Annotated in this window: 51 protein-coding genes (2 of these 51 only partly in view); 35 read left to right on the top strand and 16 right to left on the bottom strand. The window is 71.3% G+C overall.

The window, feature by feature from the left end; all coding sequences use genetic code 11:
- Both DEJ48_RS11645 and DEJ48_RS11640 read left to right on the top strand, forming a co-directional pair.
- Positions 1–1054, top strand: the 3' portion of a protein-coding gene (locus DEJ48_RS11645; RefSeq protein ID WP_150221122.1) for an ABC transporter ATP-binding protein. Its footprint begins 122 nt before the window's first position; only the last 1054 of its 1176 coding nucleotides appear in the window; the start codon falls outside the window, past its left edge; it ends in the stop codon at positions 1052–1054.
- A gap of 131 nt (positions 1055–1185) precedes the next feature.
- Positions 1186–2586, top strand: coding sequence for a M1 family metallopeptidase (locus DEJ48_RS11640; protein WP_150216066.1), 1401 nt, complete (start codon positions 1186–1188; stop codon positions 2584–2586).
- On the opposite strand, the gene DEJ48_RS11635 is transcribed toward DEJ48_RS11640, so the two are convergent.
- Positions 2552–2761, bottom strand: coding sequence for a hypothetical protein (locus DEJ48_RS11635; protein WP_150216065.1), 210 nt, complete (start codon positions 2759–2761; stop codon positions 2552–2554). The genes DEJ48_RS11640 and DEJ48_RS11635 overlap by 35 nt on opposite strands.
- A 161-nt stretch (positions 2762–2922) precedes the next feature.
- Between DEJ48_RS11635 and DEJ48_RS11630 the strand changes: the two genes are divergently transcribed.
- Positions 2923–3597, top strand: coding sequence for a trimeric intracellular cation channel family protein (locus tag DEJ48_RS11630; RefSeq protein ID WP_150216064.1), 675 nt, complete (start codon positions 2923–2925; stop codon positions 3595–3597).
- Between the two features lie 65 nt (positions 3598–3662).
- On the top strand, positions 3663–4532 hold the full coding sequence (locus tag DEJ48_RS11625; RefSeq protein WP_190537344.1) for a thioesterase family protein: 870 nt from the start codon (positions 3663–3665) through the stop codon (positions 4530–4532).
- Here DEJ48_RS11625 and DEJ48_RS11620 read toward each other — a convergent pair whose 3' ends face one another.
- A complete protein-coding gene (locus tag DEJ48_RS11620) occupies positions 4533–5393 on the bottom strand; it encodes an alpha/beta fold hydrolase (RefSeq protein ID WP_190537343.1) in 861 nt (286 codons plus the stop codon). It lies immediately after the preceding gene.
- A gap of 69 nt (positions 5394–5462) precedes the next feature.
- On the bottom strand, positions 5463–6095 hold the full coding sequence (locus DEJ48_RS11615) for a TetR family transcriptional regulator (protein ID WP_150216062.1): 633 nt from the start codon (positions 6093–6095) through the stop codon (positions 5463–5465).
- 112 nt (positions 6096–6207) lie between these two features.
- Between DEJ48_RS11615 and DEJ48_RS39680 the strand changes: the two genes are divergently transcribed.
- The 3 genes from DEJ48_RS39680 (at position 6208) to DEJ48_RS11605 (ending at position 7991) form a co-directional block, all read left to right on the top strand.
- Positions 6208–6360, top strand: a complete 153-nt coding sequence (locus DEJ48_RS39680) for a hypothetical protein (protein WP_190537341.1) — start codon at positions 6208–6210, stop codon at positions 6358–6360.
- Positions 6361–6440: 80 nt separating this feature from the next.
- The gene (locus tag DEJ48_RS40290) at positions 6441–6773 is read left to right on the top strand and encodes a hypothetical protein (RefSeq protein ID WP_411757530.1); all 333 of its coding nucleotides are present in this window, start codon (positions 6441–6443) and stop codon (positions 6771–6773) included.
- Positions 6774–6821: 48 nt separating this feature from the next.
- Positions 6822–7991: a cysteine desulfurase family protein gene (locus DEJ48_RS11605; RefSeq protein ID WP_150216061.1), complete on the top strand. Its 1170-nt coding sequence runs from the start codon at positions 6822–6824 to the stop codon at positions 7989–7991.
- A gap of 11 nt (positions 7992–8002) precedes the next feature.
- Here DEJ48_RS11605 and DEJ48_RS11600 read toward each other — a convergent pair whose 3' ends face one another.
- Entirely contained in the window at positions 8003–8701 is a 699-nt protein-coding gene (locus DEJ48_RS11600) for an N-acetylmuramoyl-L-alanine amidase (RefSeq protein WP_150216060.1), read from the bottom strand.
- A gap of 61 nt (positions 8702–8762) precedes the next feature.
- On the opposite strand from DEJ48_RS11600, the gene mnmA reads away from it, so the two are divergent.
- Positions 8763–9908, top strand: coding sequence for a tRNA 2-thiouridine(34) synthase MnmA (gene mnmA, locus DEJ48_RS11595; RefSeq protein WP_150216059.1), 1146 nt, complete (start codon positions 8763–8765; stop codon positions 9906–9908).
- Positions 9909–9932: 24 nt separating this feature from the next.
- On the opposite strand, the gene DEJ48_RS11590 is transcribed toward mnmA, so the two are convergent.
- Positions 9933–10868 (bottom strand): NADP-dependent oxidoreductase, encoded by a 936-nt coding sequence (locus DEJ48_RS11590; RefSeq protein ID WP_150221119.1) that lies wholly within the window; start codon positions 10866–10868, stop codon positions 9933–9935.
- Positions 10869–10985: 117 nt separating this feature from the next.
- Here DEJ48_RS11590 and DEJ48_RS11585 point away from each other — a divergent pair, with 117 nt between their 5' ends.
- Entirely contained in the window at positions 10986–11981 is a 996-nt protein-coding gene (locus DEJ48_RS11585) for a GlxA family transcriptional regulator (protein ID WP_150216058.1), read from the top strand.
- A 6-nt stretch (positions 11982–11987) separates the two neighbouring features.
- Here the strand turns inward: DEJ48_RS11585 and DEJ48_RS11580 are convergent, their stop codons facing one another.
- Entirely contained in the window at positions 11988–12317 is a 330-nt protein-coding gene (locus DEJ48_RS11580; protein WP_150216057.1) for a DUF427 domain-containing protein, read from the bottom strand.
- 62 nt (positions 12318–12379) lie between these two features.
- Between DEJ48_RS11580 and DEJ48_RS11575 the strand changes: the two genes are divergently transcribed.
- The 9 genes from DEJ48_RS11575 to gatB all read left to right on the top strand — a co-directional run bounded on the left by DEJ48_RS11575 (position 12380) and on the right by gatB (position 23268).
- Positions 12380–12925 (top strand): TIGR00730 family Rossman fold protein, encoded by a 546-nt coding sequence (locus tag DEJ48_RS11575; RefSeq protein ID WP_150216056.1) that lies wholly within the window; start codon positions 12380–12382, stop codon positions 12923–12925.
- Positions 12926–12932: 7 nt separating this feature from the next.
- Positions 12933–13631 (top strand): SDR family oxidoreductase, encoded by a 699-nt coding sequence (locus DEJ48_RS11570; protein WP_150216055.1) that lies wholly within the window; start codon positions 12933–12935, stop codon positions 13629–13631.
- Positions 13628–14653 carry a methionine synthase gene (locus tag DEJ48_RS11565; RefSeq protein WP_150216054.1) on the top strand — a complete coding sequence of 342 codons (1026 nt, stop codon included), beginning with the start codon at positions 13628–13630 and terminating at the stop codon, positions 14651–14653. Before DEJ48_RS11570 ends, DEJ48_RS11565 begins: the two co-directional genes overlap by 4 nt.
- 30 nt (positions 14654–14683) lie before the next feature.
- Positions 14684–16867: an NAD-dependent DNA ligase LigA gene (gene ligA / locus DEJ48_RS11560; protein WP_150216053.1), complete on the top strand. Its 2184-nt coding sequence runs from the start codon at positions 14684–14686 to the stop codon at positions 16865–16867.
- A 278-nt stretch (positions 16868–17145) separates the two neighbouring features.
- Positions 17146–19506 (top strand): putative bifunctional diguanylate cyclase/phosphodiesterase, encoded by a 2361-nt coding sequence (locus DEJ48_RS11555; protein WP_411757445.1) that lies wholly within the window; start codon positions 17146–17148, stop codon positions 19504–19506.
- A gap of 199 nt (positions 19507–19705) precedes the next feature.
- Positions 19706–20002, top strand: coding sequence for an Asp-tRNA(Asn)/Glu-tRNA(Gln) amidotransferase subunit GatC (gene gatC, locus DEJ48_RS11550; RefSeq protein WP_135333574.1), 297 nt, complete (start codon positions 19706–19708; stop codon positions 20000–20002).
- A gap of 5 nt (positions 20003–20007) precedes the next feature.
- On the top strand, positions 20008–21501 hold the full coding sequence (gatA, locus tag DEJ48_RS11545; protein WP_150216051.1) for an Asp-tRNA(Asn)/Glu-tRNA(Gln) amidotransferase subunit GatA: 1494 nt from the start codon (positions 20008–20010) through the stop codon (positions 21499–21501).
- Positions 21498–21737 carry a hypothetical protein gene (locus DEJ48_RS11540; protein ID WP_150216050.1) on the top strand — a complete coding sequence of 80 codons (240 nt, stop codon included), beginning with the start codon at positions 21498–21500 and terminating at the stop codon, positions 21735–21737. Before gatA ends, DEJ48_RS11540 begins: the two co-directional genes overlap by 4 nt.
- Before the next feature lie 16 nt (positions 21738–21753).
- On the top strand, positions 21754–23268 hold the full coding sequence (gene gatB / locus DEJ48_RS11535) for an Asp-tRNA(Asn)/Glu-tRNA(Gln) amidotransferase subunit GatB (RefSeq protein ID WP_150216049.1): 1515 nt from the start codon (positions 21754–21756) through the stop codon (positions 23266–23268).
- Positions 23269–23346: 78 nt separating this feature from the next.
- Here the strand turns inward: gatB and DEJ48_RS11530 are convergent, their stop codons facing one another.
- On the bottom strand, positions 23347–24519 hold the full coding sequence (locus DEJ48_RS11530) for an SMI1/KNR4 family protein (protein WP_223831999.1): 1173 nt from the start codon (positions 24517–24519) through the stop codon (positions 23347–23349).
- Between the two features lie 215 nt (positions 24520–24734).
- Between DEJ48_RS11530 and DEJ48_RS11525 the strand changes: the two genes are divergently transcribed.
- The 7 genes from DEJ48_RS11525 to DEJ48_RS11495 all read left to right on the top strand — a co-directional run bounded on the left by DEJ48_RS11525 (position 24735) and on the right by DEJ48_RS11495 (position 34612).
- Complete coding sequence (locus DEJ48_RS11525) at positions 24735–26867, top strand: phosphocholine-specific phospholipase C (protein ID WP_150216047.1); 2133 nt, start codon at positions 24735–24737, stop codon at positions 26865–26867.
- A 246-nt stretch (positions 26868–27113) separates the two neighbouring features.
- Positions 27114–29375 (top strand): MMPL family transporter, encoded by a 2262-nt coding sequence (locus tag DEJ48_RS11520; RefSeq protein WP_150216046.1) that lies wholly within the window; start codon positions 27114–27116, stop codon positions 29373–29375.
- A complete protein-coding gene (locus tag DEJ48_RS11515) occupies positions 29344–29919 on the top strand; it encodes a GNAT family N-acetyltransferase (RefSeq protein ID WP_150216045.1) in 576 nt (191 codons plus the stop codon). The genes DEJ48_RS11520 and DEJ48_RS11515 overlap by 32 nt, the downstream gene beginning before the upstream one ends.
- 35 nt (positions 29920–29954) lie before the next feature.
- Entirely contained in the window at positions 29955–30635 is a 681-nt protein-coding gene (locus tag DEJ48_RS11510) for a hypothetical protein (RefSeq protein ID WP_150216044.1), read from the top strand.
- A gap of 217 nt (positions 30636–30852) precedes the next feature.
- A complete protein-coding gene (locus DEJ48_RS11505; RefSeq protein ID WP_150216043.1) occupies positions 30853–31032 on the top strand; it encodes a hypothetical protein in 180 nt (59 codons plus the stop codon).
- 1 nt (position 31033) lies between these two features.
- Positions 31034–34285 carry a helix-turn-helix transcriptional regulator gene (locus DEJ48_RS11500; protein WP_223831998.1) on the top strand — a complete coding sequence of 1084 codons (3252 nt, stop codon included), beginning with the start codon at positions 31034–31036 and terminating at the stop codon, positions 34283–34285.
- An 81-nt stretch (positions 34286–34366) separates the two neighbouring features.
- Positions 34367–34612: a DUF6191 domain-containing protein gene (locus tag DEJ48_RS11495; protein WP_150216042.1), complete on the top strand. Its 246-nt coding sequence runs from the start codon at positions 34367–34369 to the stop codon at positions 34610–34612.
- A 1-nt stretch (position 34613) separates the two neighbouring features.
- Here the strand turns inward: DEJ48_RS11495 and DEJ48_RS11490 are convergent, their stop codons facing one another.
- Both DEJ48_RS11490 and DEJ48_RS11485 read right to left on the bottom strand, forming a co-directional pair.
- A complete protein-coding gene (locus DEJ48_RS11490; RefSeq protein ID WP_150221117.1) occupies positions 34614–35747 on the bottom strand; it encodes a PQQ-dependent sugar dehydrogenase in 1134 nt (377 codons plus the stop codon).
- A 220-nt stretch (positions 35748–35967) separates the two neighbouring features.
- On the bottom strand, positions 35968–37002 hold the full coding sequence (locus DEJ48_RS11485; RefSeq protein WP_150221116.1) for an aldo/keto reductase: 1035 nt from the start codon (positions 37000–37002) through the stop codon (positions 35968–35970).
- A 117-nt stretch (positions 37003–37119) separates the two neighbouring features.
- Between DEJ48_RS11485 and DEJ48_RS11480 the strand changes: the two genes are divergently transcribed.
- The 6 genes from DEJ48_RS11480 (at position 37120) to serA (ending at position 47057) form a co-directional block, all read left to right on the top strand.
- On the top strand, positions 37120–38073 hold the full coding sequence (locus DEJ48_RS11480) for a 2-hydroxyacid dehydrogenase (RefSeq protein ID WP_150216041.1): 954 nt from the start codon (positions 37120–37122) through the stop codon (positions 38071–38073).
- Positions 38074–38278: 205 nt separating this feature from the next.
- Positions 38279–41494, top strand: a complete 3216-nt coding sequence (locus DEJ48_RS11470; protein WP_150216040.1) for a putative bifunctional diguanylate cyclase/phosphodiesterase — start codon at positions 38279–38281, stop codon at positions 41492–41494.
- 234 nt (positions 41495–41728) lie between these two features.
- Positions 41729–43576: an acetolactate synthase large subunit gene (locus DEJ48_RS11465; protein ID WP_190537340.1), complete on the top strand. Its 1848-nt coding sequence runs from the start codon at positions 41729–41731 to the stop codon at positions 43574–43576.
- A 29-nt stretch (positions 43577–43605) separates the two neighbouring features.
- On the top strand, positions 43606–44133 hold the full coding sequence (gene ilvN / locus DEJ48_RS11460; RefSeq protein ID WP_055568881.1) for an acetolactate synthase small subunit: 528 nt from the start codon (positions 43606–43608) through the stop codon (positions 44131–44133).
- A 93-nt stretch (positions 44134–44226) separates the two neighbouring features.
- Entirely contained in the window at positions 44227–45228 is a 1002-nt protein-coding gene (gene ilvC, locus DEJ48_RS11455) for a ketol-acid reductoisomerase (RefSeq protein ID WP_055568880.1), read from the top strand.
- A gap of 224 nt (positions 45229–45452) precedes the next feature.
- The gene (gene serA / locus DEJ48_RS11450) at positions 45453–47057 is read left to right on the top strand and encodes a phosphoglycerate dehydrogenase (protein WP_150216038.1); all 1605 of its coding nucleotides are present in this window, start codon (positions 45453–45455) and stop codon (positions 47055–47057) included.
- 108 nt (positions 47058–47165) lie between these two features.
- Here the strand turns inward: serA and DEJ48_RS11445 are convergent, their stop codons facing one another.
- Entirely contained in the window at positions 47166–48692 is a 1527-nt protein-coding gene (locus DEJ48_RS11445) for an MFS transporter (protein WP_150216037.1), read from the bottom strand.
- 84 nt (positions 48693–48776) lie between these two features.
- Between DEJ48_RS11445 and DEJ48_RS11440 the strand changes: the two genes are divergently transcribed.
- Positions 48777–49361 carry a TetR/AcrR family transcriptional regulator gene (locus DEJ48_RS11440; protein WP_150216036.1) on the top strand — a complete coding sequence of 195 codons (585 nt, stop codon included), beginning with the start codon at positions 48777–48779 and terminating at the stop codon, positions 49359–49361.
- 44 nt (positions 49362–49405) lie between these two features.
- On the opposite strand, the gene DEJ48_RS11435 is transcribed toward DEJ48_RS11440, so the two are convergent.
- Together DEJ48_RS11435 and DEJ48_RS11430 are read right to left on the bottom strand one after the other, a co-directional pair.
- Positions 49406–49756, bottom strand: a complete 351-nt coding sequence (locus DEJ48_RS11435) for a hypothetical protein (protein WP_150216035.1) — start codon at positions 49754–49756, stop codon at positions 49406–49408.
- Between the two features lie 97 nt (positions 49757–49853).
- Positions 49854–51014: a PucR family transcriptional regulator gene (locus tag DEJ48_RS11430; RefSeq protein WP_223831997.1), complete on the bottom strand. Its 1161-nt coding sequence runs from the start codon at positions 51012–51014 to the stop codon at positions 49854–49856.
- A 201-nt stretch (positions 51015–51215) separates the two neighbouring features.
- On the opposite strand from DEJ48_RS11430, the gene DEJ48_RS11425 reads away from it, so the two are divergent.
- Both DEJ48_RS11425 and pruA read left to right on the top strand, forming a co-directional pair.
- Positions 51216–52142: a proline dehydrogenase family protein gene (locus DEJ48_RS11425; protein ID WP_150216033.1), complete on the top strand. Its 927-nt coding sequence runs from the start codon at positions 51216–51218 to the stop codon at positions 52140–52142.
- A gap of 57 nt (positions 52143–52199) precedes the next feature.
- Positions 52200–53831, top strand: a complete 1632-nt coding sequence (gene pruA, locus DEJ48_RS11420; protein WP_150216032.1) for an L-glutamate gamma-semialdehyde dehydrogenase — start codon at positions 52200–52202, stop codon at positions 53829–53831.
- Positions 53832–53921: 90 nt separating this feature from the next.
- Here the strand turns inward: pruA and bla are convergent, their stop codons facing one another.
- Together bla and DEJ48_RS11410 are read right to left on the bottom strand one after the other, a co-directional pair.
- Positions 53922–54836 (bottom strand): class A beta-lactamase, encoded by a 915-nt coding sequence (gene bla, locus DEJ48_RS11415; RefSeq protein ID WP_150216031.1) that lies wholly within the window; start codon positions 54834–54836, stop codon positions 53922–53924.
- On the bottom strand, positions 54833–55216 hold the full coding sequence (locus DEJ48_RS11410) for a MerR family transcriptional regulator (RefSeq protein WP_150216030.1): 384 nt from the start codon (positions 55214–55216) through the stop codon (positions 54833–54835). Before DEJ48_RS11410 ends, bla begins: the two co-directional genes overlap by 4 nt.
- A 55-nt stretch (positions 55217–55271) precedes the next feature.
- Between DEJ48_RS11410 and DEJ48_RS11405 the strand changes: the two genes are divergently transcribed.
- Positions 55272–56390, top strand: coding sequence for an alkene reductase (locus DEJ48_RS11405; protein WP_150216029.1), 1119 nt, complete (start codon positions 55272–55274; stop codon positions 56388–56390).
- Here DEJ48_RS11405 and DEJ48_RS11400 read toward each other — a convergent pair.
- Together DEJ48_RS11400 and DEJ48_RS11395 are read right to left on the bottom strand one after the other, a co-directional pair.
- The gene (locus tag DEJ48_RS11400) at positions 56369–57076 is read right to left on the bottom strand and encodes a nitroreductase family protein (RefSeq protein WP_150216028.1); all 708 of its coding nucleotides are present in this window, start codon (positions 57074–57076) and stop codon (positions 56369–56371) included. The two genes, DEJ48_RS11405 and DEJ48_RS11400, sit on opposite strands and share 22 nt — an antisense overlap.
- Before the next feature lie 67 nt (positions 57077–57143).
- Positions 57144–57671, bottom strand: the end of a protein-coding gene (locus DEJ48_RS11395) for a lysophospholipid acyltransferase family protein (RefSeq protein WP_223831996.1). 657 nt of this gene lie beyond the right edge of the window; only the last 528 of its 1185 coding nucleotides appear in the window; its start codon lies off the right edge, out of view; it ends in the stop codon at positions 57144–57146.

Below are 57671 nucleotides of genomic sequence, written 5' to 3'. Positions count from 1 at the left end.
CGACGGGCTGACCTTCGACGTACGCCCCGGGGAAACCCTCGGCGTCGTCGGCGAGTCCGGCTGCGGCAAGTCGACGATGGGGCGGCTGATCACGCGTCTGCTCGAACCGACCGGTGGCCGCGTCGAGTTCGAGGGCACGGACATCACGCACCTGGGCACGGGCGGCATGCGTCCGTTCCGCCGCGACGTGCAGATGATCTTCCAGGACCCGTACTCGTCGCTGAACCCCCGGCACACCATCGGCACGATCGTCGGCGCGCCCTTCAAGCTCCAGGGCGTCAAGCCCGAGGGCGGCGTGAAGAAGACCGTGCAGGAGATGCTGGAGCGCGTCGGGCTCAACCCCGAGCACTACAACCGTTACCCGCACGAGTTCTCCGGCGGCCAGCGGCAGCGCATCGGCATCGCGCGGGCGCTGGCGCTCCGCCCCAAGCTGGTCGTGGCGGACGAGCCGGTCTCGGCCCTCGACGTCTCCATCCAGGCCCAGGTGGTCAACCTCCTGGACGACCTGCAGGACGAGCTCGGCCTCACGTACGTGATCATCGCGCACGACCTGTCGGTCATCCGGCACGTCTCGGACCGCATCGCGGTGATGTACCTCGGCAAGATCGTGGAGCTCGCGGACCGCAAGGACCTCTACTCCACGCCGATGCACCCGTACACCAAGGCGCTGCTCTCCGCGGTGCCGGTGCCCGACCCCAAGCGGCGCGGCGTCAAGAGCGAGCGCATCCTGCTCCGCGGCGACGTTCCCTCGCCGATCGACCCGCCCACCGGCTGCCGCTTCCACACGCGGTGCTGGAAGGCGACGGAGATCTGCAAGACGAAGGAGCCGCCGCTGATCGCGCTCGCCACCGGGCACCAGGTGGCGTGCCACCACCCGGAGAACGCGGAGGACCAGGCGCCCGAGGACACCAAGCTCCTCTCGGTGGCCAAGGAGGCGATCGAGGTGGTCTCGGTGGTGTCCAAGGCGGAGGAGAGCGACGCGAAGCCGGAGGCTCCGAAGGTCTCCAAGGCTTCGAAGGAGAAGGAGACGGGTCAGAAGTCGACTGACGCGTAAGGCAAGTTGACCCGGACCATGTACGCATACCGGGTCATGTACATGCCCTGGCGGGAGAGTGCAGAGTCTGCGTGTCCGTGTCCGTCCGCGACATCGGATGCCCCATCGAATCGCGTTCGAAGGGAAGACTCATGGCACTCTCCCGTTCGGCACGTCTGGGCGCGCTCGCGACCGCGGCGCTCTCCTTCTGTCTGATCGCCGCCGCGCCCGGGCCCCACCCCGGCTCCGAGGGTGTCGGCGACCCGTACTTCCCGCAGCTCGGCAACGGCGGCTTCGACGTCCACCACTACGGCCTCGACATCGCCTACGACCCCGACACCGACCGCCTCGACGGTCGCACCACGATCACCGCCCGCGCCACCCAGAACCTGTCGTCCTTCGACCTCGACCTGCAGAAGCTGACGGTCACCGGGATCGAGGTGAACGGCAGACGCGCCCCGTTCAAGCGCGCCGGCGACGAGATACGTGTCACGCCGCGCGACGCCCTGCGCAAGAACAAGAACTTCACGGTGACCGTCACCTACGGCGGCGTGCCCGAACCGCTCAGCGGCCCGATCGTCTTCGGCTCCGACTACGGCTGGATGAAGACCACCGACGGCGTCTTCGTCGCCTGCGAGCCGAACGCCGCGTCCACCTGGTTCCCCTCCAGCGACCACCCCTCCGACAAGGCCGCCTTCGACATCCGCATCAAGGCGCCCAAGGGCCTGACCGGGGTCTCCAACGGCCGTCTCGTCGGCACGTACGACAAGGGCGGGCAGACCGTCGCCCACTGGCGCGAGTCCAAGCCCATGGCGACCTATCTCGCGACCGCCACCATCGGCAAGTTCGACGTCAAGAAGGGCACGACCCCGGGTGGGACCCCGATCTACGTCGCCATCGACCCCGTCCTGGAGAACAGCAACAACGTCGACGTGTACGGCGTGACGGCCGAGGTCACCGACCACTGGTCGAAGCTCTTCGGCCCCTACCCCTTCGAGGAGACCGGCGCCATCGTCGACGACATGCCGCAGGCGGGCTTCTCCCTGGAGACCCAGACCAAGCCGGTGTACTCCGCGATCCGCAGCGAGTCGACCATCGCCCACGAGCTGGCCCACCAGTGGTTCGGCGACTCCGTGTCGCCCGAGTCCTGGAACAACATCTGGCTCAACGAGGGCTTCGCGACCTACTCCCAGTGGCTGTGGAGCGAGCACAAGGGCACCCAGACCGCCCACGACGCCTTCCTCGCGGGCTACAACGCGCGCCCCGCCGACTCCGCCTTCTGGCAGATCGTCGTCGGAGACCCGCAGCGCGACACGATGTTCGCGTCGGCCGTCTACCAGCGCGGCGCGATGACGCTCCAGGTGCTCAGGGAGCGCATCGGCGACAAGGACTTCTTCAAGCTGCTGCGGGCCTGGGTGCAGCAGCACCGGTACGGCAACGCGACCACCGCCGACTTCGTGCGGCTCGCCGAGAAGGTCTCCGGCGAGCAGCTCGACGACCTCTTCACCACCTGGCTCTTCACGAAGGGGAAGCCGGCGCTTCCTTCCCGGTGATCCGCCAGGCGCCGACCTCGCGGTACCCGGAGTCGTACACCGTCTCGCCCGCGCCGGGCTCCAGGGCGTAGTGACGCAGGTTGCCGCCCCAGTACCGCAGGATCCGTCCCAGTTCGTCGGCGGCCTCGCCGTCGAACGCCGTCTCACCCATGTCGATCTCCAGCAGGAATCTCATGGCTTCAAGCGTGTCATTGAAGTCCTCCGTGAGACTTTTGGAGCCATGAGGTCCCGCTGGGCCGGGGGAGAGGCCGGTATCAAGCTCGGGAGACTCGCGCAACCCTCACATCGCGGTGCGGGCCCGGGCGAGGGCGGTGCGGCCACGGGTAAGAATGACGCGTGCTCCTGGATCTGTTCACCCCCTCCGTCCAGCACTCGCTCGACATCGTGGGGATCTTCGTCTTCGCGATCTCCGGTGCCCTGCTTGCGGTGCGCAAGAACTTCGACGTCTTCGGCATCGCCGTCCTCGCCGAGGTCACCGCGCTGGGTGGCGGGCTCTTCCGCGACCTGGTCATCGGGGCGGTGCCGCCGGCCGCCTTCACCGACCTCGGCTACTTCATCACCCCGCTGTTCGCGGCCGCCCTGGTCTTCTTCCTGCACCCCGAGGTGGAGCGCACCCAGCTCGCGGTGAACGTCTTCGACGCGGCGGGCCTCGGCCTGTTCTGCGTGACGGGCACGACCAAGGCGTACGACTACGGACTCGGCCTGACCGCGTCCGCGACCCTGGGCCTGATGACCGCCGTCGGCGGGGGCGTCCTCCGCGACATCGTCGCCAACGAGGTGCCCTCGCTGGTCCGCTGGGACCGTGACCTGTACGCGGTCCCCGCCATCGTGGGCGCCACGATGGTCGCCCTGTGCATCCACTTCGACGCGCTGACGGCCGTGACCAGCAGCATCGCGGTCGTGACGGCGTTCACGCTGCGGCTGCTCGCGCTGCGCTACCACTGGCGGGCGCCGCGCGCGTGGAACCGGCGGTCGACCGCGGTGGAGGCCGAGGTGGAGGAGACGCCGTGACGGCAGCGCCAGGGAGGGCACCGAAAAAGCTACCGCTCAGTAATTAGATGTTGTACGTTGCTGCCATGGTCACGGCAGCATCAGTTCCCGCATCGGTGCCCGCGCGCATCGGCGACAGCGAGTTCGACCGCGACACCGCGGTCACCCGGCGCGAACCCGGCGTCTACGACACCGAACTCTCCGCCGGCTGGACGATCATCAGCGCCGTCAACGGCGGCTATCTCCTCGCCGTCATCGGCCGCGCCCTCGCCGACGCCCTCCCGCACGCCGACCCCTTCACCGTCTCGGCGCACTACCTCACCGCGTCGAGCCCCGGCCCCGCCGTCATCCGCACGGACGTGGTCCGCGCCGGCCGTTCGCTCTCCACCGGTCAGGCGTCGCTCTTCCAGTACGACGAGGAGGGGCGCGAGGTCGAGCGGATCCGCGTGCTCGCCTCGTACGGAGACCTCGACGCGCTCCCCGACGACGTCCGCACCACGGCCGAGCCGCCCGCCATCCCGCCGCTCGATCAGTGCTTCGGCGCCCAGGACGCACCCGACCACCGCCCGGTGCCCGGCAGTTCGGCCATCGCCGACCGTCTCTTCCTCAAGCTCGACCCGGCCACCCTCGGCTGGGCGCTCGGGCAGCCGTCCGGCAAGGGCGAGATGCGGGCCTGGTTCGGCCTCGCCGACGGCCGCGACGCGGACCCGCTGTCGCTGCTGCTCGCCGTCGACGCGCTGCCGCCGACCGCCTTCGAGATGGGCCTCACCGGCTGGGTCCCCACCGTGGAGCTGACGGTCCACGTCCGCCACCGCCCGGCCCCCGGCCCGCTGCGCGTCTCCATCACCACCCGCAACCTCGCGGGCGGCTTCCTGGAGGAGGACGCCGAGGTCTGGGACAGCGAGGACCGTCTGGTCGCCCAGTCGCGACAGCTGGCACGGGCCCGGCTGAGCTGACTAGGGCCTGTGTCGGAGGTCCCGGAGGAAGCGGGTGAGCTCGCCGGCCAGTTCGGCGGGGGCGTCCTCCTGCACCAGGTGCCCCGCGCCCTCGATCAGCCGCAGCTCGGCGCCGGGGACGAGGTCCGCGAGCTCCTTGGCCTTGGCCACGGGGATCCAGGGGTCCTCGGTGCCCCAGCAGATCAGGACGGGCAGCTCCAGTTCGCCGTACCGGTACTGGATCTCGTCGGTGAACCGCTGGTCGTTCTGGGCGATCTGCCGGTAAAAGGCGGCCTGTCCCTCCTCCGTGCACCAGGGTTCGACGAGGCGGTCGAGGATGGCCGGGTGCAGTCCGCGCGGGCTCGTCGACGCGACGTACTCGCGGATCATGGCCCGGTGCAGCGCGGGCGGCAGCTGCGCGAACACGTCGGCGTTCTCTCCGAGCAGCCGGTACGAAGGCGAGCCCCAGGGGGCGAGGGCCACCGGGTCGACGAGCGCGAGGCGTTCGTAGCGTGCGCCGTGCAGCAGGTGTGCCCGCAGGGCCACGCAGCCGCCGAAGTCGTGAGCCACGACGGCGGGCCGCTCCAGGCCCCAGTGGGCGAGGAGTTCGGCGAGGACCCGGCCCTGCGCGGCGAGCGACACGTCCTGGCCTGACCGCATCTCCGAGGCGCCGTACCCCGGCAGGTCCCAGACGTACACGCGGTGTCCGCCCGCCAGGGAGCGGGCGATGTCCCGCCACACGTACGACGAGAACGGCGTGCCGTGGACGAGGACGACGGGCGGGGCGTCGGCCGGGCCGAGGGCGGCCCAGCGCACCGCTCCGGTGGGTCCGGCGTAGGTCCGGTCGAGGTCCCAGGAGTCGCGCACGCGTGCAGCCGTCATGACCGTAAGGCTAGTAGCTCCTTACGGTTGCGTCGAGTGGCCGGGCGGGGGCGCCAAAGGGCGGGGGTGTCAGCGCCCGTCCGCCCAGTGTTCGCGGCCCAGGCCCACCAGGCGCAGCTGTCTGCGGGCGACGTCCGCGACCCGCGCCTCCTCCGCCGTCCCGGGGCCCGCGTCCAGGAACGCCGACGCGGTCATGACCATGTGGTCCACGTACATGCCCGCCAGCATCAGCAGGTCGTCCTCGGCCCACCGCGACGTCGGCGGCTCCTGGGCGAACTGGCCCGCCACCTCCTTGGCGAACAGGGCGAGTTGGGCGCCGATCGCGTCCCGCACCGCGCGCACGCCCCCGTGCCGCTCGCGGGCGATGAAACGGACGTGGGCGGGGTGGGCCCGGACGTATCCGGCTATCAGCTCGACCGTGCCCGCGATGCGCTGCTCGCTGTCGCCCCGCTCCGAGGCCAGCATCGCGGTGAGCGTCGTGTGCAGGCTGCCGAGGGTCTCCTCGACCAGGGTCACGCCCAGGTCGGCGGTGTCGCGGAAGTGCCGGTAGAAGGCGGTGGGGGCGACGCCGACGGCGCGGGTGACCTCGCGCAGGCCCAGGCTGCTGAGGCTCTGCTCCTCGAGCAGCTGGAGGGCCGCGTCGAGGAGCGCCTGCCGGGTCTTCTGCTTCTGGGCCTGCCGGACGCCGAGAGTGTGACTCATGCCATGCAGTTAACAACTGTTCTCCGAGTTTTGAAAACCGGAGAGGGAGTACTCTCTAAGTCAGTGAACAACTGTAACCACAAGCGTTCACCGAACTGAGAGAGGGATCTCCGTGCTCTTCATCGTCGCCGCCCTGATGCTGCTGGGCGTCGCCATGGGTTCCGTGGCACACGCCCCGCTGCCGGTCAGCCTCGCCGCCGCCGCCGTGATCGGCGTGTGGCTCGCGGTCTTCGCCGTGCGCGAGCGCCGCGCGCGCCACCGCTGAGCGCGCCTCTCCGTACGACACCGCCTCGTACGACACCCCTCCGTACGACACCTCCACCTGCCAGGAGTCGCACCATGACCATGGGAAGCACCGCAACTCGCCCCCGTCCCCAGGCCGACTCGACCCCCGACCCCGCCCCCGCGCCCGCCGAGGCCGAGGAGACCCGCCCCACCGGACGGCGTGACACCGACGGCATGGCTGTCGCCTCCTTCATCCTCGGCCTGGTCGGACTGCTCGTCCTGAACCTCGTCCTCGGGCCCGTCGCGATCGTCCTCGCGAGCGTCTCCCTGTGGCGCGGCACCGCCCGCAGGGGCCGCGCGCTGCTCGGACTCGGCCTCGGCGTGGCCGACCTCGTCGTGCTCGCCGCGCTCGTCTCGGTGGACAACACCGTGTCCTGGGGTCTCGCAGGCTGATACCGCCGGGGCGAAGGGCCCCGCACGGCTCGTAGAATCGTGCGCACCATGGCCTACCTCGACCACGCAGCGACCACTCCGATGCTCCCGGAGGCGATCGCGGCGATGACCGCGCAGATCGCCGTCACCGGCAACGCCTCCTCGCTGCACGCGGCGGGGCGGCGGGCGCGACGCACCGTCGAGGAGGCCCGCGAGACGCTCGCCGAGTCGCTCGGCGCCCGACCCAGCGAAACCGTCTTCACCTCCGGCGGCACCGAGGCGGACAACCTCGCCGTCAAGGGGCTCTACTGGGCGCGGCGCGACGCCGAACCGGCCCGCACCCGACTCCTCGCCAGCCCCGTCGAGCACCACGCCGTCCTCGACGCCGTGCACTGGCTCGGCGAGCACGAGGGCGCCACCGTCGAGTACCTCCCGGTCGACACGCACGGCCGCGTGCACCCCGAAGCCCTGCGCGAAGCCATCGGGCGCAACCCCGACGACGTCGCCCTGGCCACCGTCATGTGGGCCAACAACGAGATCGGCACGATCCAGCCCATCCGCGAACTGGCCGACGTCGCCCAGGAGTTCGGCGTCCCGCTGCACGCCGACGCCGTCCAGGCCTACGGCCAGATCCCCGTCGACTTCGCCGCCTCCGGCCTCGCCGCCATGACCGTTTCCAGCCACAAGATCGGCGGGCCCTACGGCATCGGCGCGCTGCTCCTCGGCCGTGAGTACAGCCCCGTGCCCGTGCTGCACGGCGGCGGCCAGGAGCGGCACGTGCGCTCCGGGACGCTGGACGTGCCCGCCATCGCGGCGTTCGCCGTCGCGGGAGAGCACGCCGCAGCCCACCGCGAGCGGTTCGCCGCCGAGATCGGCGCGCTCCGCGACGATCTCGTGGCCGCCGTCCGCGCCGCGGTCCCCGAGGCGATCCTCGGCGGCGACCCCTACCCGGACGGCAGGCTGCCCGCCAACGCGCACTTCACGTTCCCCGGCTGCGAAGGCGACTCCCTCCTCCTGCTCCTCGACGCACAGGGCATCGAGTGCTCCACCGGCTCCGCGTGCACGGCGGGCATCGCCCAGCCCAGCCACGTCCTGCTCGCCACCGGCACCGACCCCGACCTCGCCCGCGGCACCCTCCGCTTCTCGCTCGGCCATACGTCGACGAAGGCGGACGTCGACGCGGTGGCGGCGGCGATCGGCCCGGCGGTGGACCGGGCGAGGACGGCGGGCCTGAGCTAGGGAGGTCGGCCCTAGGCCTTCTTGGTGGGTGTCGCGGAGCGCTTGGGGGCCGGCTTGTCCCGCTCCTCCCGGACCAGGCGCAGATACCGGTCCCAGTCCCAGTAGGGCCCCGGGTCCGTGTGGTCCGTGCCGGGCACCTCCACGTGGCCCACGATGTGCTCGCGGTCCACCGGGATGTCGTACCGCCGGCAGATCCCGGCGGTGAGCCGCGCCGACGCCGCGTACATCGGGCCGGTAAAGGACGACTTCTTGTCGACGAAGCCTTCGTGCTCGATGCCGATGCTGCGTTCGTTCCAGCTCTTGTTGCCCGCGTGGAACGCCACGTCCAGCTCGCGGATCATCTGGGCTATGTGGCCGTCCTTGCGCACCACGTAGTGCGCGGCGGCGCCGTGGCCCGGGTCCTTGAAGACGCGCAGCGCCGTCTGGTACCCGCCCTGGACGACGTGGATGACGACGCGGTCGATCTCGTAGTCGTCGGGGCGGTCCGCGCGGCGCCAGTTGTAGTCCGACGCGGCGATCCACTGCACGCCCGGGGCGTCGACCTCGCCCTCCTTGCGCTTCTTCACCACGCCGGGCATCCGCCACCACAGCCTGCCGAGCTCGTCCCGCGCGAGCACGACGGTGCCGGCGGCCGCCGCCGCGCCGCCGATCAGCAGGGTGCGCCGATTGATGCCCCGCTGCCCCTGCCCATCCTCCCGAGGTTCCCCCATGTGATCGTCAACGCTTACTCACGGGCATCCGGTTCCCGCCGCCCCGTACTCTGTTAGAGCTATGACTTTGACCGAGACCCACGAGACCCCGCAGGGTGCCCAGCGCCCCCTCCGCGTCCTTGCCGCCATGTCCGGCGGTGTGGACTCCGCCGTCGCAGCCGCCCGCGCCGCCGAAGCCGGGCACGACGTGACGGGAGTGCACCTCGCGCTCTCGGCGAACCCCCAGTCCTTCCGCACGGGCGCGCGGGGCTGTTGCACCATCGAGGACTCCCGCGACGCCCGCCGCGCGGCGGACGTCATCGGCATCCCGTTCTACGTGTGGGACCTCGCCGACCGCTTCCGCGAGGACGTGGTGGAGGACTTCATCGCGGAGTACGAGGCGGGCCGCACCCCCAACCCGTGCCTGCGCTGCAACGAGAAGATCAAGTTCGCCGCGCTCCTCGACAAGGCGCTCGCCCTCGGCTTCGACGCGGTCGTCACGGGTCACTACGCGCAGGTGATCGTCCGCGAGGACGGCACGCGCGAGCTGCACCGCGCCTCAGACATGGCCAAGGACCAGAGCTACGTCCTCGGTGTCCTGGACGACCGCCAGCTCGCCCACGCGATGTTCCCCCTGGGGGACACGGTCACCACCAAGGAGGAGATCCGCGCGGAGGCCGAGGAGCGCGGTCTGGCCGTCGCCAAGAAGCCCGACAGCCACGACATCTGCTTCATCGCCGACGGCGACACCCAGGGCTTCCTCGCCAACCGCCTCGGCAAGGCGGAGGGCGACATCGTGGACGAGTCCGGGGCGGTCCTCGGCACGCACGAGGGCGCCTACGGCTACACGATCGGCCAGCGCAAGGGCCTCCGCATCGGCACCCCCGCCGCCGACGGCAAGCCGCGCTACGTCCTGGACATCTCGCCGGTGAACAACACGGTGACGGTCGGCCCGGCGGCGGCCCTGGACGTCACGGCCCTGACGGCCATCAAGCCCCGCTGGTGCGGCGCCGCCCCGTCCGGCCCCGGCACGTACACGGCGCAGCTGCGGGCCCACGGCGGCGAGACGGAGGTGAACGCCGAGCTTGTCGACGGCACCCTGAACGTCTCCTTCACCGAGCCCGTACGCGGCGTCGCCCCCGGCCAGGCGATCGTGCTGTACGACGGCACGCGCGTGGTCGGCTCGGCGACGATCGCGACGACGGAACGGGCGACGGCGGGGGTGTAGTCCCCTCGGGGTCGGGGGCAGCGGTTACGCGACCTTGAGCACGATCTTGCCCTGGGTGCGGCCCTGTTCCCCGTACGCGTGCGCCTTTGCGGCCTCCTCCAGGGGCAGCACCGTGTCCACCTCGACGCGGAGCTTGCCCTCGTCGACCAGGCGCGCGATCTCAAGCAGGCCCAGACGGTCGGGCTCGACGATCGTCCACCCGGCGTGCACGCCGAGCTCAGCCGCCCGCCCCGGGTCCGGCAGGCCGCCCGGGTCGGGCAGGGTCACCAGGTGGCCGCCGCGCCGCAGGACGGGCAGGGAGCGGTCTCCGTAGACGCCGCCCACGCCGTCCAGGACCACGTCCACGTCCCGCACGGCCTCGGAGAAGTCCGTCGCCGTGTAGTCGATCAGCTCGTCCGCACCCAGCGAGCGCAGGAAGTCGTGCTTGTCCGCGCGGGCGGTGCCGATGACGTACGCGCCGTGCGCCTTGGCGATCTGCACGGCGAGGTGGCCCACGCCGCCCGCGGCCGCGTGGATCAGCACGCGCTGCCCGGCGCGCAGCCCCGCCGTCTCGATCAGGCCCTGCCAGGCGGTGAGCGCGGCGAGGGGGAGCGCGGCGGCTTCTACGTGGGAGAGGCTTGCCGGCTTGGGCGCGAAGCGGCGGGCCGGGGCCGCCACGAACTCCGCGTAGCCGCCCGTCTGTTCGGGGAAGCGGGGCATGCCGAACACCGCGTCACCCGGCTGGTAGAGGGTTACGCCGGGGCCGACCTCCTCGACCACGCCCGACACGTCGTAGCCGAGGATCGGGGTGTCGCCCCAGGTGCCGAACGCGCCCTCCGCGCGGGTCTTCCAGTCGACGGGATTCACGCCCGCCGCGTGGACGCGGACCAGGATCTCGGTCAGGCCGGGCTCGGGGCGGTCCACCTCCACCGGGACGAGGTTCTCGGGGGCACCCCACGCGCGGGGGCTGACGGCACGCATCTTCATGGTTCTGGTCTTTCTCTCGCAGAGCAGCAAAAGGGCTGGTCAGGGCAAGAGTGCGACGGTGCGGGGTCGCGCGGTGCTGGCAGTTTGGCCAGTATGTGACAGGATTCGGCCATGAACCTGAATGGCCTGGGCGACCGCGACGGCGCGCACCGCGTGGTCGTCATCGCGCTGGACGGCGCGTACGCCTTCGAGCTCGGCATCCCCTCCCGCGTCTTCGGCAACGCGCTGAACGACCGCGGAGAGCCGCTCTACGACGTCGTCGTCTGCACGGTGGACGGCCGCCCGGTGCGCACGGACTCCGGGTTCACGGTGACGGCCGAGCACGGGCCCGAGGCCCTCGACACGGCGGACACCGTGGTGATCACGCCGACCCGCAGCTTCGACCGGGGGATGACGGGCGAGGAACTTCCGGAGCCGGTGGCCGCGGCCCTGCGCAGGATCAGGCCCGGCACCCGCATCGTGTCCTTCTGCAACGCCTCGTTCGTCCTCGCGGCCGCCGGCCTCCTCGACGGGCGCCCCGCGACGACGCACTGGCACGTCGCCCGCGACTTCCAGCGCTCCTTCCCCAGGATCAAGGTCGACGCGGACGTGCTCTTCGTGGACGACGGCGACGTGCTGACCGCGGCGGGCGTCGCGGCCGGCATCGACCTCTGCCTCCACGTCGTACGGCGCGACCACGGTGCCGCCGTCGCCAACCACGTAGCGCGCGTGTGCGTCGTACCGCCGTGGCGCGACGGCGGCCAGGCGCAGTACATCGAGCGGCCCGTCCCCGAGCCCACGCTCGCCACGACGGCCGCCACGCGCGCGTGGGCCCTCGAACGGCTCCAGGAACCGCTGCCCCTCGGCGAACTGGCCGCCCACGCGCGCATGAGCCTGCGCACCTTCACCCGCCGCTTCCAGGAAGAGGTCGGCATGTCGCCCGGCCGGTGGCTGACCGCGCAGCGCATCGAACTCGCGCGGCAGCTCCTGGAGTCCAGCGACCTGCCGGTGGACGTGGTCGCCCACCGGTCCGGCTTCGGCACCGGCAACTCACTGCGCCAGCACATGCGGGCCGTGCTCGGCGTCTCGCCTGTCGCCTACCGGCGGACGTTCACCGCTGCGTCGTGACCTGGCCTACGCTTCCGTGACTTCTGCTTCGTAGAAGCAGAAGTGGTCCTTGATCCCGGCCACGGCCGCCTTCGGCACCGGGTACGCCCACACCGTGTCCGCCGCCCCCGGCAGCGACCAGTAGGAAGCCGTTCCCTTGAAGGGGCAGTACGTGGTGGTCTCCGACGGGGTCAGCAGGTCCGTGCGGACGTCCTCCGGGGGGAGGTAGTGCCGGACGGGGTAGCCCGTCTCGCGCAGCAGCACGGGGCGGCTGCTCTCCGCCACGACCTGCCCGTCGTGCACCACGCGCACGTGGTCCGTGCCCTGCTCGACGGTGATCTGATGCCCGTTGGTCATGTCGTGCCCTCCTCGACGGATGCTCTGCGAGTGGTCTCCGGTACGGAACGTACCGTGGGCCCATGAACATCTGCGTCTTCCTCTCCGCCGCCGACCTCGACGACCGCTACACCCGCCCGGCCCGCGAATTCGCCGAACTGCTCGGCAAGGGCGGCCACACGCTGGTCTGGGGCGGCTCCGAGAGCGGTCTGATGAAGGTCGTGGCCGACGGCGTGGACGCGGCGGGAGGGCGGCTCGTGGGCGTCTCCGTGGACTTCCTGGCGGCCAAGGCCCGGCAGGTCGTGGAGCCCCACGAGATGGTGATCGCGCGCGACCTCGCCGAGCGCAAGGCGCTGCTCCTGGAGAAGGCCGACGCGATCGTGATCATGGTGGGCGGCACCGGCACGCTCGACGAGGCCACCGAGATCCTGGAGCTGAAGAAGCACGGCAAGCACACCAAGCCGGTGGTGCTGCTGAACTCCGAGGGCTTCTACGACGGCCTCAAGGAGCAGTTCCGCCGCATGGAGGACGAGGGTTTCCTGCCCCTCCCGCTCACCGACCTCGTCTTTTTCGCGGAGGAGCCCGTCGGCGCGCTGGCCTACCTGGAGGAATCCGCGGGCACCCAGTGATGCGAGCATGGCGGGTATGGCAACACATGTGATCACCGGGGCCGGCTCCGGCATCGGCGCGGCCGTGGCCCGCCGCCTCCACACCCGCGGCGACGACCTCGTCCTGCACGCGCGGGACGCGGGCCGCGCCAAAGAGCTCGCCGCCGAGTTCCCCGGCGCGAGCACCCTCGTCGGAGACCTCTCCGACCCCGACAAGCTGTCCTGGGCCTTCGGGCACCAGTCGCTGCCCTCGCGCGTGGACTCCCTGCTGCACATCGCGGGCGTCGTCGACCTCGGCCGGGTCGGCGACCTCACCCCCAAGGCCTGGCGCCACCAGCTCAACGTCAACCTCATCGCCCCCGCCGAGCTGACCCGCCACTTCCTGCCCCAACTCCGGCTCGCCCAGGGGCATGTCGTTTTCGTCAACTCCGGTGCCGGCCTCAGCGCCGGCCCCGAGTGGTCCGCGTACGCCGCCTCCAAGCACGGCCTGAAGGCCCTCGCCGACTCGCTGCGCCAGGAGGAGCACGGCAACGGCGTCCGCGTCACCTCCGTCTACCCCGGCCGCACGGCGAGCGCCATGCAGGTCAAGGTCCACCAGCAGGAGGGCAAGGAGTACGACGCGTCCCGCTGGATCGACCCCGAGTCGGTCGCCACGACGATCGTCATGGCCCTCGACCTGCCCCGCGACGCGGAGGTCAACGACCTGACGGTGCGGCCGGGACGATGAGCGACGCGTTCACCCGGTGCGCCGCCACCGGCATCGGCTCCATGCCCGGCGGGGACGCCCGCGAGGCCGCGAAGACCGTCACCGGCAGCTTCGAGGGGCCCGAGCAGGGCATGCCGTACCTCGCCGAGCTGCCCGCGCGCGGCCCCGGCGCCGACATGATCGGCCGCACCGCCGGGCTCCTCGTCGACCTGTACGCGCGCGTGGAGCCCAGCGGCTGGCGCGTCGGCGACCGCCCGGGCCGCGACACCCGGCGGGCCAAGGCGTGGCTCGGCGAGGACCTCGACGCCCTGGAGGAGTTCACCCAGGGGTACCAGGGCCCGCTGAAGGTCCAGGCCGTCGGCCCCTGGACGCTTGCCGCGGCCCTGGAGCTCAGGAACGGCGAGGCGGCGCTCTCCGACCCCGGCGCCTGCCGCGACCTCGCGGGATCCCTCGCCGAAGGCCTGCGCGCGCACCTCGCGGACGTCCGCCGCAGGGTGCCCGGCGCCCAGGTGGTCCTGCAGCTCGACGAGCCCTCGCTGATCGCCGTGCTGCGCGGCCGGATCAAGACCGCCAGCGAGTACCGCACCCACCGCGCCGTGGACCGGCAGCTCGTCGAGAGCACACTGCGGGACGTCCTCGCCGTCCACGGCGACGGTGGTGGTGACGGCGCCACGGTCGTCCACTCCTGCGCGCCCGACGTGCCGTTCGCGCTGCTGCGCCGAGCCGGGGCCGACGCGGTCTCCTTCGACTTCGATCTGCTCACCGAGCGTGACGACGAAGTGATCGGTGAGGCGGTCGAGGGCGGTACGCGGCTCTTCGCCGGTGTCGTGCCGGGCGTGGACGGCCGATTGTCAGACCCTGCCGGTAGCGTCATGGGTGTCAGGACGTTGTGGCGCAGGCTGGGGCTGAATCCGGGGACACTCGCGGAGTCGGTCGTGGTCACCCCGTCGTGCGGGCTCGCGGGCGCATCACCCGCGTATGCGCGTGCGGCGCTCGCCCACTGCGCCAGGGCGGCGAGATCGCTCGCAGACAACCCTGAGTAATTGGGTATGACATAACGGGAGGACGAAACGGTGGCTGTCGAACAGCAAGGCTCTGTGCCCGCCGAGGCACAGGATCAGCATGCCCAGCTGGCCGAGCAGATCGAGGAGCACCGCTTCCGGTATTACGTGAAGGACCAACCGGTCGTCAGCGATGCCGAGTTCGACAAGCTCCTGCGCTCCCTCGAAGCGCTGGAGGAGGAGCACCCCGAGCTCCGCACCCCCGACTCGCCGACCCAGAAGGTCTCGGGTTCGTACGAGACGGAGTTCACCGCCGTCGAGCACCGCGAGCGCATGCTGTCCCTGGACAACGCGTTCGACGACGCGGAGCTCGCCGCCTGGGCCGACCGCGTCGCCAAGGAGGCCGGCACCCCGGACTTCCACCTCCTGTGCGAGCTGAAGGTCGACGGCCTCGCGGTCAACCTCACGTACGAGGACGGGAAGCTGACCCGCGCCGCGACCAGGGGCGACGGCCGCACCGGCGAGGACATCACGCCGAACGTCCGCACGATCGCCGACATCCCGCAGCGCCTCGCGGGCGACCGCGTCCCCGCCCTCGTGGAGATCCGCGGCGAGGTCTTCTTCCCCATGGAGAAGTTCGAGGAGCTCAACGCCCGCCTCGTCGAGGCGGGCGACAAGCCCTTCGCCAACCCCCGCAACGCGGCGGCGGGTTCGCTGCGCCAGAAGGACCCGCGCGTCACCGCCACCCGGCCGCTGCACATGGTGGTGCACGGCATCGGCGCTCGCGAGGGCCTCGACATCGACTGCCTCAGCCACGCCTATGAGCTGCTGCACGAGTGGGGCCTGCCCACCGCCAAGCACAACAAGGTGGTCGAGGGACTCGAAGGCGTCCGTGACTTCATCACGTACTTCGGGGAGAACCGCCACTCCGTGGAGCACGAGATCGACGGCGTCGTCGTCAAGCTCGACGAGATCCCGCTGCAGGGCCGCCTCGGCTCCACCTCGCGCGCGCCGCGCTGGGCCATCGCGTGGAAGTACGCGCCCGAGGAGGTCAACACCAAGCTGATCAACATCCGCGTCGGCGTCGGCCGCACCGGCCGCGTCACGCCGTACGCGCAGGTGGAACCCGTCACCGTCGCAGGATCCGAGGTCGAGTTCGCCACCCTGCACAACCAGGACGTGGTGAAGAAGAAGGGCGTCTTCATCGGGGACACGGTCGTCATCCGCAAGGCCGGAGACGTCATCCCGGAGATCCTCGGCCCCGTCGTCGACCTGCGGGATGGCACCGAGCGGGAGTTCGTGATGCCCGCCGAGTGCCCCGAGTGCGGCACGGCGCTGCGCCCCATGAAGGAGGGCGACATCGACCTCCGCTGCCCCAACGCCCAGTCGTGCCCCGCCCAGTTGCGTGAACGTCTCTTCTACCTCGCGGGCCGCAAGTCCCTGGACATCGAGAACTTCGGGTACGTCGCCGCGGCCGCCCTGACCAGGCCGCTGGAGCCCGCCGAACCGCCGATCCTCGACGAGGGCGACATCTTCGACCTGAAGGTCGAAGAGCTCCTCCCCATCAAGTCCTACGTACTCGACCAGGACTCGGGCCTGCCCAAGCGCGACCCCAAGACCGGCGAGGAGAAGGTCGTCACCTTCTTCGCCAACCAGAAGGGCGAGGCGAAGAAGAACACCCTGGCCATGCTGGAGAACATCGCGGCGGCCAAGGAGCGCCCCCTCGCCCGCGTCCTCACGGGCCTCTCGATCCGGCACGTCGGCCCGGTGGCCGCCGAGGCGCTGGCCCGCGAGTTCCGTTCCATCGACCGCATCGATCAGGCCACCGAGGAGGAGTTGGCCGCGGTGGAGGGCGTCGGCTCGACCATCGCGGCCTCCCTCAAACAGTGGTTCGCCGAGGACTGGCACCGGGAGATCCTGCGCAAATGGCGGGAGGCCGGCGTGCGCATGGAGGAGGAGTCGAGCGGCGAGGACGAGGGTCCGCGCCCGCTCGCGGGCCTCACCGTCGTCGTCACGGGAACGCTCGAACACCACACCCGGGATGGCGCAAAAGAGGCCCTGCAGAGCCGGGGAGCCAAGGTGACCGGTTCCGTTTCCAAGAAGACCTCCTTCGTCGTCGTCGGCGACAACCCCGGGTCGAAGTACGACAAGGCCATGCAGGTGAAGGTTCCGGTTCTCAACGAGGAAGGGTTCTCTGTCCTGCTCGAACAAGGACCGGACGCGGCGCGGGAAGTCGCGCTTCCGACCGAGGAGTAGCGGTTGAAGGCCACCCGTTCGGCGCATACCAGAGGCATACGGGTGGCCGGGTCGCATTCGGGCAACCGTAGTCGACCGCTGCCCGTGGAAGCCTTCTGCGGCCTACTGTTGAGGTGTGCGCCTGCCGTGCCCCGCTGCGAACGGGGTATCACCTGCTCATCAAGAGCTTGGAAGGGGGCATCCCCTGCTCGGCGCGAGTGCGGGAGAACCGCATCTCCTTGCTCGTGCGGAGTGCGGGGACGGATTCATGGGCGCGGCCGCTTCAGGGCCGAGTCCGCATGGCGTGGGCACCGCCGGCTGTGAGAGGGACGGGAATGGAACCGACCGAGAGCGCCGCCCCGGACTCACGGCTGCGCGCGCGCCGGTGGCGCGCGCCGGCCTGGCTGCGCGGCCGCCGGACCGCGACGACCACCGACCAGGGCAGCATGCCGCAGCCCGCCGCCGGCTCCGGACCCTGCGCGCTGAGCACCGCCGTCGAACCACGCGAACGGGCCTGGACCGCCGCACCGCAGCACGGCACCGACAGCCCCGCGACCCTCGCGGGGCCGGGCGTACCGGCCGTGCAGGACGCCCGTGACCCCTGGCCGCTGCTGCCCCTCCTGACCGTCGCCGCGGCCGCCGTGCTGCTCGGCACCGGCTTCTTCCAGGCCCTCACCGGCCGCCACGCCCTGTTCCCCACCGGCGCCGCGGGCTGGTCCCTCGCCGTCCTGACCGGCCTCATCGTCGGCCACCTCGTCGCCCTCGGCCGCGACCGCTGGTGGGGCGGCACGGGCTCCGGCGGCGCCCTCACCGTCGCCGTCCTCCTGCTCTACGGCTGGGTGCCCGCCGGCATGGTCAGCCTCACCGTTGTCGTCCTCGTCGGCGTCGCACGCAGGCACCGCTGGCGCCAGGGCCTGCTGCACGGCGCGGTCGACATCCTCGGCATCGGCGCGGGCGCACTCACGCTGGCCGCGTTCGGCACGGCACCCAGCGCCGAATCGCCCTGGCTCCCCGAGACCTGGGACCTCTACACCGCACCTCAGGTGGCGCTGGTCGCCGTCGCCTACCTCGCCGTCACCCGCGTCCTGCTCTGGTACGTCCACGCGCCGCGCACCGAGGCCCTGCCCACCGTCACCCGCACCGCGCTCGTCCGCCAGGGACTGCTCGGCATCGCGCTGCTCGGCATCGCCCCGCTGATCTGCGTCGTCGCGATCTCCCTGCCGATCCTGCTGCCCCTCTTCGCCATCCCGCTGGTCGCCCTCGACTCCACCCTGTGGATAGCCCGAGCCCGCGCCGAGGAGCAGCTCCGCGACCCCCTCACCGGCCTGCCCAACCGCCAGTGGCTCCTCGAACGGACCTGGACCGCCCTCGACGACGCCGAGCGGATCGGCGCACGCTCCGCGTTAATGCTGATCGACATGGACCGCTTCCGGTCGGTCAACGACACCCTCGGCCACCTCGCGGGGGACCGGCTGCTCCTCCAGATCGCGGACCGGCTGCGCCTCGCACTGCCCCGCGGCGCCGAGGCCGCGCGTCTCGGCGGTGACGAGTTCGCCGTCCTGCTGCCGGTTGCCGACTCCACGACATCGGCCACGCGCGTGGCCCGCCAGCTCGTCGCCGCGCTCGGCTCCCCGCTCGACCTCGACGGCCTCACCCTCGTCCTGGAGGCCAGCGCGGGCCTCGCGGTCTTCCCCGACCACGCACTCGACGCGGAGGGCCTCCTGCGGCGTGCGGACGTCGCGATGTACCAGGCCAAGCGGGACCGCACGGGCGTCGAGGTCTACGAATCCAAGCGGGACTCCAACACCCCCGACCGCCTCGGCCTCCTCGGCGACCTGCGCCGTGCGCTCGACGCGGGTGACGTCGAGCTGCACTACCAGCCGAAGGTCCGGTTCGACGGACAGGTCGCGGGCCTGGAGGCGCTGGTCCGCTGGGTGCACCCCGAACGGGGGAAGGTGCCGCCCGACGAGTTCATCGCGATCGCCGAGTCGTCCGGCCTCATGCCGCACCTCACCGAGTACGTCCTGGAGACCGCCCTCGGTCAGGTCGCCAAGTGGCAGGCCCAGGGCCTGAAGGTCCCCGTCGCCGTGAACGTCTCCCCGCGCGACGTGCACACCCCCGGCTTCGCCGGAGCGGTCGCCGCGCGCCTCGCCCGCCACGGGGTCCCCGCGGGAGCCCTGCAGCTCGAGATAACCGAGCACGTCCTCCTCGAAGACCCGCAGCGCGCGGCGGACACCCTCGCCGGCCTCACCGGCCACGGCGTCAAGATGTCCCTCGACGACTTCGGCACGGGGTACTCCTCCCTGGTCCACCTACGTCGCCTCCCCGTCAGCGAACTCAAGATCGACCGTTCCTTCGTCGCCCGCCTCGCCGTCGACAACGAGGACGCGGAGATCGTCCGCTGCACCGTCGACCTCGCCCATTCGCTCGGCCTGCTCGTCGTCGCCGAGGGAGTCGAGGACGACGAGACGTGGGAGCGGCTGCGGGACCTCGGATGCGACGCGGTCCAGGGCTGGCTGGTCGCGGCCGCGATGCCGGCCGAGGAGACGACGGCGTGGCTCCGCGCCCGCGGCTCCCGGGGCTGGCGCCGCCCGGCGGACGTGGCGGCCGAAGCGGCGAACGCCTCCGCAGACCAAACCCCGGGCCACGTGGTCCAGTAGCCCCGCGCCCCGGCACAACGCGGCGAGCCGCGCCCCGTGCCGGGTGTCCCGTGACCCACCCACCCACCCGCGCGGTGCCCTCGCGGAGCGACGGGGTGTCCGTCGCGGAGCGACAGGGGACGAAACCGTTTCACGGGCACGGGTCGGTGACCCATAGGATTGGGGCACAACCCACACACTCACCCCTGAGGATCGCCGCATGCCTGGCATCACGCGCGAGGAGGTCGCCCACCTCGCCCGCCTTGCACGTCTGGAGCTGAAGGCCGAGGAGCTCGACCACTTCGCCGGACAGCTCGACGACATCATCGGCGCGGTAGCCCGCGTCTCCGAGGTCGCCGACCAAGACGTACCGCCGACCTCGCACCCGCTGCCGCTGACGAACGTCATGCGCGCGGACGAGGTCCGCCCGTCGCTCACCCCCGAGCAGGCGCTCTCGGGCGCCCCCGCCCAGGAGCAGCGGCGTTTCAAGGTGCCGCAGATCCTGGGGGAGGACTGAAAGCCATGACGGACATCATCAAGCTCACCGCAGCAGAGATCGCGTCGAGGATCGCCTCCGGCGAGCTCACCGCGGTCGAGGTCACCGAGGCCCACCTGGCCCGCATCGACGCCGTCGACGAGAAGGTCCACGCCTTCCTGCACGTCGACCGCGAGGGCGCCCTCGCGCAGGCCCGCGCCGTCGACGAGAAGCGCGCCCGGGGCGAGAAGCTCGGCCCGCTGGCCGGCGTCCCCGTCGCGCTCAAGGACATCTTCACCACCGAGGGCGTGCCGACCACGGTCGGCTCGAAGATCCTCGAGGGCTGGATCCCGCCGTACGACGCGACCGTCACCAAGCGCCTGAAGGCCGCCGACGTCGTCATCCTCGGCAAGACCAACATGGACGAGTTCGCCATGGGGTCCTCCACCGAGAACAGCGCGTACGGGCCCACCGGCAACCCCTGGGACCTCACCCGCATCCCCGGCGGCTCCGGCGGCGGTTCGTCCGCCGCCCTCGCCTCGTACGAGAGCCCGCTTGCCCTCGGCACGGACACCGGCGGCTCGATCCGCCAGCCCGCGGCCGTCACCGGCACGGTCGGCGTCAAGCCGACCTACGGCGGCGTGTCCCGGTACGGCATGGTCGCGTTCAGCTCCAGCCTCGACCAGGGCGGCCCCTGTGCCCGCACCGTCCTCGACGCCGCGCTGCTGCACGAGGTCATCGCCGGTCACGACGAGCTCGACTCGACGTCCATCGACGCCCCGGTCCCGCCGGTCGTCGAGGCCGCGCGCAACGGCTCGGTCCAGGGCATGCGCGTCGGCGTCGTCAAGCAGTTCCGCGGCGAGGGCTACCAGGCCGGTGTCGTGCAGCGCTTCGACGAGTCGGTGGAGCTGCTCAAGCAGCTCGGTGCCGAGATCGTCGAGCTGGACTGCCCGACGTTCGACCTGGCGCTCTCCGCGTACTACCTGATCGCGCCCTCCGAGTGCTCCTCGAACCTCGCCCGCTTCGACGCCATGCGCTACGGCCTGCGCGTCGGCGACGACGGCACGCGGTCCGCGGAGGACGTCACCGCGCTGACCCGCGAGGCGGGCTTCGGCGACGAGGTCAAGCGCCGCGTCATCCTCGGTACGTACGCGCTCAGCTCCGGCTACTACGACGCGTACTACGGCAGCGCCCAGAAGGTCCGCACGCTCATCACCCGCGAGTTCGAAGCGGCGTTCGAGCAGGTCGACGTGATCGTCTCCCCGACGACGCCGACCACGGCGTTCCCGATCGGCGAGCGCGCCGACGACCCGATGGCGATGTACCTCGCCGACCTGTGCACCATCCCGACCAACCTGGCGGGCAACGCCGCCATGTCGCTGCCCTGCGGCCTCGCGCCGGAGGACGGCCTGCCCGTCGGACTGCAGATCATCGCCCCCGCCATGAAGGACGACCGGCTGTACAAGGTCGGCGCTGCCGTCGAGGCCGCCTTCGTGGAAAAGTGGGGTCACCCGCTGCTTGAGGAGGCACCGTCGCTGTGAGTGCACTGAACAAGGCCAAGGGCTTCAAGAAGTCCAAGACCGGCACGTACCTGTCGATCGGCACCACCGCGTTCGGCGCGGTCAGCGTGCTCAAGCAGGCCAGGATGGCCCGCTCTGACCACGACACGCTCCGTCTCGTGGACGCCGTCGTCTCCGCTGCCGCCATCGTCACCGGCGTCGCGCTGCTCGTACGCGAGCTCAAGCGCCTCGGCGACGACGACGTCCTGCTGGGCTGAGAGGGAAAGTTTCACCGTGACTGTCACTTCTGACCTGGTGTCGTACGAGGAAGCCCTCGCGACGTACGACCCCGTCATGGGCCTTGAGGTCCATGTCGAGCTCGGCACCAAGACCAAGATGTTCTGCGGCTGCTCGACCGCGCTCAAGCAGGACGCGAACAGCCAGACCTGCCCCACCTGTCTCGGTCTGCCCGGCGCCCTGCCGGTCGTCAACGAGATCGGCGTGGAGTCCGCGATCAAGATCGGCCTCGCGCTGAACTGCGAGATCGCCGAGTGGTGCCGCTTCGCCCGGAAGAACTACTTCTATCCGGACATGCCGAAGAACTTCCAGACCTCCCAGTACGACGAGCCGATCGCCTTCGACGGCTATCTGGACGTCCAGCTGGAGGACGGCGAGGTCTTCCGCGTGGAGATCGAGCGCGCCCACATGGAGGAGGACACCGGCAAGTCCACGCACGTCGGTGGCGCGACGGGCCGTATCCACGGCGCCTCGCACTCCCTCCTGGACTACAACCGCGCCGGCATCCCGCTCATCGAGATCGTCACCAAGCCGATCGAGGGCGCGGGCGAGCGTGCCCCCGAGGTCGCCAAGGCGTACGTCGCCGAGCTGCGCGAGCTCATCAAGGCGCTCGACGTCTCCGAGGCCCGGATGGACAAGGGCCAGATGCGCTGCGACGTGAACCTCTCGCTGCGTCCCAAGGGGCAGCAGGAGTTCGGCACGCGCAGCGAGACGAAGAACGTCAACTCGCTGCGCTCCGTGGAGCGCGCGGCGCGCTTCGAGATCCAGCGTCACGCGGCGGTCCTGAACTCCGGCGGCACCATCGTGCAGGAGACCCGTCACTTCCACGAGGAGGACGGCTCCACCACCTCGGGCCGCATCAAGGACAACGCCGAGGACTACCGGTACTTCCCGGAGCCCGACCTGGTGCCCGTCGCCCCGGCCCGCGAGTGGGTCGAGAAGCTGCGTGCCGGTCTGCCCGAGATGCCGCGCGTGCGCCGCAACCGCCTCCGCGAGGAGTGGGGCATCAGCGAGCACGACATGCAGTCGATCCTCAACGCGGGTGCGGTCGAGCCGATCGTCGCCACCATCGAGGCGGGCGCCGACGCGGCGTCGGCCCGCAAGTGGTGGATGGGCGAGCTGGCGCGCAACGCCAACGAGTCGGGCGTGGCCCTTGAGGAGCTCCCGATCACTCCGGCGCACGTCGCCCGGGTGACCGCGCTCGTCTCCGCGGGCGACCTGAACGACAAGCTGGCCCGCCAGGTCATCGAGGGTGTCCTGAAGGGCGAGGGCGCGCCGGACGAGGTCGTCGAGAAGCGCGGCCTGAAGGTCGTCTCGGACGAGGGCGCCCTGACGGCCGCCGTCGACGAGGCCATCGCCGGCAACCCCGGTGTCGCGGACAAGATCCGCGGTGGCAAGGTCGCGGCTGCCGGTGCGCTGGTCGGCGCGGTCATGAAGGCCACCCGTGGCCAGGCCGACGCGGCCCGCGTCAAGGAGCTGATCCTGGAGAAGCTGGGCGTCAGCGAAGGCTGAGGTTCTCTTCGCCGGAAGTGAGGGCGGCGCGTCCCGACGGACGCGCCGCCCTTTCGCGTACGCACCGGGTCCGGCGCGTCATGGGTTCTCCTCCCGCGGCTCCCCGAACGGCTCGAAGAACATGTGCTCCAGCGGGTCCTGGTCCTTGCGCAGCCAGAAGAAGCCTTCACCGGCGGGGCGGCCGCCGCGCAGCCAGTTCAGCAGTGTGTCGGTGAAGTTCGTTTCCAGGGGCGGTCCCTGGTCCGCGTGCCGCGGGTTGACCGCGACGCGCCACCGGTCGGGATCGTCGCCCTCGGCGCACCAGCCGATCTGGTCGCCGTCGATCGTCGAGACGACGGGCAGGAAGCCGCCGGGCTCGGGCCAGGCGGGCATCGGGTAGTACTCGGGGAAGCTCTCGCGCAGGCTGCGGTATCCCTCCAGCATCTCCTCGGTGCCCGCCGCGAGGCCGAGCCGGTGGTCGAGGTCGAGCGGCACCGGCATGTCGAGCCACCAGCTCCAGTTCCCCGCGCCGTACGCCTCCGACAGCGCCACGAAGTCCGCGGGCAGCCGCGTCCCGAGCCGTTCGAAGAGCGCCTCCCAACTGCCCTTGCCCAGGTGGGGGGTGAGCGGCGGCGGTATCAGCGCGGTGATCGCCTCCAGGCCCTCGCCCTCGGTGAGCGCGGCGTGCTGGCGTGCGTCGACGTACGTCCCCCGGGGCGGCGGTGACCACGGCGCGGCGCCCGCCAGCGGCGCCCAGGTGCGTGCGGGGCCGCCGTCGCGGGCGGCCCTCGACAGGACGTCGAGGAGCGAGGTTCCGTAGGAAACCCAGGGTGATGCGCCGCCGACCGCGACGGACGTGGTCAGGAGCACCACCGGCCAGGCGTCGGGGTCCTTCGAGACCGAGGTGTCCCAGAACAGGTGGTCGCCCTCGGCCGTCGTGGCGAAGGCGAGGAGGCCGCCCTCGTCGGGCAGGAAGCGGCGCCGCTCCTGGGTGAACATCCCCGGCCGTATCGCGGAGTGCCGGTGCGTCTCGACCACCCATGCCCCGTAGTCGTACCGCCCGTCGGCGCTGACACACGGGGTGTGCAGCCGGACGGACGCGGCGCCGTGGCCTATTTCAGCCGGGCCGAACGCCGTCACCAGCGACTTGTAGTCCCCGGGGAGCGGGACTTCGAGCCAGGCCTCCACCGTGGCCCAGTCGACGGCGGGCGCGGCGTCGGCGGGCGGTCCGACCAGCTCCGTGAAGGCGGCGATGCGGTGGGCGAGTTCCATGTGTCCGAGAATGACACCCGCCACTGACATCGCTGCCCGCCGCCGTCGGCACAGCCGTCCGCCATGGACTGCCGTGGTGAACTTTTGGACGTTCACCGCGACTTCGTCCCGCAGCCTTCACAAGGAAACCGGGCGTCACTAGCGTCCCCGCCGTACAGGTCAATGGATCAGCCGAGAACCATTGGATGTCGGCCAGGACTACTGGGAGGTCCCACGTGACTCCGGAGATTTCGCGCAGACGCCTGATGGCGATCGGCGGCGGCGCGCTCGGCGCCGCCGCCGTCGGCTCGTTCCTGCCGCCCTCGCTGCAGGAGGCGCTCGCGCACGAGCCGCCGGCCCACGGCGGTCTCGACAAGATCGAGCACGTGGTCATCCTGATGCAGGAGAACCGGTCGTTCGACCACTACTTCGGTTCCCTGCGCGGTGTGCGCGGTTTCGGCGACCGCAACGCGATACGTCTCCCCGGGGGCGCCTCGGTCTTCGAGCAGCCGAGCGCCCTGCGCACCATCCTGCCGTTCCCCGTGCGGCAGGCCGCCGAGACGCAGAAGAAGGACCTCCAGTACATCGGCGCGCTCGACCACTCCTGGAGCGGCGGCGCCAAGGCCTGGCACGACGGCTGGATGGACGGCTGGATCACCGCCAAGACGGCGGCCACCATGGCGTACTACACGCGCGAGGACATCCCGCTGCACTACGAACTCGCCGACACCTTCACCGTCTGCGACGCCTACCACTCCTCCATCCACACCTCCACCAGCCCCAACCGCAACCACCTGTGGAGCGGCAGGACGGGGTACGAGCCGAACGGCAAGCGGGCCGTCGGCAACGACGCGTACGCCGAGGGCACGCACCCGGGGTACGGCTGGGGCACGTACGCCGAGCGCCTGGAGAAGGCGGGCGTCAGCTGGCAGACGTACACCGAGTGGGAGAACTTCACCGACAACCAGATCGAGTTCTTCGCCACCTTCAAGGCCATCGCCCGCAAGGCCCTGGCCAAGACGGGCCTCACCTTCATGGAGGCCTTCTACGCCAAGGTGCGCGACGCGAAGGACGAGACCGAGCGCACCGAGCTGCTCGCCACCCTGGAGGAGGGCGTCGCCACGCTGAACAAGCGGGAGCGGTCCCTCTTCGAGCGCGGTCTGCGGCGCGTGCCCACCGGGAAGCTCGCCGAGGAGTTCGCCGACGACGTCGCGCGGGGCAGGCTGGCGAAGGTCAGCTATCTGGTGCCGTCCGCCCTGGACTCCGAGCACCCCAGCGTCTCCTCGCCGATCCACAGCGCGACCATCGTCTACAAGGTGCTCGACGCCCTCGCCTCGCACCCGGACGTCTGGCGCCGCACCGCCGTCTTCATCAACTACGACGAGAACGACGGCTTCTTCGACCACGTACCGCCGCCCGTGCCCGGCGGCGACTCCGCCGAGGAGCGGGAGGAGCGCTGGGAGGGGAAGCCGACGGGGCTCGGCGCGCGCGTGCCGATGCTCGTCGTCTCGCCGTGGACCGTCGGCGGATACGTCTGCTCCGAAGTCTTCGACCACACCTCCGTCGTGCGCTTCCTGGAGAAGTGGACGGGCGTGCGGGAGCCCAACATCAGCGCCTGGCGCCGCAAGGTCACCGGCGACCTCACCGGCGCCTTCGACTTCCACCGTGGTCACCGGCGGCCCGACGTCGAGCAGCCGGGCGCCATCCCCCCGTTCAGCGGCCGCTGGTCCCCGCAGCCGCCCCTGAAGCAGTCCATGCCGGTCCAGGAACCGGGCGTCCGCCGCGCCCGCCCGCTGCCCTACCAGCCCGACGCCGACGTCAGGCCGGGCGACGAGGACGGCACGCTCACGGTGCGGCTGCGCAACGGCGGCAGCTCCAGCGCCCACTTCGCTCTCTACCCGTACGCGGGCGAGTTCACGATCCCGCAGCATCAGGACGTCGTGCGCAAGGGCTCCTGGACCGTGCCGGTGCCGGGGGACACGTACTCCTTCACCGTCACCGGTCCGAACGGCTTCCGGCGCGAGTTCGCGGGCGGCAAGGACGGCGGGGGCAAGGACGGGCAGGGCAAGGACGGCGGGGCGCGGGTCGCCTCCGCGATCACCCGGCGCGAGATCCACCTCACGTTGGCCAACCGGGGCCGCCGCGACCTCGTCTTCACCGTCAAGCCGCTCGGCTACGTGGACGAATCGGACATCCGGCGGCGGACGCGGACCGTCCGTGTGAAGGCCCGCAGCAGCCGTACGGTCGCGTGGCACACCGCCGGCGAGCACGGCTGGTACGACGTCGAGGTGACCGCCGACGGGGACGCCGCCTTCCGGCGCAGGCTCATGGGGCACATCGAGAACGGCCGCGCGAGCATCTCCGGCTGACGCACGGCACGCACGCGCACGGCGTGCACAGGGGGCGCGAGAGGCTCGCGATGAGTTCCCGCGCTCCCTGTGCTCTTGTGCTCTTGTGAGGAAGGCCACGAACCGGACCAACGATCTCCAAGGGCTGCGAAAGTGGCTGCGGCGCACATGTCGCCACTCATGCGTTCTTGCGTTCTTTGCGGGCCGTTCAGTTCGTCGACTGCCGCTCCCGGTGAAGATCCACGAAAACAACCAGGGAGCCGGTCCGTGGCAGCACTTGCCCGCTGGTGCGTCAGGCACCGCCTCGTCGTCGTCCTGCTGTGGCTCCTCGCTCTCGGCGGCGCCGCATCGGCCGCGGCCGTCGCCGGATCCGCGTACTCGAACGACTACGAAGTGCCGGGCACCGAGTCGGGTCGCGCGACCCAGCTCCTGAACGAGAACTTCCACGGCCTCGGCGGCGACAGCGACACCGTCGTCTGGCACACCGGACCCGGCACCTCCGTCCGCGCCGCCGACATCGAGCAGACGATGTCCGACGCCCTCGGCAAGATCGCCGAACAGCCCGCGGTGGCGTCCGTGTCCGGGCCGTACGACGCCGGGAGCGCGAGCAGGATCAGCCCGGACGGCCGCACCGCGTACGCCATCGTCACCTTCCGCGAACAGGCCGACGACATCGACAAGGCGGACGCGCAGGCCGTCGTCGACACCGCGAAGGCCGCCGCGTCCGACCGCCTCCAGGTCGAGCTCGGCGGCACCGCCATCGGGCTCACCGAGTCCAAGAGCGCCCAGGTCGCCGAGGTCGTCGGCGTGGCCGTCGCCGCCGTCGTCCTCTTCCTCGCCTTCGGCTCCCTCGCCGCGTCCGCCCTGCCCATCGCCACCGCACTGGTCTCCGTCGGCACCGCGTACGCCGGCATCGTGCTGCTCGGCCACCTGATGACCGTCGCCGACTTCGCCCCGATGCTCGGCACCCTCATCGGCCTGGGCGTCGGCATCGACTACGCACTCTTCATCGTCACCAGACACCGCAAGGGCCTCAAACGCGGCCTGCCCGTCGCCGTCGCCGCCGAACGCGCCGTCGCCACCACCGGACGCGCCGTCGTCTTCGCGGGCGCCACCGTCTGCATCGCCCTCCTCGGCATGCTCATCCTGCGGCTCGGCTTCCTCAACGGCGTCGCCATCGCCGCCTCGCTGACCGTCGTCCTCACCGTCGCCGCCTCCGTGACGCTGCTGCCCGCCCTCCTCGGCTGGATCGGCCCGCGCGCCCTCAGCCGCCGCGAACGCCGCAGGATCGCCGCACACGGGCCCGAACCCGAGCTGCCGACCGGGTTCGCCGCCCGCTGGGCCGCGTTCGTGGAGCGCCACCCCAAGGCGCTCGGTGCCATCGCGGTCCTCGTCATGGCCGTGCTCGCGCTGCCCACGCTCGGCCTGCACCTGGGCACGTCCGACCAGGGCAACAACCCGGCGAAGGCCACGACCAGGCAGGCGTACGACCTGCTCGCCGAGGGCTTCGGGCCCGGCGTGAACGGCCCCCTCACCCTGGTCGGCGACGTCTACGGAGCGGGCGGCCGGGTCGCCCTCGACGACCTCGTCACGACGCTGAAGTCGACCGAGGGCATCGCCTCCGTCAGCCCGGTGACGTACGACGACGGCGGCCGCGCCGCCTTCCTCACCGTCGTCCCCGAATCGGCGCCGCAGTCCGAGGCGACCAGCGCGCTCGTCGACCGGCTGCGCGAGGACGTCCTGCCGCGGGCCGAGGCCGACCGCTCGCTGGACCTGCGTGTCGGCGGCGTCACCGCGAGCTACGACGACTTCGCCGAGGTCATCGTCGGCAAACTGCCGCTCTTCGTGGGTGTGGTCATCGGGCTCGGCTGCGTCCTGCTCCTGCTCGCCTTCCGTTCCGTCGGCATCCCCCTCAAGGCCGCCGCGATGAACGTCGCCGCCGTCGCCTCCGCCTTCGGCGTCGTCGTCGCGATCTTCCAGTGGGGCTGGGGGAGCGAACTGCTCGGCCTCGGCAGGGCGGGCCCCATCGAGCCCTTCCTCCCCGTCATCATGGTGTCCGTCCTCTTCGGACTCTCCATGGACTACCAGGTCTTCCTGGTCAGCAGGATGTACGAGGAGTGGCTGGAGACCGGTGACAACCGGCGGGCCGTCCGCGTCGGGCTCGCCGAGACGAGCCGCGTCATCAACTCCGCCGCCGTCATCATGATCTCGGTCTTCCTCGCCTTCGTCCTCAGCGGCGACCGCGTCATCGCGATGTTCGGCATCGCGCTCGCGGCGGCCGTCGCACTCGACGCCTTCGTGCTGCGCACGTTGCTCGTGCCGGCCCTGATGCATCTGCTCGGCGGCGCCAACTGGTGGCTGCCGCGCCGCCTCGACCGCCTCCTGCCGCGCATCAGCATCGAGCCGCCCGAATGTCGTTCGAACGCGGGCGGCGCACATGCGAAGATCCCCGGACAGCGGGACGAAGCCGACGACATGACAGGGCCGAAGGAGCAGGATGTTCGCGATATCGCTGGGCGAGGGCGCTGAGCTGCGGCCGATCGAGCCGTGGCAGGCGCAGGAGTTCCTCGAGCACGTCGAGCGTGCGCGCGAGTACGCGCAGGCGTGGGTGCCCTTCACCGCGACGGTGAAGGACCTCGAAGGCGCGCGGAAGCACCTCCAGACCTTCGCCGACAAGCAGGCCGCGGACACCGGCCGCTTCTACGGCATCTGGCTGGACGGCACGCTCGTCGGCGGCGTCCTCTTCCGGATCTTCGACACCAGCGTGGACGGGTGCGAGATCGGTGTGTGGCTGGAGCCGTCGGCCGCCGGGCGCGGACTCGTCAACAAGGCGTCCAAGGTCCTCATCGACTGGGCCGTCGACGAGCGCGGCATGCACCGCGTGGAGTGGCTCGTCTCCTCGCTCAACGAGCGCAGCAAGGCGGCCGCCAAGCGGCTCGGCTTCACCAAGGACGGCGTGCTGCGGGAGAGCTTCCCCTGGCAGGGGGTCCGGCACGACATGGAGGTCTGGTCCGTCCTGGCGCCGGAGTGGCGGGCGATGCGCGGCGCGGGCGACGCCGGGGACGCGCGTTAAGAGAGCTCTCAGACTCCGTCCGTACGGTGCGGAGCATGGGTACTAAGACAGATGACGCGGCCGCCGCCAAGGGCACGGCCGGGACCGGGGCCGAGGCCGACGAAGTGAACGGGGCCGGAGAGCCGGAGACGGTCGACGTCACGAAGTCCGACGCGGCCGACACGAAGCCGGATGCGGGCACGGACGCGGTCACGGACTCGGACGTGCGGGCAGACAAGGGCGCGGGTGCGGACGCGGACGCGGGTGACGACGCGCTGGACGCGTCCGACTCCGACGCCGACTCCGACCTCGACGTGGAACCCGTGGTGGCCGCCAAGTCCACCGGCGTCGGCCAGGGCGCCGCGGCCGTCGTCTCCGCCGCGCTCGGCGTGATCGGCCTCTCCGGCGGCTGGCTCGGCACGATCGCCGGGGCACGCTCGAACATCATGGGACAGCTGGAGACCAAGCAGTCCGCCAGCGTCTCCGACCAGCTCCAGGCGATGTACGGCGACTCCTGGCAGGCCACCGCGCTGGTCGCCGGGCTCTTCGCGCTCTCCGCGCTCGTCATCGGCTTCCTGGTCCTCGTCCGGCCCGCGTTCGGCGCCCCCGGCAAGGAGCAGGCGCCGTGGATCAAGTCCGTCGCGTGGGCGGGCTTCGTGCTCGGAGTGATCGGGCTCGTCCTCGCCATCGCCAAGTACTCCGACCTGCTGCTCGGACTCCCCTCGGCACCTTCGTAGGCGGCTCGTCGCCTTCGTGAGCGGCCCGTCGCGGGACGCCTAAGGCAAGGGCGGGGCAGGGGCTAAGGCCCCCGCCCCGCCCTTCGTCATGTCTAAGGCCCCCCGCGCTCCGGAGATGCGGCAGCCGCCCGATGTGGGCGACCCCCCTGGGAGAAGAGAGTGGAGACATCGCAGGGAACGACACCGGCGAAACCACCGAGAACCCGAGGGGCACGAGATGTTCGAGTACGAGATGCACCAGATGCGCGCCGCCGAGCTGGCCCGCCAGGCCGACCACCAGCGCCTGGTCGGCGAGGCCCGCAAGCGCCGCTCCGCCGCCCGCCGATCGGCCCGCGACGAAGCCGAGGGGCCGGTGAGTACGCCCCTCCGGAAGATCCGCTTCACGCGGGCCGCCTGACATGACGGACTCCGCACCGCTGTCCGCCCAGCGGATAACGGGTGCCGCGGTGACCTCGCACTGTGCGATGCTCGCGGCTGTGGAGACCAGGTCCGTCAGCCCGGTGTTCGTCGGCCGCACCGATGAACTGGGCGTACTGAACGAAGCGCTCGCCCGCGCCACGGGCACCCCGCTCCAAGGAGCCGGGGGCCTCGGCCCGGGCGAGCCCCAGGCGTTGCTGCTCGGCGGCGAGGCAGGGGTCGGCAAGACCCGCCTCGTCGAGGAGTTCACCGCCGCCGCCGAGGAACAGGGCGCCGTCGTCGCGGTCGGCGGCTGTGTCGAGATCGGCGCCGACGGCCTGCCGTTCGCCCCCTTCTCCACCGCCCTGCGCGCCCTGCGCCGCCTGCTCCCCGACGAACTGGCCGCCGCGGCCGAGGGCCAGGAGGAGGAGCTCGCCAGACTCCTGCCCGAACTGGCGGGACCCGCCCCGTACGGACACACCCCCGGCGGCCGTTCCGACGAGGGCACCGCCCGCCTCTTCGAACTCACCGCCCGCCTCCTGGAACGCCTCTCACGCGACCGCACCGTCGTCGTCGCCCTGGAGGACCTGCACTGGGCCGACGCCTCGACCCGCCACCTCCTCGCCTATCTCTTCCGCACCCTGCGCGGTGGCCGCCTCGTCCTCCTCGCCACCTACCGCGCCGACGACATCCACCGCCGCCACCCCCTGCGCCCCCTCCTCGCCGAACTCGACCGGCTGCGCACCGTCCGCCGCGTCGAACTGGGCCGCCTCACCAAGGACGAGGTCGCCCGCCAGATGGCCGGCATCCTCGCCGCCGAACCCGAACCGTCCCTCGTGGACGACGTGTTCGACCGCTCCGACGGCAACGCGTTCTTCGTCGAGGAGCTCGCCGTCGCCTCCCACGGCGGCGACAGCTGCGCCGGTCTGACGGACTCCCTGCGCGACCTGCTCCTCGTCCGCGTGGAGGAGCTGCCCGAGGACACGCAGCGGGTGGCGCGCATCGTCGCCGAGGGCGGCTCCACCGTCGAGTACGAACTGCTCGCCGAGGTCGCCGGGCTCGGCGAGGACGACCTGATCGAGGCGTTGCGGGCCGCGGTCGGCGCCAACATCCTGCTCGCCTCCCCGGACGGCGACGGCTACCGCTTCCGGCACTCCCTGGTCCGCGAGGCCGTCAGCGACGACCTGCTGCCCGGCGAACGCTCCCGCATCAACCGCCGCTTCGCCGAAGCCCTGGAGGCCGACCCCTCGCTGGTCGCCGCCGACCAGCGCGCCGCCCGCCTCGCCGCCTACTGGTACCACGCGCACGACGCCGCCAAGGCCCTGCCCGCCGTCCTCGGTGCCTCCGTCGAAGCCCGCCACCGGCACGCCTACAGCGAGCAGTTGCGTCTCCTCGAACGCGCGATGGAGTTGTGGGACGACGCCCCGGACGCCATCCGCAGGGAACTCCGCCCCGCCGACTACGTCGAGGGCTACCCCCCTTGCGGCTGCGACCCCGCCACCACCCCCCTCGACTATCTGGACCTGATGGCCGAGGCGACGGTCGCGGGCCGCCTCTGCGGCGAGCGCGAGCGCGCCCTGAAGATCACCAAGCGCGCCCTGCGCACCCTCGACGACGGCCACGACCCCCACCGCGCCGCCTGGTTCTGGATCGCCCGCTCCCGGCTGGTCTCCACCCTGGGCCGCAGCGACGGCTGGGACGAGATAGCCAAGGCGCAGGAGCTGATGCGCGGCCTGCCGCCCTCCGAGGTGCACGCCGAAGTCCTGGTCCACCGCGCCTCCTGGGGCATGCTCCACGACCCGGGCCCCGACACCCTGGCGGCCGCCGAGCGCGCCGTCGAGTACGCCCGCATGGTCAAGGCCGACGTCATCGAGCTCAACGCCCGTCTCACCCGCGGCGCCCTCCTCGTCGAGGCCGGCGACCCCGAGGCCGGTCTCGCCGAGATGTACGAGATCAGGGACCGCGTCGTCCGCGACGCCCTGGTCACCAACCTCAGCCGCGTCCACATCAACCTTCCCTCCTCCCTCGAAGGAGTCGGCCGCTCCGCCGAAGCCGTACGCGTCGGCATGGAGGGCATCGAGTTCTGCCGCAAGTACGGCCTGGTCGACACCGAGGGCTGGGTCTGGGCCAACGTCGCCGAGTCCCTCATCTCCCTCGGCCGATGGGACGAGGCCGCCGACGCCGTCGCCCACACCCAACGCTGCGTCCACAGCTCAAAACCCCGTGTCTCGGCCGCCGAACGCCTCGCACGCATGGCCCTGCACCGCGGTGAGTACGCCGCCGCCACCCGGCACATGCAGACCGCCCACCAGCACCTCGGCACCCACGACCCCCAGCCCCAGTACCTCCTCGTCCTCCTCCGCATCGCCGTGGGCGTCGCCGCCGCCGAGGGCCGCATCCTCGACGGCCGCGCCGAACTCGAACGCGGCGTCGCCCCCGGCCTCCCCTTCGGCACCTACAAGTACGGCTGGCCCCTCCTGCTCGCCGCCGCCCGGATGGAGGCCGACGCCCGAGGACTGCCCGCCGCCGAACCCGGCCGCCCCGCCGCCCTCGCCCGCATCCGCGGCGCCACGAAGACCCTCGCCACCCCCATCCCGCTCTGGCGGGCCTACGACGAGTGGACCCGCGCCGAACTCCTCCGCTCCGAGGGCCGCGACACCGTGGCCGACTGGACCACCGTGGTCACCGCCCTCGAACCCCTCGACCGCCCCTTCGACCTCGCCCGCGCCCGCCTGCGCCTGGCCGAGTCCCTCCTCGGCCCGGACACCACCGACCGCGAGCGCGCCGCATGCCTCCTGCGCCAGGCGGTGGAGGTGGCCGAACGGCTCGGCGCCCGGCCGCTCTCCGACGCGATCACCGGACTCGCCCAGCGCGCCCGCCTCACCCTGAACCCCTCGGAGGCCCCCCGCGCCCCCGAGGCCCCGGCCGACCCCGCCGAGGCGCTGGGTCTCACCAGCAGGGAGCGGGACGTCCTGCGGCTGGTCGCCGTGGGCCGCAGCAACCGTCAGATCGCCGAGGAGCTCTTCATCTCCCCGAAGACGGCGAGCGTCCACGTCTCCAACATCCTGGCGAAGCTGTCCGTCACCGGCCGGGGCGAGGCCGCCGCGCTCGCCCACCGCCTGCGCCTGTTCCCGACGCCGGACCGCGAACAGGCGGCGGACCCCGGGCATGAACCGGGCCGCGGGCCGGCACCGGGCCGAGGCCAGGCAGCGGGCCGTGGCCAGGTAGCGGGCAGTACGCAGGCGGTGCGCTGACCTGCTCGTTCCCGCGCCCCGGCCGAACCGTGACGGCCTCGCTTACGCTGGACTGCGGAATCTCGGCTCCTGGGAGGCGCAGTGTTCAACGCGATCGAGGCCCTGTTCGCGCCGGGCCGCAAGCACACCGACGACGAGCAGAAGCGCCTGGAACTGACCCGCGTCGACCACGCCGACGGCGACCCGGGGCGCGGCCCGATAGACCTGTCCTCGGGCAAGGTGGTCGTACGCCCACCCGTGCCGTCGCCACGCACCGACGTGACCTCGGACTCCCACGCATCCCCGGACTCCGCCGCATCCCCGGACCCTGCCGATCCGGACAACTGAGCTACTTCACCTGCACCTCCAGGATCTTGTCGTCCCCCTTCTCCGGCGTGCCCCGCGAGTCCGTCTCATTGGTGACCAGCCACAGCTTGTCGCCGCCCGCCGCGAGCACCGTGCGCAGGCGGCCGTGCTCGCCCTCCAGGAACGCCTGCGGCTCCGGATCGCCCGCCACGCCCCGCACCGGGACGCGCCACAACCGCTCACCCCGCAGCCCCGCCATCCAGACCGAGCCCTCCGCATAGGCGATGCCGCTCGGTGAGGCCTCGGAGGTCTTCCACTGGGCGACCGGATCGCGGAAGCCCTCCTTGCCCTCCTTGCCCTCGACCTCCGGCCAGCCGTAATTCCCGCCGGACTTGATCTCGTTCAGCTCGTCCCAGGTGTCCTGGCCGAACTCCGAGGCCCACAGCCTCTTCTGCTCGTCCCAGGCCAGGCCCTGCACGTTCCGGTGCCCGAACGAGTACACGGGAGAGTCGCCGAAGGGGTTGTCCGGGGCGGGGTCGCCGTCCGGAGTGAGGCGGAGGATCTTGCCGCCCAGGGACTTCTTGTCCTGCGCGAGGTCCGTGTCCCCCGTTTCACCCGCGCCCGCGTACAGCATCTTGTCCGGGCCGAACGCGATCCGGCCGCCGTTGTGGATCGTGCCCTTCGGGATGCCCTTGAAGACCGTGTCGGGTGCGCCCAGCTGCTCGCCCTCCGGCTTCTTCTCGTCGTACAGCATCCGGGCGATGCGGTTGTCGGACTCCGTCGTGAAGTAGGCGTACACGAAGTGGTCCGAGGCGTACGACGGAGAGAGCGCGAGGCCCAGCAGGCCGCCCTCGCCGCCGGGAGAGACGCCCGGCACCGAGCCGAGCTCCGTCTTCTTGCCCGTCTTCCCGTCGATCCGGGTGACCGTCCCCTCGTCGCGCGAGGACACGAGCAGGTCGCCGCCGGGCAGCGGGGCGAGGCCCCAGGGGGATTCGAGGTCGGTGGTCAGGGTGCGGACGACCTTCGCCGAGCCCTTCTCCGGCGGGGCGTCGCCGCCCGCCTTGCCGGTGGGGGACTGGCTCGTCCCGTCCCGCTTCGGCGGGCTCTCGGCCCGGTCCCGTTCATCGTCGCCGCCGGACGAGCACCCGGCCGCGAAGACGAGGGCGGCGGTGGCCATCGCGGCCGTAACAGCAGGTCGATGCACGATCAGGATCCCTTCGACGCAGCGCTTCTCCTGTTCATACACCGCCCACGCCCCGCAGGTTCCCGATCCACGACCACGAGATCACCCGGTCACCGCCCACGCCCCGCAGGTTCCCGATCCACGACCACGAGATCACCCGGTCATGAATCGGCCCCCGCCCCCCGGCATTCAGCTCCGGACCCCACCACTTCACTCAGTCCCACGACCCCAGCGCCGGCGGCAGCGCCGCGATCTCCGCCAGGTCACGCTCCGTGAGCCGGATCGCCGCGGCCCCGGCGTTCTCGACCGCCCACCGCTCCCGCTTGGCCCCGGGTATCGGCACCACGTGCCGACCCTGCGCGAGCACCCAGGCCAGCGCGGCCTGCGCCGGCGTCGCCCCGTGCCGCTCCGCCACCCGGCGCAGCCCCACCACCAGCGGCTGGTTCGCCGCCATCATCTCGGCGGTGAAGCGGGGGTGCCGGGCCCGCAGATCGTCGGGCTCGAAGCCCATGCCGGGCTTCAGCGTCCCCGTGAGGAAACCATTCCCCAGCGGCATCGCCGCGAGGAACCCGACACCGCGCGCCACGCACCACGGCAGCAGGGCGTCCAGCGCCTCCGGCGACCACACCGACAGCTCGGCCTGCACCGCACTCACCGGAAACACCTGCTGCACCCGTTCCAGCTGCCGGATCGTCAGATCGTGCAGCCCCCGGCCCGGGCGCCCCGGCGCAGAACGCCGCTGGGCGCGCGCCCCCACGGCGCACAGCCCCAGGGCCCGCACCTTCCCCGCGGCGACGAGTTCGGCCATCGCGCCCCACGTCTCCTCGATGGGGATCTCGGGGTCGGCGCGGTGCAGTTGATAAAGGTCGATGGTGTCCGTCTGGAGCCGTCGCAGCGATGCGTCGCAGGCCCGTTTCACATAGCCCGGGCGGCCGTTGGCGACGATGTGCTGCTCGCCCACCAGCAGCCCGCACTTCGTCGAGACGAAGGCCTCCGCGCGCCGCTCCTTCAAGACTCTGCCGATCAACAGCTCGTTGGTGAAGGGCCCGTACATGTCCGCCGTGTCCAGCAGCATTCCCCCGCCGCGGCCGCCGCCGGCGGCACCCGCCGCGTCCAGCGCCGCGTGCACGGTCCGCACCGACGCGTCCCCCCGCTGCCGCGAGCCGGTGTACGCCCAGCTCATCGGCATGCAGCCGAGTCCGACGGCGCCCACTTCGAGCGCCCCCGCGCCGATCGTCCTGCGCTCCACCTGGTCGTGCCCTCCCGCCCCTCGTTCGGAGATCATCCAAACTAACCTTTCGCCCCGGTGGCCTCGACCGTTGCCCTCCCGGGGACGGCGCACTCCGGCGCGCATTAGCCTCCAGCCATGACGACAGACGTATGGCTTCCGTTTGAGGCGCACGAGATCGAGGGCCTGCCCGGCCCGGCGGAGGCCGGGCTCACCTACCGTTACTGGGACGGCGGCCCGGAGTTCCCCGCGGACCCGGCCGACTGCGCCTTCTATGTGGTGCCTTATATGCAGGGCACGGAGGTCGCGGTACGTCCCTTGTCCGCCATGACGTCCGTGCGCGTCGTACAGACACTGACCGCGGGGATCGATCACGTGGAACCGGGGATCAAATTCCTCGCGCCCGGCGTGCGGTTGTGCAACGCCCGCGGAGTCCACGACGCGAGCACCGCCGAGCTCGCGCTCGCCCTCGTCCTCGCCTCGCTGCGCGGCATCCCGCGCTTCGTGGAGGGGCAGCGGCAGGAGGAGTGGCGGTCCGGTTTCTACCCGGCACTCGCCGACAGATCCGTGCTCATCGTGGGATACGGAGCGATCGGTTCCGCCATCGAGGACCGGCTCACCCCGTTCGAGTGCGCGCGGGTGGCGCGCGTCGCGCGCTCTGCCCGTGCCACGGAGCGCGGCCCCGTGCACCCGCTCGCCGAGCTGCCGTCCCTGTTGCCCCAGGCAGACGTCGTCATCCTCGCGACACCGCTCACCGAGGCCACGCGCGGGCTGGTGGGAGCGGACTTCCTGGCCCGCATGAAGGACGGCGCGCTGCTCGTGAACGTGGCCCGCGGACCCGTCGTCGACACCAAGGCGCTCCTCGCCGAACTGGAGTCCGGCCGTCTCACCGCTGCCCTCGACGTGACCGACCCCGAACCGCTGCCCGCAGGTCACCCGCTGTGGCACGCTCCAGGGGCACTTGTCAGTCCGCACGTGGGCGGCTCGTCCTCGGCGTACCTGCCCCGAGCCAAACGCCTGCTGGCCGCGCAACTCACCGAATACGTCGCCGGCCGGCCACTGGACAACGTGGTGCTGACGACGGGCAGTTGATCGCCTCGGAGCGATTCGTGCACGCTCCGCGTCGGTCCGTGTGCACCCCGTGCCCGCTTCTCCTCCGGCAGTCACGGAGCGTAGAGGAGCTATGTCCCTGAGTGACGAGTCTGGTGTATCGTCCCGACAGGGGATGCGCCGTGGACCGTTCGGCGCGGGGACGAGACATCAGACTGCGAGGGGGGCGACGGGCGATGCACGGCCTATGGGTGAACGATCCGACGCGGCGAAACCTCAGCCGGCGACTCCGGCGCACACCGACCCGCAGACGCAGGCGAACCGCGAGCCGCACCACCGGACGCCGCCGCACACCACAGCGCCCCTGTCGGCCCGGCCGACGCGCGAGCCGGACGGACACGGGGGCGGCACGGACCGGGGCGGCCCGGTGAACGCCCGCGCGACCTCCACCCCCGTCCTCGACGGGGGAGTGGCGGCGCTGTCGACCAGGATTCCGCTGGCCCGGCGCCCACTGCCGGGAGGCCGCGGCGTCGTCTCCCAGCTGGCGCTGCTGCTGGTCTGCGGGGCGTACGCCACCGGCTCGGCCCTCGGCTGGGGATCCGAGCGACTGGCCCTGATCATGGGCGACTTCGGACTGAGCGTCGCCGCGGCCGCCGCCGCGGTCTCCTGCTTCCGGTACTCCCGCACCCGCCGAAGCCGCTTTCGACCCGCATGGCTGCTCTTCGCGCTCTCCTCCGCGATGGCAGCGTTCGGCAACGGGGTGTGGGGCTGGTACGAGGTCGTTCTCGACCGCCCCGTCCCCAGCCCGGGCTTCGCCGACCTGTTCTTCCTCTGCTTCGCACCGCCCGCCATCATCGGACTCCTCGTGCTCGCCAAGCGCCCGGTGACGAAGGCGGGTTGGGGGTGCCTCGCTCTCGACTCGTGGCTGATCGGGGGCTCGCTCCTCACGCTCTCCTGGAGCCTCGCGCTCGCGCACACCGCGCAGTTCGAGGGCCAGAGCGTCGCGTACGCAGCGCTCTCGCTCGCGTACCCCCTCCTCGACATCGCGCTGGTCAGCATGGTCCTGGCGCTGCACTTCAGGAGGTCGTCCGCCAACCGCTCCGCGGTGAACACCGCGATCGGGGCGCTCGCCCTGACGGTGATGTGCGACGCGCTGTTCACCTCACCGCTGCTGCACACCAGTTACCGCTCCGGCCAGATGCTCGACGCCGGGTGGTTCGCGGGCTCGCTCCTCCTTGCCTACGCTCCGTGGGCCGCCCCCTGGCACGCGCGCGACGGGCAGGGCACGGGCCGCGGGCGCGTGCAGTACGACAGCGGGCCCGAGGAACCGGCCCCCGCGACCCGTCCGATCGCCGGATCGCTGGCCGCCCTCACGCCGTATCTGGCCGCCGCCGTCTGCACGTTGGGGATCCTCTACAACGTGCTGAACGGCCGCAGTGTGGACCGCGTCGTGCTCTTCACCGCGGGCACCGTCGTGCTGGCACTCGTGGTGCGCCAGGGCATCATGCTCCTGGACAACATCACGCTCACCCAGGAACTGGCCCAGAAGGAGAACCACTTCAGGTCCCTGGTCCAGGGATCGAGCGACGTCATCATGATCGCCGCGCCGAACGGCATCCTGCACTACGTGAGCCCGGCCGCCTCCGGGGTCTACGGCAGGGACGCGGAAGAGCTCGTGGGCTCCGAACTCGCCTCCCTCATGCACCCCGAGGACCTCGGACGCGTCGTCCACGAAGTGCGCAGATTCCTCGCCGCCGACCCCGGCGAGGAACCCACCACCCGTATCGAGTGCCGCTTCAAGTCCGGCGACGGCGACTGGCTCAACGTGGAGTCCACCGTCAACCGCCACCAGGGCGGACTCATCTTCAACAGCAGGGACGTCACCGAACGGGTCAGGCTCCAGGCGCAGTTGCAGCACAACGCCGAGCACGACCCGCTGACCGACCTGCCCAACCGCGCGCTGTTCACCCGGCGCGTGAGCCAGGCGCTGACCGGCCGCAGAGTCACCGACCGCGGCACGGCCGTGCTCTTCATCGACCTCGACGGCTTCAAGGCCGTCAACGACACCATCGGACACCAGGCCGGGGACGAGCTCCTCATCCAGGCCGCGCGCAGACTCCAGGAGGCGGTGCGTTCGGGCGACACCGCCTCCCGGCTCGGCGGCGATGAGTTCGCGGCCCTCATCGTCGGCGACGGGACCCGGGACCAGGCCGCGAGAGAACGGCACATCTACGAGCTGGCCGACCGGCTCAGAATCGCCCTGTCCCAGCCCTACGCCATCGACGGCAACGACGTGCGCGTAGCGGCCTCCATCGGCGTGGCCTTCGCCGAACCGGGCACCGGCGCGGGGGAGCTCCTGCGCAACGCCGACCTCGCGATGTACCGCGCCAAGGCCGCGGGCAAGGGGCGTGTCGAGCTGTACGCACCCCAGATGCAGGCCGACGTCGTCCGCAAGGCGGAGCTCGCCACCCGGCTGCGCGCCGCCCTGCACGACGGCGAGTTCGCGCTGCTCCACCAGCCCGTCGTCTCCCTGGACGACGGCCGGATCACGGCGGTCGCCGCGCAGGCCCGCTGGCGCTCGGCGCAGGGCATCCTCTTCACGCCCGCCGAGTTCCTGCGGGTCGCCGACTCCAAGGAGGGCCAGGACAAGCGGGCGGCCGAGCTGGGCCGCTGGATGTTCGAGAAGGCCGTGGAGCAGGCCGCCGAGCGCGGCAGGACCGGGCACGCCGTGCCCGTCAGCGTGCGGATGAGCGCGCGCCGCCTCCTGGACCGCTCCATGCCGATGGGCTCCATCGAGGCGCTTCTGACCAGGCACGGGCTGCCCTCCGGCGCGCTCGTCGTCGAGCTCGCCGAGACCGACCCCCGGGTCTCGCTCGACGACCTGGAGCGACGGCTCGCCGCCCTGCGCAGACTCGGTGTGCGCATCGCGCTCGACGGCTTCGGCAGTGGGTACGCGGCGATCACGGCCCTGCGCCGGCTCCCCGTCGACGTGCTGAAGCTGGACCGCGGCCTCGTCGAGGGCGTAGTCGAGTCCGCGCGGCTGCACAAGATCACTTCCGGACTGCTGCGCATCGCGGGCGACCTGGGCCTCGACTCCGTGGCCGACGGCGTGGACCTGCCCGAGCAGGTGGTGGCCCTGCGCGCGATGGGCTGCACCCACGGGCAGGGGGCGGCGTTCGCCGGACCGCTCGACGAGTACCGGCTGCGGCGGGCGCTCACGATGGGCGAGTACCCGGTGCCGCGCGGCCAGGCCGAACCGGTGCTCGCGGGCGGCCGTCCCGCGACGTACACGGGCGGCTCGGCGGCGGCGTACGGCGGCCCTGCCGGACCGTTCGCGAGCGGCGCCTCCCCGTACGCGGTCGGACCCCCGGGGACGTACGCGGGCGGCCCTCCGGGGACGCTCACCGGCGGCCCCGCGGCCTACGCGCGTTCACATAATGAGACCCCCGTCCCACCTACTTGACAGGTACTGCGTGCCGGGGGGAGGGTCAATGCCATGCGCACCCGAATTCTCGTACTTGGAAAGCGCGTCGGCTGAAGCTGGGACGGACCGGTCCGAACACCGGATCCCCAGCGACCGCACCCGGCGCGCTCCCCTCGCTTGCCTCACGGCACGAGGGGTTTTTTGTTGCACTGGCACCTGCCAAACCCCCGCAAACACCCCGCAAAAACCCTCAGCTTCGAGAAGAGAATGCCGATGACCGAGCAGGCCACCGGGGCCCACCATCCGCAGCCGCGGCCCCGATCCTCAGGACAGCAGTCCGCCCCCGTCGAGCACGTCACGGGTGCGCAGTCCCTCATTCGTTCTCTCGAGGAAGTCGGGGCCGACACGGTGTTCGGCATTCCGGGCGGCGCCATCCTCCCCGCGTACGACCCGATGATGGACTCCACCCGCGTGCGGCACGTCCTGGTCCGGCACGAGCAGGGCGCGGGCCACGCCGCGACCGGCTACGCGCAGGCCACCGGCAAGGTCGGCGTCTGCATGGCGACGAGCGGCCCCGGCGCCACCAACCTGGTCACCCCGATCGCCGACGCCCACATGGACTCCGTCCCGATGGTCGCGATCACCGGCCAGGTGGCCTCCAAGGCCATCGGCACGGACGCCTTCCAGGAGGCGGACATCGTCGGCATCACGATGCCGATCACCAAGCACAACTTCCTGGTCACCAAGGCCGAGGACATCCCGCGCACCATCGCCGAGGCCTTCCACATCGCCTCGACGGGCCGCCCGGGCCCCGTCCTCGTGGACATCGCCAAGGACGCCCTCCAGGCGCAGACGACGTTCTCCTGGCCGCCGCAGCAGGACCTGCCCGGCTACCGCCCGGTGACCAAGCCGCACGCCAAGCAGATCCGCGAGGCCGCCAAGCTCATCACGGCGGCCAAGCGCCCGGTCCTGTACGTCGGCGGAGGTGTCCTGAAGGCACAGGCCACCGCCGAGCTGAAGGTCCTGGCAGAGCTCACCGGAGCGCCCGTCACCACCACACTGATGGCGCTCGGCGCATTCCCCGACAGCCACCCGCTGCACGTGGGAATGCCGGGCATGCACGGTGCGGTCACCGCCGTCACCGCGCTGCAGAAGGCCGACCTGATCGTCGCCCTCGGAGCCCGCTTCGACGACCGCGTCACCGGCAAGCTGGACAGCTTCGCCCCGTACGCGAAGATCGTCCACGCCGACATCGACCCGGCCGAGATCGGCAAGAACCGCGCCGCCGACGTGCCGATCGTCGGTGACGCCCGCGAGGTCATCGCGGACCTCGTCCAGGCCGTCCAGGCCGAGCACACCGAGGGCCACACGGGTGACTACACCGCCTGGTGGACGGACCTCAACCGCTGGCGCGACACCTACCCCCTCGGCTACACGCAGCCCGAGGACGGTTCGCTCTCGCCGCAGCACGTCATCGAGCGCGTCGGGCAGCTCGCCCCGGAGGGCACGATCTTCGCGGCGGGCGTCGGCCAGCACCAGATGTGGGCCGCGCACTTCATCGAGTACGAGAAGCCCGCCACCTGGCTCAACTCCGGCGGCGCCGGAACGATGGGCTACGCGGTCCCGGCCGCGATGGGCGCCAAGGCCGGACAGCCGGACCGCACGGTCTGGGCGATCGACGGCGACGGCTGCTTCCAGATGACCAATCAGGAGCTCACCACCTGCGCCCTGAACAACATCCCGATCAAGGTCGCCATCATCAACAACGGCGCCCTCGGGATGGTCCGCCAGTGGCAGACGCTGTTCTACAACCAGCGTTACTCCAACACGGTGCTGCACAGCGGTCCCGAGGACATCGGCCCCAACAAGGGCACCCGCGTCCCGGACTTCGTGAAGCTGTCGGAGGCCATGGGCTGTGTGGCGCTGCGCTGCGAGCGCCCAGAGGACCTCGACAAGGTCATCGCCGAGGCCAACGCCATCAACGACCGGCCCGTCGTCGTCGACTTCATCGTCCACGAGGACGCCCAGGTCTGGCCGATGGTCGCCGCCGGCACCTCGAACGACGAGGTCATGGCCGCCCGGGGCGTCCGCCCCGACTTCGGCGACAACGAAGACGACTGAGACCGAGAGCGAAAGAGAGACCAAGAGCCATGTCCACCAAGCACACGCTCTCCGTCCTGGTCGAGAACACCCCCGGCATCCTCGCCCGGATCGCCGCCCTGTTCTCCCGCCGCGGCTTCAACATCGACTCGCTCGCCGTGGGCGTCACCGAGCACCCCGACATCTCGCGCATCACCATCGTCGTGAACGTCGAGGACCTGCCGCTCGAACAGGTCACGAAGCAGCTCAACAAGCTCGTCAACGTCCTGAAGATCGTCGAACTGGAGCCGGGTGCCGCGGTCGCCCGCGAACTCGTCCTCGCGAAGGTCCGCGCCGACAACGAGACCCGCTCCCAGATCGTCGAGATCGTCCAGCTGTTCCGCGCCAAGACCGTGGACGTCTCCCCGGAGGCCGTCACCATCGAGGCGACGGGCAGCAGCGACAAGCTGGAGGCCATGCTCAAGATGCTGGAGCCCTTCGGCATCAAGGAGCTCGTCCAGTCCGGCACGATCGCCATCGGCCGCGGCTCCCGCTCCATCACCGACCGCAGCCTGCGGGCGCTCGACCGGAGCGCATAGCAACATCCGGCCCGCATGGCGAGACCGGCAGACTTCCCTTCCCCCGCCCGCCGTACGGTGGGACGCAACACCAGCACACATAGGAGATTCCCAGTGGCCGAGCTGTTCTACGACGCCGACGCCGACCTGTCCATCATCCAGGGCCGCAAGGTCGCGGTCATCGGGTACGGCAGCCAGGGCCACGCCCACGCGCTGTCGCTCCGTGACTCGGGTGTCGACGTCCGCGTCGGTCTGCACGAGGGCTCCAAGTCCAAGGCGAAGGCCGAGGAGCAGGGCCTGCGGGTCGTCACCCCCTCGGAGGCGGCGGCCGAGGCCGACGTCATCATGATCCTGGTGCCGGACCCGATCCAGGCCAAGGTCTACGAGGAGTCCATCAAGGACAACCTCAAGGACGGCGACGCCCTGTTCTTCGGCCACGGCCTGAACATCCGCTACGGCTTCATCAAGGCCCCCGAGGGCGTCGACGTCTGCATGGTCGCCCCCAAGGGCCCGGGCCACCTGGTCCGCCGTCAGTACGAGGAGGGCCGCGGCGTTCCGTGTATCGCGGCCGTCGAGCAGGACGCGACCGGCAAGGGCTTCGAGCTGGCGCTCTCGTACGCCAAGGGCATCGGCGGCACGCGTGCGGGCGTCATCAAGACGACCTTCACCGAGGAGACCGAGACCGACCTGTTCGGCGAGCAGGCCGTGCTCTGCGGCGGCACCGCCGCGCTGGTCAAGGCGGGCTTCGAGACCCTGACCGAGGCGGGCTACCAGCCGGAGATCGCGTACTTCGAGTGCCTCCACGAGCTGAAGCTGATCGTGGACCTCATGTATGAGGGCGGCCTGGAGAAGATGCGCTGGTCCGTCTCCGAGACCGCCGAGTGGGGCGACTACATCACCGGCCCGCGGATCATCACGGACGCCACCAAGGCCGAGATGAAGAAGGTCCTCGCCGAGATCCAGGACGGCACGTTCGCCAAGAACTGGATGGACGAGTACCACGGCGGTCTGAAGAAGTACAACGAGTACAAGACCCAGGACGAGAACCACCTCCTGGAGACCACGGGCAAGGAGCTGCGCAAGCTCATGAGCTGGGTCAACGACGACGACGCGTAAGTCGTGAGGACAAGGGCCGGGGCAGCCGCCCCGGCCCTTGTCCATCGTGTCCAGCCACGGACGGGTGATCCTTCCATCGAGGAGCACGACGACGTCCATGGCGCCACTATGCTTCTGTTCAACATTCGCGTCGGGCCCACAGCGTCGTGCGTCTTCCACGCGGCTAAGCGACTCCGCCTGCGGCCGTCGGGACGGCCGTCCGCAAGGGACTTGTGAGGACTCACGTGAGCACTGCTGCCACCGGCAAACCCGTCGTACTCATCGCCGAAGAGCTGTCGCCCGCCACCGTCGACGCGCTGGGGCCGGACTTCGAGATCCGCCAGTGCAACGGCGCGGACCGTGCCGAGCTGCTGCCCGCCATCGCCGAGGTCGACGCGATCCTGGTCCGCTCTGCGACCAAGGTCGACGCCGAGGCCATCGCCGCGGCCAAGAAGCTGAAGGTCGTCGCCCGCGCGGGCGTCGGTCTGGACAACGTCGACGTGTCCGCCGCCACCAAGGCCGGCGTGATGGTCGTGAACGCACCGACCTCCAACATCGTCACCGCCGCCGAGCTCGCCTGCGGTCTGCTCCTCGCCACCGCGCGCAACATCCCGCAGGCCAACACCGCCCTGAAGAACGGCGAGTGGAAGCGTTCGAAGTACACGGGTGTCGAGCTGGCCGAGAAGACCCTCGGCGTCGTCGGCCTCGGCCGCATCGGCGCGCTCGTCGCGCAGCGCATGAGCGCCTTCGGCATGAAGGTCGTGGCCTACGACCCGTACGTGCAGCCCGCGCGCGCCGCCCAGATGGGCGTGAAGGTCCTCTCGCTGGACGAGCTGCTGGAAGTCTCGGACTTCATCACCGTGCACCTGCCCAAGACGCCCGAGACCCTCGGTCTCATCGGTGACGAGGCGCTGCACAAGGTCAAGCCGTCCGTCCGCATCGTCAACGCCGCGCGCGGCGGGATCGTCGACGAGGAGGCGCTGCACTCCGCCCTCAAGGAGGGCCGCGTCGCGGGCGCCGGCCTGGATGTGTACGCGAAGGAGCCCTGCACGGACTCCCCGCTCTTCCAGTTCGACCAGGTCGTCTGCACCCCGCACCTCGGCGCCTCCACGGACGAGGCGCAGGAGAAGGCGGGCATCGCCGTCGCCAAGTCGGTGCGCCTCGCCCTCGCCGGTGAGCTCGTGCCGGACGCGGTGAACGTGCAGGGCGGCGTCATCGCCGAGGACGTCCGTCCCGGCCTGCCGCTCGCCGAGAAGCTCGGCCGGATCTTCACCGCGCTCGCCCAGGAGGTCGCGGCCCGCCTCGACGTCGAGGTGTACGGCGAGATCACCCAGCACGACGTGAAGGTGCTCGAACTGTCCGCGCTGAAGGGCGTGTTCGAGGACGTCGTCGACGAGACGGTGTCGTACGTGAACGCGCCGCTGTTCGCCCAGGAGCGCGGGGTCGAGGTCCGCCTCACCACGAGCTCCGAGTCGCCCGACCACCGCAACGTGGTCACCGTGCGCGGCACGCTCTCCGGCGGCGAGGAGATCGCCGTCTCCGGCACGCTGGCCGGACCGAAGCACCTGCAGAAGATCGTCTCCATCGGTGAGTACGACGTGGACCTGGCGCTCGCCGACCACATGGTCGTCCTCCGGTACGCCGACCGCCCCGGTGTCGTCGGCACGGTCGGCCGTGTCCTCGGCGAGGCGGGCATCAACATCGCGGGCATGCAGGTCGCCCGTGCTGACGTGGGCGGGGAGGCGCTGGCCGTCCTCACCGTGGACGACACGGTGTCGCAGGCGGTCCTGAACGAGCTCTCCGCGGAGATCGGCGCGGAGTCCGTTCGCGCGGTCGACCTGACCGACTAGTACTCCGCGGCTCCGGTCGCCGTAGATCACCGGCTTCGCCGAGTTCGTCCTCAAACGCCGGACGGGCTGGAACTCCCAGCCCGTCCGGCGTTCGTGCGTGCGGAGCTGTCATGCCGGTACGCGCTCGGAACCCGGCGCCTCTTCCCGCACCCGCACCTTCCGCAGCGCCACCGCCGCCAGTCCCGCCGCCGCGAGCAGCAGCACCGCTCCCGTCACCGCCGCCACGTGCATGCCGGTGGTGAAGGCATCCCTGGCCGTTGCCAGGAGGGCGTCGCCCGTGCGGGCGGGCAGGTGGCCCGCCGTCGCCACCGCGCCCGTCAGGGTCTCGCGGGCCTCGGCCGGCGCCGTGTCCGGCATGTTGTTCCGGTAGACCGTGGTGCCGATGGAGCCGAGCAGCGCCATGCCCATCGCGCCGCCGAACTCCTGCCCCGTCTCCAGGAGGGAGGACGCCGTGCCGGCCTTCTCCGCCGGGGCGGCGCCGAGGGCCAGGTCGGTGAGTTGCGAGCCGACGATGACCGCGCCGGAGGCCAGCATGCCCGCCCCGGCGAGCACGAGCCGGAGCGACGACGTGCCGGTCAGGGCGAGCAGACCGTAGCCGCAGGCGGAGACGGCGAAGCCGGTGGCGACGACGTGGGCGCGGTCCATGCCGCGCTGCACGAGGACCGTGGCGACCGGGGCGGCGAAGCCGATGAGGACCGAGGGCAGCAGTGCCCACAGCGCGGCCTCCATCGCGCTCTTGCCGAGCACGGACTGCAGGTACTGCGTGGTGAAGTACGCCGAACCCATCATCGTCAGCGAGGAGATGAGGTTCAGGGAGACGGCGGCGCCGAAGGCGCGGCCGCGGCCGCGGAACAGGTCGGGCGAGATCATCGGCGACGCGGCGGTGCGCTGGCGGTGGACGAACAGGGCGGCGAAGACGAGGCCGACGGCGACGGACGCGACGTAGGGGAGTTCGACGCCTTCGGACGGCATCTCCTTGAGGCCCCATACGAGCGGCAGCACCGCGGCCATCGACAGCGGCACGCTCAGCAGGTCGAAGCGGCCGGGGTGCGGGTCCTTGGACTCCGGGATCAGCACCGGCGCGAGGACCAGGAGCAGCACCATTGCGGGCAGGTTGACCAGGAAGACCGAGCCCCACCAGAAGTACTCGACGAGGACACCGCTCAGCACCGAGCCGAGCGCCACGCCGGCCACCAGGACGCCCTGCCAGATGCCGATCGCCTTCGCGCGCTGTCCGGCGTCCCGGAACAGGGTGCGCACGATCGCCAGTGTGGACGGCATCAGGGTCGCGCCGCCGATGCCGAGGACCGCGCGGGCCGCGATGAGGGTCTCGGCGCTGTTCGCGTACGCCGCGACGAGCGATGCGGCGCCGAAGGCGGTGGCGCCGAACAGGAGGAGCCTGCGGCGGCCGATGCGGTCGCCGACCGCGCCCATGGTCATCAGGAGACCGGCGAGGACGAAGGCGTAGATGTCGAAGATCCAGAGCTGCTGGGTGCCGCTGGGCGCCAGGTCGGCGCTGATCTCGGGGATCGCGAAGTAGAGGACGGAGACGTCCATCGAGACCAGGAGCAGCGGGAGCATCAGGACGGCGAAGGCGGTCCATTCCTTGCGGGTGGCGCGCGGGTTCGTCTGCATGACGAGGACTGTACGGGCGTCTTATACGTGTGTCTAGTACGGATGTGTAGGACGTTCGTATGGGGTCGGCGTAAGGTGCCACGCATGGGACACCGTGAAGATCTGCTCGAAGGCGCGAAGCGCTGCCTGCTGGAGAAGGGGTTCGTGCGTACGACGGCCCGCGACATCGTGAAGGAGTCGGGCACCAATCTCGGGTCCATCGGCTACCACTACGGGTCCAAGGACGCGCTGCTGGCGGAGGCGTACATCGCGCTCGTCGAGCCGCTGGGGACCGACTTCGAAGGGGTGCGGACCGAGGTGGACGCCGACGAGGGAGGCCTTGAGCGCTTCGCGCGGGTGTGGGGCAACATCATCCGCTCGGTTCCCGAGATGCGTCCCATCTGGATGATGACGCTCGAGGTCATCACGCAGGGCGAACGCCTCGCCGGTATCCGCGAGTTGCTGATCGAGGCGCAGAAGGAGGGGGCCGCCGGGCTCGCCGCGCTGTTCACCGGCATCGAGGAGAGCGAGCTCCCCGAGGATCTCGTGGAGAGCGAGGGCCGTTTCTACACCACGCTGCTCAACGGCCTGATGGTGCAGTGGCTCTTCGACCCGGACTCGGCGACGACCGCCGAGCAGCTCACCGAGGGGCTGCGGCGCGTGATGGACCGGGCGGCCGAGAACGGCTGAAGCCGGCCCGCGGTGCGGACCGGCCTCGGGTGGTGCTTACGTGGTTACGACCACTTGATGCAGGCGGCGGGGATCCAGCCCCGCTTCTTGTTGAACTCGCTGCCGTACAGCCACTTGGTGCTGGTCTTGCCGCACAGCTTGTACTTCTGGCCCGTGTAGAAGTGGCCGTCGTTGCAGAGACTGCCCTTCTTGCCCTTGTTCCACTGGCTGACGGCCGTGGCGTTCACCTTCTTCGAGGTGCGCACCTTGACCGCCTCCTTGGCGGGGACGTTGACGATCTGCCGGGAGCAGTCGGGCTTCGACGCGGCGACGGCGGTGCCGCTCGTGGCGACGGTGGTGCCGACGAGCGCGAGGGCGGAGAAGGCGACCGCGGGGGCCAACAGCCTGAACTTCATGAGGTGTTCGTTCTCCCATGTGTGGGGGGACGGATGTTCGGACGTCGAGAACCGTACCGCCCCACGATCATGGCCGTAATCGTTCGTTGCCCGGCCCTTACAGTCGTGACGACTTCAGGACCATGTGCAGCAGCAGCCGGTCCTCGCCCTCGTCCAGGTCGAGGCCGGTGAGCTGTTCGACGCGGGAGAGTCGGTAGTAGAGGGTCTGGCGGTGGATGCCCAGTTCGGCGGCCGCGCGGCCCGCCTGGCCCGCGCAGTCGAGGAACACCTCGGCGGTACGGGAGAGTTCGCGGTGGGTGGGGCCGAGGAGCTCCGCGCCCACGGGGTCGTGCGCCGCCTCCGGGGGAAGCGCCGTCAGCAGGCGGTAGGGGCCCACGTCCGACCACTGCGCCACCGGCCCGAACCGCCGCTCCGCCAGCGCCGCGCGCGCCGCCCCCGCCGCCTCCCACCAGGCCGCGCCCAGATCCTCCAGTCCGTGCCGGGCCCCCGCGATGCCGGCCGCCGCACCCGGCGCCGCGTTCAGGAGGCGCGACGCCGCCGTGTGCGCGGGCGACAGCGCGTCGGCCGAGCGCAGCCGCACCAGCGCCGCGAGGGACTGCGCGGTCGTGCCCCACGGCACCGTGCACACCGCCGCCGCGCCCGGCACCGTACGGGCCGCCGGGGCGTCGTCCGGGTCCGCCGAGCGCCAGGGTGCCACGCACACCACGGCGTGCAGGCCCTCGCCGCGCGAGCCGAGCGCCGTGCGCAGGGCGGCCACCGCCATGTCGCGCTGCCAGCCGCGCTCGGCCGTCAGGACCGCACGGAACTCCCGGGTCAGGTCGGCGCCCGCCTGCGCCTCGTCGGCGAGCAGCGCGCCGATGCGGGTGGCGACCTCCATGGCGGCGGTCAGCTGCTGGTCGCTGGGGCCCGGCTCGCCGTCCAGCAGCCACACGTACCCGAGGGCGAACCCCCGATGGCGTACCGGAAGGCAGATGCGGCCGCGGTGGACGCCCGCCTCCGGGGTGGGCGGGATGCGGACCGGGGTCGTGGCGCGGGTGATGCCGAAGCTCTCGAACCAGGAGCGGACCTCCGCCGTGGAGCGCCGGGTCAGGATCGAGCGGGTCCGCACCGGGTCGAGGACGGTCGCGTCGAAGCCGCTGTCGCCCCCGCCGTCGTGCGCGCCGAAGGCGATCAGCTCGAAATCCCGGTTCTCCAGGGTCGCGGGGGCGCCGAGCAGCGCCGAGATCTCGTCGACCAGTTCTTGGTAATCGCCCTTCATGACCCCATTCTCGCGCGGCTCTGGACATTCTTCATACATCTGTCTGAGATCCAGGGCACGGATGCGTGACAGCTGTCGATGGCCCACGATCGGGTGGATCCTTAAATTTCACGGTGGTTCTCCGTGCCGTACCGCCGCATTCCCTCCGCGTAGGGCTATGTCGGTATGGCCCCCGATTTCGTACACCCGTGGAGGTGCCCCGTGCTGGGTCCCGTGATCCTCGCCGCGTCGCGCAGCGACAAGATGCGCCGTTTTGTATCGGCGGCCCCCGGCACCAAGCAGGTCGTGGCCCGGTTCATTGCCGGCGAGGGGGTCGACCAGGTCGTCCCGATCATCGCCGACGCCGCCGACAAGGGCCTCGAGGTCACCCTCGACGTGGTGGGCGAGGACATCACCACCGTCGAGCAGTCCCACGCCGCCCGCGACGCCTATCTGGAGCTCATCGAGCGCCTGAAGGACCTCGGGCTCGGCACCAAGGCCGAGATGTCCGTGAAGCTGTCGATGTTCGGCCAGGCGCTGGAAGGCGGCCACGAGCTCGCCCTCGCCAACGTGCGCCCCGTCGTCGAGGCCGCCGCCGCGATCGGCACCACGGTCACCCTGGACGCCGAGGACCACACCACCCTCGACTCGATGTTCGCCATCCACGAGGAGCTGCGGAAGGAATTCCCGCAGACCGGCTGCGTCATCCAGTCCTACCTCTTCCGCACCGAGGCCGACGCCCGCCGCCTGGCCGCCGCCGGCAGCCGCGTCCGTATCGTGAAGGGCGCCTACAAGGAGCCCGCCGAGGTCGCGTACCAGGACAAGGCGGAGATCGACAAGGCGTACGTGCGGATCATGCGCATCCTCATGGAGGGTGACGGGTACCCGATGATCGGGTCCCACGACCCGCGCCTGATCTCCATCGCCCAGGAGCTCGGACGCCGTGCCGGGCGCAAACTGGACGAGTACGAATTCCAGATGCTGTACGGCATCCGCAGCGACGAGCACCTGCGGCTCGCCGCCGAGGGCCACCGCATGCGGGTGTACACCGCCTACGGCACCGACTGGTACGGCTACTTCATGCGCCGTCTCGCGGAGAAGCCGGCGAACCTGCTCTTCTTCGGCCGCTCCATCCTCACCAAGGGCTGACCTCACCAAGGGCTGAGCTCCCTTTCCCCCGACCCCCTCTAAGGAGATACGGAACTCATGGACGCTGTGACCCAGGTCCCCGCGCCGGTCAACGAGCCGGTGCACGGCTACGCCCCCGGTTCGCCGGAGCGTGCCCGCCTCGAGACCAAGCTCAAGGAGCTCGCCGAGAACCCCATCGAGCTGCCGATGACCATCGGCGGCGTCAAGCGCCTCGGCGGCGGCGAGCCCTTCCAGGTCGTGCAGCCGCACAACCACCAGGCCGTCATCGGCACCGGCCGCGGCGCCACCCAGCAGGACGCCCAGGACGCGATCGACGCCGCCCTGGCCGCCGCTCCCGCGTGGCGCGCGATGTCCTTCGACGACCGTGCCGCGATCATCCTGCGCGCCGCCGAGCTGCTCTCCACGACGTGGCGCGAGACGCTGGCCGCCTCCACGATGCTCGGCCAGTCCAAGACCGCCCAGCAGGCCGAGATCGACACCCCGTGCGAGCTCGTCGACTTCTGGCGCTTCAACGTGAAGTACGCCCGTGACCTGCTCGCCGAGCAGCCCCCGGCGAACTCCACCGGCGTCTGGAACCGCCTGGACCACCGCCCGCTCGAGGGCTTCGTCTACGCGATCACGCCGTTCAACTTCACCGCCATCGCGGGCAACCTCCCGACCGCCCCGGCCCTCATGGGCAACGTGGTCGTGTGGAAGCCGTCCCCGACGCAGACCCACGCCGCCGTGCTGCTCATGCAGCTCCTGGAGGAGGCGGGTCTGCCCAAGGGCGTCATCAACCTCGTCACCGGTGACGGCATCGCCGTCTCCGAGGTCGCCCTCAACCACCGCGACCTGGCCGGCATCCACTTCACCGGCTCGACCCCGACCTTCCAGCACCTGTGGAAGACGGTCGGCGAGAACATCGCGAAGTACCGCACCTACCCGCGTCTCGTCGGCGAGACCGGCGGCAAGGACTTCGTCGTCGCCCACCCGAGCGCCGACCGCGCGATCCTGAAGACCGCGCTGACCCGCGGCTCCTTCGAGTTCCAGGGCCAGAAGTGCTCCGCGACCTCGCGCGCCTACATCCCGGCCTCCATCTGGAACGACGGGTTCAAGGAGGAGTTCGCGGCCGAGGTCGACGGCATCAAGATGGGTGACGTCACCGACCTGTCGAACTTCATCGGCGCCGTCATCGACGACCGCGCGTTCGCCAAGAACAAGGCGGCCATCGACCGCGCCAAGTCCGACGACACCTGCACGATCATCGCGGGCGGCACCTACGACGACTCGGTGGGCTACTTCGTCCGCCCGACCGTCGTCGAGTGCACCGACCCGGCCAACGAGGTCTTCTCGACCGAGTACTTCGGCCCGTTCCTCGCGATCCACGTCTACGAGGACGACAAGTACGACGAGATGCTGACCCAGATGGAGTCGGCGTCGGACTACGCGCTCACGGGCTCGGTCATCGCGAACGACCGCGCCGCCGCCGCGCACACGATGGAGAAGCTCCGCTACGCCGCGGGCAACTTCTACATCAACGACAAGTCGACCGGCGCCGTCGTCGGCCAGCAGCCCTTCGGCGGCGGCCGCGCCTCCGGCACCAACGACAAGGCCGGCGCCCCGCAGAACCTGCAGCGCTGGACGCTGACCCGCGCCATCAAGGAGACGCTGGTCCCGCCGACCGAGTACGGCTACCCGCACATGGGCTGACGCCCACCCGGCGGGCCTCCGCGGCCCGCCCCCTGAACCCCGCCTCCGACCTGGGCCCCACCCCGGTCGGAGGCGGTGTCTTTTCCGGGGTCAGCCCAGTGCGTCGACGACGATCCGGGTGATGTCCTCCGCGATCCGGTCCTCGCCGGGGGTGTCCGGGTCGAGGCGGGTCGTGTACACGGAGACGACCAGCGGCGCCTGCTTCGGCGGCCACGCCACGGCGACGTCGTTGACCCCTCCGTAGGCGGGCGATCCGGTCTTGTCGCCGACCCGCCAGTCCTTCGGCACCCCGGCCCTGATCCGCTTGTCGCCGGTGGTGTTCTCCACGAGCCAGCGGATCAGCTGACCGCGGTCGAGCGGGTGCAGGGCCTTGCCGAGGACGAGCTTGCGCAGGTTCGCGGTCATCGCCGCCGGAGTCGTCGTGTCGCGCCGGTCGCCGGGGATGTTGCTGTTCAGGTCGGTCTCCCACCGGTCGAGCCGGGTGCGGGTGTCCCCGAGGGACCGTGCGAACTCGGTGACACCGACGGGCCCGCCGATGCGCCGCATCAGCAGATTCGCCGCCGCGTTGTCGCTGTACGTGACGGTGGCGTCGCACAACTCCCGTACGGTCATGCCCGTTTCGAGGTGCATCTCGGTGCGCGGCGAGTGCGTGACGAGATCATCACGCCCGTACCTGATGAGCACGTCGAGCAGCCCGGGCTCCTGCTCCCGCGCCCGGCGCAGGACGGCCGCGGCGAGCAGGGCCTTGAACGTCGAGGCGATGGCGAACCGTTCGTCCGCACGGTAGGCGACGACGGCACCGGTGCCGGTGTGCAGGGCGTGGACGCCGATGCGGCCCGGATAGCTCTCCTCCAGGGCGCGCAGGCGGCGCAGGGCGTCGGGGGAGGCGGCCGCCGCGCCGACGGCCGGGGCGGCCTTCGCGCTCGCGGTGCCGGAGACGGAGAGGAGGACGGGGGCGGCGGCTGCTGTGCCGAGGAGCGTTCTGCGGGAGGCGGATAACGTCATGATCCAGACGGTACCGGCAGCGGCTCCCTGGACGCCGCCGTGATCACCTCGTCCAGGACGTCGCGGGCCCGCAGCAACTCCGCGACCTGACGGTCGATCCTGGCCCGCTCCTCCGTCAGCTCGTCCACCAGCCAAGGGGTGGCAGATGCCGAAGGGCCGCCGTCCTTGTCCCGCATGCACGGCAGGAGCTGCACGATCTTCGCGCTGCACAGGCCCGCCGCGAACAGTTCCTGGATGTGGACGACGCGGTCCACCGCCGACTCCGGGTAGTCGCGGTGGCCGCCCGGGGTACGGGCGGCGTACAGGAGGCCCTGTTCCTCGTAGTAGCGCAGGGACCGCTCGCTCACAGCGGTACGCTTCGCCAGCTCGCCGATCCTCACGCCGTGCTCCTTCGCACTTGAATCTCACACCGGTGTCAGCTTCTACCGTTCCGGCATGACGAACACCGCGCTTCTCTCGCCCTATTCCGCAGGCCCCATCGGCCTCCTCCCCAACCGCATGGTGATGGCCCCCATGACCCGCGCACGCGCCGCGGAGGACGGCACTCCGCTGCCGGTCGTCGCCGACCACTACGCCCAGCGCGCGGGCGCCGGGCTCATCGTCACCGAGGGCATCTGGCCCAGCAGCCGCGGCCAGAGCGGCTGGCGCTACCCGGGGCTGCAGACCGCCGCCCACATCGAGGGGTGGCGGCGGGTCACCGACGCCGTGCACGCCGCGGGCGGCCGGATCTACGCGCAGCTGATGCACGGCGGCCGCAACGGCCACCCCCTGGCCCGCATCGACGGGGACCTGCCGCTCGCGCCGTCGGCCGTCACGCCGCCCGGCCACGCGCACGGCCCGGACGGCACCAAGCCCGACTACGTCGCCCCGCGCGAGATGACCCGCGACGACATCCGCACGGCGGTACAGGACTTCGTGGACGCCGCCCGCAACGCGGTCGCGGCCGGCTTCGACGGCGTCGAACTGCACGGCGCCAACAGCTACTTGATCCACCAGTTCCTCGCCGACAACACCAACCTCCGCGACGACGAGTACGGGCGCGGCTCCGTCGCCGACCGCATCCGCTTCGCCGTCGAGGTGGTCCACGCCGTCGCCGACGCCATCGGTGCCGAACGGCTCGGGCTGCGGCTCTCGCCGGGCAACCCGCAGTTCGGCATGGCGGAGGCCGACCCCGGCCCCGTCTACCGCGCGCTGCTCGACGAGATCGACGGACTCGGCCTCGCCTACCTCCACCTGACCGACAACGACCGCTATCCGGCCCTCGCCGACCTGCGGCCCCGCTGGCACGGCCTCCTCATCGGCAACGTCGGCGAGAACGGCGACCCGACGACACGGGAGGCGGGCGAGGCCGTCCTCGCGACCGGCCTCGTCGACCTCGTGTCGTACGGACGCGGGTTCATCTCCAACCCCGACCTGCCGGCACGGTTCGCCGCGGGGGCGCCCCTCCAGGAGATCGACGCGGCCCACCTGTACACGCACGGTGCGGCGGGCTACACCGACTATCCGGCCCTCTCGGAGCTCCTGGTCTCCGCTCAGACCTCCACGAGCACCTGATCCAGTGACTTCCGTACGAGATCGGGGACCCGGCAGTCCGCCGCCGGATACCCCACGGGGATCACCGCGAACGCCTTCTCGTTCTCCGGGCGGCCGAGCACCTCGCGCAGGAACCGCATCGGGCTCGGCGTGTGGATCAGCGCGGCGAGGCCCGACAGGTGCAGGGCGGACAGCAGCATCCCCACCGCGATGCCGACCGACTCGTCGACGTAGTAATGCTTGTGCTTGGTGCCGTCCTCGCCCAGCCAGTACCGCTGCTGGAAGACGACGATGAGGGCGGGCGCGTCCGTCAGGTGCGGCTTCACCTCGTCCGTGCCGAGGGGGCGCAGGGCCGCGAGCCACTCCTCGCCGAGGCGGCCGTCGTACGAGATCTGCTCCTCGTGCTCCGCGGCCTCACGGATGCGGCGGCGCACGTCCGGGTCCTGGACGAGGACGAACGTCCACGGCTGCTGGTGCGCGCCGGACGGGGCGGTCGCCGCGCACGCGATGGCGTCCCGCACGACCTGCGCGGGCACGGGGTCCGGGGCGAACTGCCGCACGGTGCGGCGCTCCCGCATTCGGTCCCTCAACTCGGCCGACTGCGCCAGGGATTCGGCCGCGGGCATGCGGTCGGGGCGGTACGGAACGGAGCTGTAGGGCTCGCCGTGGATGGGGGTCCACTCTCGCTGCTGCTCGGTGTCAGACATGGTCCGATTCTGCTGCGGGGGACGGTGTCCGCGCCATGGTGCAGACCAATGTGCGGCCCGATGGCGATCAGTTCCAGCCCGTCACGATCAGGGTGAGGGCCGTGGTGAAACCGGTGCCGAGCAGGGCCAGGTAGAGGGGGTAGCGGCGGCGGAGGCGGTGGGCGAGGAAGCCGAGGGCGCCGAAGGCGAGGCCCACGGTGAGGGTGCGGGAGCCGCGCGAGAGGGCCGAGCGGGCCAGCCAGTCGGAGGGGGCGATGTCGGCGCGGCCCGCCTCGCGCGCGTACACCTTGAAGGGGATGCCGTTCCAGGGCTGGTGGCGGACGGCCGCCGCCGATTCGACGGCGAGTTCGTGGCGCACTTCGGCCCGCATCCGGTCCGTCGTCAGGGGCTGGGGCAACTGCACGCCGGACCCGCCGAGTTGGAGCGCCAGGAGGCCGCCGGCCAGGCTGCCCGCGAGCGCCGCGAGCGACAGCTTCAGGGCCCGGCGCGGTACCGCGACGCACGCGATCGCGAGGAACAGCTCCGGCATCAGCGGCCAGCTCAGCGCCTCGGCGCCCGCCCAGAGGAAGCCCGCGAACAGTCCCCATCGGGAGCC

The organism is Streptomyces venezuelae, from assembly GCF_008642315.1.
In the GTDB taxonomy this organism is placed as follows: domain Bacteria; phylum Actinomycetota; class Actinomycetes; order Streptomycetales; family Streptomycetaceae; genus Streptomyces; species Streptomyces venezuelae_D.
Note: the sequence above shows the minus strand (reverse complement) of the source record. Positions and strands in the feature narration are given on the sequence as shown.

Coding starts and splice junctions, on each gene's coding strand:
- DEJ48_RS11640 (WP_150216066.1), top strand. CDS start 1,186: ATGGCACTCTCCCGTTCGGCACGTCTGGGCGCGCTCGCGACCGCGGCG.
- DEJ48_RS11635 (WP_150216065.1), bottom strand. CDS start 2,761: ATGAGATTCCTGCTGGAGATCGACATGGGTGAGACGGCGTTCGACGGC.
- DEJ48_RS11625 (WP_190537344.1), top strand. CDS start 3,663: ATGGTCACGGCAGCATCAGTTCCCGCATCGGTGCCCGCGCGCATCGGC.
- DEJ48_RS11620 (WP_190537343.1), bottom strand. CDS start 5,393: ATGACGGCTGCACGCGTGCGCGACTCCTGGGACCTCGACCGGACCTAC.
- DEJ48_RS11615 (WP_150216062.1), bottom strand. CDS start 6,095: ATGAGTCACACTCTCGGCGTCCGGCAGGCCCAGAAGCAGAAGACCCGG.
- DEJ48_RS40290 (WP_411757530.1), top strand. CDS start 6,441: ATGGGAAGCACCGCAACTCGCCCCCGTCCCCAGGCCGACTCGACCCCC.
- DEJ48_RS11605 (WP_150216061.1), top strand. CDS start 6,822: ATGGCCTACCTCGACCACGCAGCGACCACTCCGATGCTCCCGGAGGCG.
- DEJ48_RS11600 (WP_150216060.1), bottom strand. CDS start 8,701: ATGGGGGAACCTCGGGAGGATGGGCAGGGGCAGCGGGGCATCAATCGG.
- mnmA (WP_150216059.1), top strand. CDS start 8,763: ATGACTTTGACCGAGACCCACGAGACCCCGCAGGGTGCCCAGCGCCCC.
- DEJ48_RS11590 (WP_150221119.1), bottom strand. CDS start 10,868: ATGCGTGCCGTCAGCCCCCGCGCGTGGGGTGCCCCCGAGAACCTCGTC.
- DEJ48_RS11585 (WP_150216058.1), top strand. CDS start 10,986: ATGAACCTGAATGGCCTGGGCGACCGCGACGGCGCGCACCGCGTGGTC.
- DEJ48_RS11580 (WP_150216057.1), bottom strand. CDS start 12,317: ATGACCAACGGGCATCAGATCACCGTCGAGCAGGGCACGGACCACGTG.
- DEJ48_RS11575 (WP_150216056.1), top strand. CDS start 12,380: ATGAACATCTGCGTCTTCCTCTCCGCCGCCGACCTCGACGACCGCTAC.
- DEJ48_RS11570 (WP_150216055.1), top strand. CDS start 12,933: ATGGCGGGTATGGCAACACATGTGATCACCGGGGCCGGCTCCGGCATC.
- DEJ48_RS11565 (WP_150216054.1), top strand. CDS start 13,628: ATGAGCGACGCGTTCACCCGGTGCGCCGCCACCGGCATCGGCTCCATG.
- DEJ48_RS11555 (WP_411757445.1), top strand. CDS start 17,146: ATGGCGTGGGCACCGCCGGCTGTGAGAGGGACGGGAATGGAACCGACC.
- gatC (WP_135333574.1), top strand. CDS start 19,706: ATGCCTGGCATCACGCGCGAGGAGGTCGCCCACCTCGCCCGCCTTGCA.
- gatA (WP_150216051.1), top strand. CDS start 20,008: ATGACGGACATCATCAAGCTCACCGCAGCAGAGATCGCGTCGAGGATC.
- DEJ48_RS11530 (WP_223831999.1), bottom strand. CDS start 24,519: ATGGAACTCGCCCACCGCATCGCCGCCTTCACGGAGCTGGTCGGACCG.
- DEJ48_RS11515 (WP_150216045.1), top strand. CDS start 29,344: ATGTTCGCGATATCGCTGGGCGAGGGCGCTGAGCTGCGGCCGATCGAG.
- DEJ48_RS11510 (WP_150216044.1), top strand. CDS start 29,955: ATGGGTACTAAGACAGATGACGCGGCCGCCGCCAAGGGCACGGCCGGG.
- DEJ48_RS11505 (WP_150216043.1), top strand. CDS start 30,853: ATGTTCGAGTACGAGATGCACCAGATGCGCGCCGCCGAGCTGGCCCGC.
- DEJ48_RS11500 (WP_223831998.1), top strand. CDS start 31,034: ATGACGGACTCCGCACCGCTGTCCGCCCAGCGGATAACGGGTGCCGCG.
- DEJ48_RS11490 (WP_150221117.1), bottom strand. CDS start 35,747: ATGGCCACCGCCGCCCTCGTCTTCGCGGCCGGGTGCTCGTCCGGCGGC.
- DEJ48_RS11480 (WP_150216041.1), top strand. CDS start 37,120: ATGACGACAGACGTATGGCTTCCGTTTGAGGCGCACGAGATCGAGGGC.
- DEJ48_RS11470 (WP_150216040.1), top strand. CDS start 38,279: ATGGGTGAACGATCCGACGCGGCGAAACCTCAGCCGGCGACTCCGGCG.
- DEJ48_RS11465 (WP_190537340.1), top strand. CDS start 41,729: ATGACCGAGCAGGCCACCGGGGCCCACCATCCGCAGCCGCGGCCCCGA.
- ilvN (WP_055568881.1), top strand. CDS start 43,606: ATGTCCACCAAGCACACGCTCTCCGTCCTGGTCGAGAACACCCCCGGC.
- DEJ48_RS11445 (WP_150216037.1), bottom strand. CDS start 48,692: ATGCAGACGAACCCGCGCGCCACCCGCAAGGAATGGACCGCCTTCGCC.
- DEJ48_RS11440 (WP_150216036.1), top strand. CDS start 48,777: ATGGGACACCGTGAAGATCTGCTCGAAGGCGCGAAGCGCTGCCTGCTG.
- DEJ48_RS11435 (WP_150216035.1), bottom strand. CDS start 49,756: ATGAAGTTCAGGCTGTTGGCCCCCGCGGTCGCCTTCTCCGCCCTCGCG.
- DEJ48_RS11430 (WP_223831997.1), bottom strand. CDS start 51,014: ATGAAGGGCGATTACCAAGAACTGGTCGACGAGATCTCGGCGCTGCTC.
- pruA (WP_150216032.1), top strand. CDS start 52,200: ATGGACGCTGTGACCCAGGTCCCCGCGCCGGTCAACGAGCCGGTGCAC.
- bla (WP_150216031.1), bottom strand. CDS start 54,836: ATGACGTTATCCGCCTCCCGCAGAACGCTCCTCGGCACAGCAGCCGCC.
- DEJ48_RS11405 (WP_150216029.1), top strand. CDS start 55,272: ATGACGAACACCGCGCTTCTCTCGCCCTATTCCGCAGGCCCCATCGGC.
- DEJ48_RS11400 (WP_150216028.1), bottom strand. CDS start 57,076: ATGTCTGACACCGAGCAGCAGCGAGAGTGGACCCCCATCCACGGCGAG.